The organism is Streptococcus suis (genome assembly GCF_019856455.1).
GTDB lineage: Bacteria > Bacillota > Bacilli > Lactobacillales > Streptococcaceae > Streptococcus > Streptococcus suis_AE.
Genome location: NZ_CP082205.1, coordinates 1,901,727 through 1,959,397 on the forward strand (window position 1 = coordinate 1,901,727; position 57,671 = coordinate 1,959,397).

45 protein-coding genes, 10 tRNA genes, 3 rRNA genes and 3 pseudogenes (1 of these 61 only partly in view) are annotated in these 57,671 nt (G+C 40.5%); 5 read left to right on the plus strand and 56 right to left on the minus strand.

Features of this window, described 5'->3' with window-relative positions:
* From ftsZ to K6969_RS09265, 29 genes and pseudogenes are all read right to left on the minus strand, one after another.
* Positions 1 to 613, minus strand: the beginning of a protein-coding gene (gene ftsZ / locus K6969_RS09125; protein WP_024379583.1) for a cell division protein FtsZ. It extends 617 nt beyond the left edge of the window; the window shows 613 of its 1,230 coding nt (coding positions 1-613); it begins with the start codon at positions 611 to 613; its stop codon lies off the left edge, out of view.
* Between the two features lie 25 nt (positions 614 to 638).
* Positions 639 to 2,018, minus strand: coding sequence for a cell division protein FtsA (gene ftsA, locus K6969_RS09130; RefSeq protein WP_024375744.1), 1,380 nt, complete (start codon positions 2,016 to 2,018; stop codon positions 639 to 641).
* A gap of 152 nt (positions 2,019 to 2,170) precedes the next feature.
* Entirely contained in the window at positions 2,171 to 3,253 is a 1,083-nt protein-coding gene (locus K6969_RS09135) for a cell division protein FtsQ/DivIB (protein WP_029174031.1), read from the minus strand.
* A gap of 5 nt (positions 3,254 to 3,258) precedes the next feature.
* Positions 3,259 to 4,323 carry a UDP-N-acetylglucosamine--N-acetylmuramyl-(pentapeptide) pyrophosphoryl-undecaprenol N-acetylglucosamine transferase gene (locus K6969_RS09140; protein WP_029175605.1) on the minus strand — a complete coding sequence of 355 codons (1,065 nt, stop codon included), beginning with the start codon at positions 4,321 to 4,323 and terminating at the stop codon, positions 3,259 to 3,261.
* A 2-nt stretch (positions 4,324 to 4,325) separates the two neighbouring features.
* Entirely contained in the window at positions 4,326 to 5,675 is a 1,350-nt protein-coding gene (murD, locus tag K6969_RS09145; RefSeq protein ID WP_171942554.1) for a UDP-N-acetylmuramoyl-L-alanine--D-glutamate ligase, read from the minus strand.
* A 292-nt stretch (positions 5,676 to 5,967) separates the two neighbouring features.
* Positions 5,968 to 6,258, minus strand: a complete 291-nt coding sequence (locus K6969_RS09150; protein WP_002943024.1) for a DUF3165 family protein — start codon at positions 6,256 to 6,258, stop codon at positions 5,968 to 5,970.
* A gap of 17 nt (positions 6,259 to 6,275) precedes the next feature.
* Positions 6,276 to 8,123, minus strand: a complete 1,848-nt coding sequence (gene typA, locus K6969_RS09155; RefSeq protein ID WP_002943010.1) for a translational GTPase TypA — start codon at positions 8,121 to 8,123, stop codon at positions 6,276 to 6,278.
* Between the two features lie 134 nt (positions 8,124 to 8,257).
* Positions 8,258 to 9,250, minus strand: coding sequence for an aspartate--ammonia ligase (gene asnA, locus K6969_RS09160; RefSeq protein WP_015646534.1), 993 nt, complete (start codon positions 9,248 to 9,250; stop codon positions 8,258 to 8,260).
* A gap of 82 nt (positions 9,251 to 9,332) precedes the next feature.
* Positions 9,333 to 10,391, minus strand: a complete 1,059-nt coding sequence (locus K6969_RS09165; RefSeq protein WP_029174028.1) for an MmcQ/YjbR family DNA-binding protein — start codon at positions 10,389 to 10,391, stop codon at positions 9,333 to 9,335.
* Between the two features lie 42 nt (positions 10,392 to 10,433).
* A pseudogene (locus K6969_RS09170) lies at positions 10,434 to 11,059 on the minus strand (DUF3883 domain-containing protein).
* Positions 11,060 to 11,063: 4 nt separating this feature from the next.
* Positions 11,064 to 12,005, minus strand: coding sequence for a hypothetical protein (locus tag K6969_RS09175; protein ID WP_171942553.1), 942 nt, complete (start codon positions 12,003 to 12,005; stop codon positions 11,064 to 11,066).
* Positions 11,995 to 14,193, minus strand: coding sequence for an ATP-binding protein (locus tag K6969_RS09180; protein ID WP_029173605.1), 2,199 nt, complete (start codon positions 14,191 to 14,193; stop codon positions 11,995 to 11,997). The genes K6969_RS09175 and K6969_RS09180 overlap by 11 nt, the downstream gene beginning before the upstream one ends.
* A 10-nt stretch (positions 14,194 to 14,203) precedes the next feature.
* On the minus strand, positions 14,204 to 15,367 hold the full coding sequence (locus tag K6969_RS09185) for a DNA cytosine methyltransferase (protein WP_029173606.1): 1,164 nt from the start codon (positions 15,365 to 15,367) through the stop codon (positions 14,204 to 14,206).
* A 201-nt stretch (positions 15,368 to 15,568) separates the two neighbouring features.
* Entirely contained in the window at positions 15,569 to 18,268 is a 2,700-nt protein-coding gene (locus K6969_RS09190; RefSeq protein WP_029173607.1) for a TOTE conflict system archaeo-eukaryotic primase domain-containing protein, read from the minus strand.
* 12 nt (positions 18,269 to 18,280) lie between these two features.
* A complete protein-coding gene (locus tag K6969_RS09195; RefSeq protein WP_029173608.1) occupies positions 18,281 to 19,039 on the minus strand; it encodes a DUF3883 domain-containing protein in 759 nt (252 codons plus the stop codon).
* Between the two features lie 71 nt (positions 19,040 to 19,110).
* Positions 19,111 to 19,911: a Fic family protein gene (locus K6969_RS09200; protein ID WP_029173609.1), complete on the minus strand. Its 801-nt coding sequence runs from the start codon at positions 19,909 to 19,911 to the stop codon at positions 19,111 to 19,113.
* 29 nt (positions 19,912 to 19,940) lie between these two features.
* A complete protein-coding gene (locus K6969_RS09205) occupies positions 19,941 to 21,743 on the minus strand; it encodes a DUF6119 family protein (protein WP_029173610.1) in 1,803 nt (600 codons plus the stop codon).
* Positions 21,744 to 21,913: 170 nt separating this feature from the next.
* Positions 21,914 to 24,562, minus strand: a complete 2,649-nt coding sequence (locus K6969_RS09210) for a valine--tRNA ligase (protein WP_171942552.1) — start codon at positions 24,560 to 24,562, stop codon at positions 21,914 to 21,916.
* A 13-nt stretch (positions 24,563 to 24,575) separates the two neighbouring features.
* Complete coding sequence (locus tag K6969_RS09215; RefSeq protein ID WP_029173612.1) at positions 24,576 to 25,874, minus strand: hypothetical protein; 1,299 nt, start codon at positions 25,872 to 25,874, stop codon at positions 24,576 to 24,578.
* A gap of 111 nt (positions 25,875 to 25,985) precedes the next feature.
* Entirely contained in the window at positions 25,986 to 26,561 is a 576-nt protein-coding gene (locus K6969_RS09220) for a shikimate kinase (RefSeq protein WP_029173613.1), read from the minus strand.
* Positions 26,558 to 26,947, minus strand: a pseudogene (locus K6969_RS09225) (VOC family protein). The gene K6969_RS09220 and the pseudogene K6969_RS09225 overlap by 4 nt, the downstream one beginning before the upstream one ends.
* 241 nt (positions 26,948 to 27,188) lie before the next feature.
* Complete coding sequence (locus tag K6969_RS09230; protein WP_029173615.1) at positions 27,189 to 27,575, minus strand: helix-hairpin-helix domain-containing protein; 387 nt, start codon at positions 27,573 to 27,575, stop codon at positions 27,189 to 27,191.
* Between the two features lie 14 nt (positions 27,576 to 27,589).
* Complete coding sequence (locus K6969_RS09235; protein WP_029173616.1) at positions 27,590 to 27,844, minus strand: DUF1912 family protein; 255 nt, start codon at positions 27,842 to 27,844, stop codon at positions 27,590 to 27,592.
* A gap of 108 nt (positions 27,845 to 27,952) precedes the next feature.
* Positions 27,953 to 28,954: an aldose epimerase family protein gene (locus K6969_RS09240; RefSeq protein ID WP_029173617.1), complete on the minus strand. Its 1,002-nt coding sequence runs from the start codon at positions 28,952 to 28,954 to the stop codon at positions 27,953 to 27,955.
* 228 nt (positions 28,955 to 29,182) lie between these two features.
* A complete protein-coding gene (locus tag K6969_RS09245) occupies positions 29,183 to 29,578 on the minus strand; it encodes a PTS sugar transporter subunit IIA (protein ID WP_004195639.1) in 396 nt (131 codons plus the stop codon).
* Positions 29,578 to 30,396, minus strand: a complete 819-nt coding sequence (locus K6969_RS09250; RefSeq protein ID WP_029173618.1) for a PTS system mannose/fructose/sorbose family transporter subunit IID — start codon at positions 30,394 to 30,396, stop codon at positions 29,578 to 29,580. Before K6969_RS09250 ends, K6969_RS09245 begins: the two co-directional genes overlap by 1 nt.
* Positions 30,383 to 31,279: a PTS mannose/fructose/sorbose/N-acetylgalactosamine transporter subunit IIC gene (locus K6969_RS09255; protein WP_029173619.1), complete on the minus strand. Its 897-nt coding sequence runs from the start codon at positions 31,277 to 31,279 to the stop codon at positions 30,383 to 30,385. Before K6969_RS09255 ends, K6969_RS09250 begins: the two co-directional genes overlap by 14 nt.
* A gap of 38 nt (positions 31,280 to 31,317) precedes the next feature.
* On the minus strand, positions 31,318 to 31,803 hold the full coding sequence (locus tag K6969_RS09260) for a PTS system mannose/fructose/N-acetylgalactosamine-transporter subunit IIB (protein ID WP_029173620.1): 486 nt from the start codon (positions 31,801 to 31,803) through the stop codon (positions 31,318 to 31,320).
* A 55-nt stretch (positions 31,804 to 31,858) separates the two neighbouring features.
* Positions 31,859 to 33,631 carry a glycoside hydrolase family 35 protein gene (locus K6969_RS09265; protein ID WP_029173621.1) on the minus strand — a complete coding sequence of 591 codons (1,773 nt, stop codon included), beginning with the start codon at positions 33,629 to 33,631 and terminating at the stop codon, positions 31,859 to 31,861.
* 222 nt (positions 33,632 to 33,853) lie between these two features.
* On the opposite strand from K6969_RS09265, the gene K6969_RS09270 reads away from it, so the two are divergent.
* Entirely contained in the window at positions 33,854 to 34,564 is a 711-nt protein-coding gene (locus K6969_RS09270) for a GntR family transcriptional regulator (RefSeq protein WP_024377995.1), read from the plus strand.
* A gap of 141 nt (positions 34,565 to 34,705) precedes the next feature.
* On the opposite strand, the gene K6969_RS09275 is transcribed toward K6969_RS09270, so the two are convergent.
* The 5 genes from K6969_RS09275 to recX form a co-directional block, all read right to left on the minus strand.
* Positions 34,706 to 35,437, minus strand: coding sequence for a GntR family transcriptional regulator (locus tag K6969_RS09275; protein ID WP_029173622.1), 732 nt, complete (start codon positions 35,435 to 35,437; stop codon positions 34,706 to 34,708).
* 173 nt (positions 35,438 to 35,610) lie between these two features.
* Entirely contained in the window at positions 35,611 to 36,741 is a 1,131-nt protein-coding gene (locus K6969_RS09280; RefSeq protein WP_321537398.1) for an ISAs1 family transposase, read from the minus strand.
* A 118-nt stretch (positions 36,742 to 36,859) separates the two neighbouring features.
* Entirely contained in the window at positions 36,860 to 37,177 is a 318-nt protein-coding gene (locus tag K6969_RS09285; protein WP_002942715.1) for a DUF960 domain-containing protein, read from the minus strand.
* 57 nt (positions 37,178 to 37,234) lie between these two features.
* Positions 37,235 to 37,768 (minus strand): DUF402 domain-containing protein, encoded by a 534-nt coding sequence (locus K6969_RS09290; protein WP_024375910.1) that lies wholly within the window; start codon positions 37,766 to 37,768, stop codon positions 37,235 to 37,237.
* A 77-nt stretch (positions 37,769 to 37,845) separates the two neighbouring features.
* On the minus strand, positions 37,846 to 38,622 hold the full coding sequence (gene recX / locus K6969_RS09295; protein ID WP_105150600.1) for a recombination regulator RecX: 777 nt from the start codon (positions 38,620 to 38,622) through the stop codon (positions 37,846 to 37,848).
* A 37-nt stretch (positions 38,623 to 38,659) separates the two neighbouring features.
* Here recX and rlmD point away from each other — a divergent pair, with 37 nt between their 5' ends.
* On the plus strand, positions 38,660 to 40,012 hold the full coding sequence (gene rlmD / locus K6969_RS09300; RefSeq protein WP_105150601.1) for a 23S rRNA (uracil(1939)-C(5))-methyltransferase RlmD: 1,353 nt from the start codon (positions 38,660 to 38,662) through the stop codon (positions 40,010 to 40,012).
* Positions 40,013 to 40,114: 102 nt separating this feature from the next.
* Positions 40,115 to 40,261, plus strand: a pseudogene (locus K6969_RS09305) (transposase); the annotation flags it as partial.
* Between the two features lie 40 nt (positions 40,262 to 40,301).
* On the opposite strand, the gene K6969_RS09310 reads toward K6969_RS09305, so the two are convergent.
* From K6969_RS09310 to K6969_RS09385, 16 genes are all read right to left on the minus strand, one after another.
* Positions 40,302 to 40,375 (minus strand) — tRNA-Pro (locus K6969_RS09310).
* A gap of 47 nt (positions 40,376 to 40,422) precedes the next feature.
* Positions 40,423 to 40,496 (minus strand) — tRNA-Arg (locus tag K6969_RS09315).
* 18 nt (positions 40,497 to 40,514) lie between these two features.
* Positions 40,515 to 40,598 (minus strand) — tRNA-Leu (locus K6969_RS09320).
* A gap of 7 nt (positions 40,599 to 40,605) precedes the next feature.
* A tRNA-Gly gene (locus K6969_RS09325) sits at positions 40,606 to 40,677 on the minus strand.
* Between the two features lie 12 nt (positions 40,678 to 40,689).
* Positions 40,690 to 40,762, minus strand: a tRNA-Thr gene (locus K6969_RS09330).
* A gap of 18 nt (positions 40,763 to 40,780) precedes the next feature.
* Positions 40,781 to 40,862: transfer RNA gene (locus tag K6969_RS09335), tRNA-Leu, on the minus strand.
* 3 nt (positions 40,863 to 40,865) lie between these two features.
* Positions 40,866 to 40,938, minus strand: a tRNA-Lys gene (locus K6969_RS09340).
* A 65-nt stretch (positions 40,939 to 41,003) separates the two neighbouring features.
* Positions 41,004 to 41,076, minus strand: a tRNA-Asp gene (locus K6969_RS09345).
* 2 nt (positions 41,077 to 41,078) lie between these two features.
* Positions 41,079 to 41,151, minus strand: a tRNA-Val gene (locus K6969_RS09350).
* A 5-nt stretch (positions 41,152 to 41,156) separates the two neighbouring features.
* Positions 41,157 to 41,272, minus strand: a 5S ribosomal RNA gene (rrf, locus tag K6969_RS09355).
* A gap of 202 nt (positions 41,273 to 41,474) precedes the next feature.
* Positions 41,475 to 44,378 (minus strand): 23S ribosomal RNA (locus tag K6969_RS09360).
* 294 nt (positions 44,379 to 44,672) lie between these two features.
* Positions 44,673 to 44,745 (minus strand) — tRNA-Ala (locus tag K6969_RS09365).
* A 195-nt stretch (positions 44,746 to 44,940) separates the two neighbouring features.
* Positions 44,941 to 46,489 (minus strand): 16S ribosomal RNA (locus K6969_RS09370).
* The 16S, 23S and 5S rRNA genes sit together here with 10 tRNA genes alongside, the layout of an rRNA operon.
* A 419-nt stretch (positions 46,490 to 46,908) precedes the next feature.
* Positions 46,909 to 47,451, minus strand: a complete 543-nt coding sequence (hpf, locus tag K6969_RS09375) for a ribosome hibernation-promoting factor, HPF/YfiA family (RefSeq protein ID WP_014637536.1) — start codon at positions 47,449 to 47,451, stop codon at positions 46,909 to 46,911.
* 77 nt (positions 47,452 to 47,528) lie between these two features.
* Complete coding sequence (locus K6969_RS09380) at positions 47,529 to 48,194, minus strand: ComF family protein (protein ID WP_029173963.1); 666 nt, start codon at positions 48,192 to 48,194, stop codon at positions 47,529 to 47,531.
* Positions 48,187 to 49,479 carry a DEAD/DEAH box helicase gene (locus K6969_RS09385; RefSeq protein ID WP_171943154.1) on the minus strand — a complete coding sequence of 431 codons (1,293 nt, stop codon included), beginning with the start codon at positions 49,477 to 49,479 and terminating at the stop codon, positions 48,187 to 48,189. The genes K6969_RS09380 and K6969_RS09385 overlap by 8 nt, the downstream gene beginning before the upstream one ends.
* Positions 49,480 to 49,535: 56 nt before the next feature.
* On the opposite strand from K6969_RS09385, the gene K6969_RS09390 reads away from it, so the two are divergent.
* Both K6969_RS09390 and cysK read left to right on the plus strand, forming a co-directional pair.
* Positions 49,536 to 50,168: a YigZ family protein gene (locus K6969_RS09390; RefSeq protein WP_029173961.1), complete on the plus strand. Its 633-nt coding sequence runs from the start codon at positions 49,536 to 49,538 to the stop codon at positions 50,166 to 50,168.
* Positions 50,169 to 50,256: 88 nt separating this feature from the next.
* On the plus strand, positions 50,257 to 51,183 hold the full coding sequence (gene cysK, locus K6969_RS09395) for a cysteine synthase A (protein ID WP_029173960.1): 927 nt from the start codon (positions 50,257 to 50,259) through the stop codon (positions 51,181 to 51,183).
* A 26-nt stretch (positions 51,184 to 51,209) separates the two neighbouring features.
* On the opposite strand, the gene K6969_RS09400 is transcribed toward cysK, so the two are convergent.
* The 6 genes from K6969_RS09400 to K6969_RS09425 all read right to left on the minus strand — a co-directional run bounded on the left by K6969_RS09400 (position 51,210) and on the right by K6969_RS09425 (position 57,171).
* Positions 51,210 to 51,581 carry a S1 RNA-binding domain-containing protein gene (locus K6969_RS09400; protein WP_029173959.1) on the minus strand — a complete coding sequence of 124 codons (372 nt, stop codon included), beginning with the start codon at positions 51,579 to 51,581 and terminating at the stop codon, positions 51,210 to 51,212.
* Position 51,582: 1 nt separating this feature from the next.
* The gene (locus K6969_RS09405) at positions 51,583 to 52,983 is read right to left on the minus strand and encodes a bifunctional Cof-type HAD-IIB family hydrolase/peptidylprolyl isomerase (protein WP_029173958.1); all 1,401 of its coding nucleotides are present in this window, start codon (positions 52,981 to 52,983) and stop codon (positions 51,583 to 51,585) included.
* 49 nt (positions 52,984 to 53,032) lie between these two features.
* Positions 53,033 to 53,674: a response regulator transcription factor gene (locus K6969_RS09410; protein ID WP_002937025.1), complete on the minus strand. Its 642-nt coding sequence runs from the start codon at positions 53,672 to 53,674 to the stop codon at positions 53,033 to 53,035.
* Positions 53,646 to 54,662 (minus strand): sensor histidine kinase, encoded by a 1,017-nt coding sequence (locus K6969_RS09415; protein ID WP_014637529.1) that lies wholly within the window; start codon positions 54,660 to 54,662, stop codon positions 53,646 to 53,648. The genes K6969_RS09410 and K6969_RS09415 overlap by 29 nt, the downstream gene beginning before the upstream one ends.
* Positions 54,659 to 55,318, minus strand: a complete 660-nt coding sequence (liaF, locus tag K6969_RS09420) for a cell wall-active antibiotics response protein LiaF (RefSeq protein ID WP_228377879.1) — start codon at positions 55,316 to 55,318, stop codon at positions 54,659 to 54,661. Before liaF ends, K6969_RS09415 begins: the two co-directional genes overlap by 4 nt.
* Before the next feature lie 731 nt (positions 55,319 to 56,049).
* Positions 56,050 to 57,171 (minus strand): IS110 family transposase, encoded by a 1,122-nt coding sequence (locus tag K6969_RS09425; protein ID WP_015445098.1) that lies wholly within the window; start codon positions 57,169 to 57,171, stop codon positions 56,050 to 56,052.
* Positions 57,172 to 57,671 lie beyond the last annotated feature (500 nt).

A 57,671-nucleotide genomic window follows, 5' to 3' on the forward strand; every position in this document is an offset into this window, starting at 1 on the left:
GATTTGTAATCAAGTCTGTAATTCCTTGAACACCTTGACGAAGAACATTATCAGCTTCGCTTAGTGCTTCTAAAAGCGGTGTTTTCTTATCAACAATTTCAAGAAGGTTATTGTTTGAAATAATTAAGAGTGTATCTACTTGTTCGCGAAGACCTTCAATTCCCTCAATCGCAAAGTTTCCACGTTTATTTCCTTCAAAACCAAACGGACGAGTCACAACTGCGACAGTCAACGCACCCAAGTTTTTAGCAATACGTGCAATAACAGGAGCCGCACCAGTCCCTGAGCCACCGCCCATACCAGCAGTGATGAAGACCATATCTGCACCAGTTAATACATTAGTCAATGCTTCTTCGCTTTCCTCAGCAGCTTTACGACCAACCTCAGGTTGACCTCCAGCACCCAAACCACGAGTCAATTTAGGACCTAGTTGGATAACTGTTTCAGCTTTAGAGCTACTTAGCGCTTGTACATCTGTGTTTGCTGCAATGAACTCAACCCCAGCAACACCTTCTTCAATCATACGGTTAATCGCGTTCCCGCCACCACCGCCGACACCGATTACTTTAATGACAGCACCATGACTAGCTGCTGCTTCAAATGAAAATGCCATAGTTTAAATCACCTTTTCTTTTCTCTTATTCAAACATGCTGCCAAACAAACCACGAATGCGATCTGTGATGTTTCCCTTAGCAGCTGGACGAACTTCTTCTTCCTCATCATGGTAAGTAGGAGCAACTTGTTCCTCTACCTGATCAACTGTGTTCAATTCGTTCACGATTTCTCTTTGAATTGGCTGACTAATCCGAGGACGAGCAACAGGAATTTCAACTGGCTTATGTCTCAAGGTAGTTTCACCATTTACTGCATGTTGGGCAATATTTTCTACATCTTCTAACTCACCAACATACTCAACAAAGCTAATCACACTTGCAAATGCTGGATTGCGGATACCAATTTGATTTGGAACATAAAGTTTAGTGTTAACACCAAACACTTCTTGGGCCAATTCTGTAATTCCTGGTAAGATAGCACCACCACCTACAATAACAATGCCTCCTGGTAAATCTAGAGCACGTGTACGCTCCAAATCTTGTTTCACACGGTCAAAAATCTGACGTAAACGTGCCGCAATCACTTCTGAAAGGTAGCGCTCGGTCACTTCAACTGGAGCGTTTTCTCCAATCACGTCAACAGTGAATTTTTCCTTATCACTTGCATCTTGCGGATAGGCAATGCCGTAGTTGTATTTCAAGTTTTCAGCAATACTCTTTGAAGTTGTCAATACTTTTGAAATATCGTTTGTGATGTAATCTCCACCTTCTTGGTAGATGTTTGTATATTGCAACTCTTGGCCACGCATAACAGCCACAGTCGTTTGACCGCCACCAAGATCAATGACAGTCGCACCAAACTCACGTTCACCTTCATTCAATACAGAGCGAGTTAGTGCCAACGGAGAAATTACAATATTTTCAACTTGGACACCTGCACGCTCCACCGTTTTACGAAGATTGTGAAGAATGGTACGTGGTCCTGTGTACAGCATCCCACGCATTTCCAAGCGAATTCCCATCATTCCACGAGGGTCCTTAATGCCTTGGAATCCATCGACAGTGAACTCTTCTGGAATAAATGAAATCACTTCGCGTTCTGGAGTCATACTCTTCGTCAATGCTGATTTTACAACATTCTCAACATCCAAGTCTGTAATTTCTTGTGAATCTGTTGTAACAGGAATCATCCCTTGAGTCGGTTCAATCTGAAGAAGGTTGGCAGGTAATCCAACATTTACCTTTTCAATGCGGATACCTGACTTTTCTTCTGCCTGCTCGATCGCTTTTTTAATCGCTCCAGCGGCCACCTCAATATTTACAATAATTCCATCTTTGACGCCAGCACTTTTTACATTGCTGACCCCAATCACATTCATTTCGTTATCAATATATTCTGCAACCAAGACTTTAACGGAGCTTGTACCAATATCTAATCCCGTAAAAAAGCCGTTCCTAGCCATTCTATCAGTCCTCTCTTACTTCCAACTTTAACAAATCATCTTCCATTTTGAAAAATAGTATAATTAGTCATCATTCATTATACCATATTATATCGAATTATGGTGTTTTTAAAGGATTTTTTTATTACTTTTTCTTTACAAAATTATCTATTTCAGCTTGCATATCTATAAATACCAACTTCCATATCAATTGTCGTTGGAACTGTCACTTCTGCCGCTATTTTTGTATAGTAAGGCAACTTCTGGCTAATCTCACTCAATGGAACTAAAACCGTATTTCCATCTGCCATATTGAGTGTCAGCAAATCCGCGGTCACTTTACTTGGCGTTAAATTTATTGTCTGAATAGCAGAACGAATTCCTGTATCTATTTTACCCAATTCAATGGCCAGTTCCTTGATTAATTCCTTGTCGGATAAATTAATCGTTGTGTAGCCTTCTGGCAAAGAATCCTGTGAAATCGGCTCTCCGCCAACCTCTCCACTAGACAATACTGGATACCACTGACTTTGTTGCTGAATGTAACCTATGATAGCGTATTCTTTAATTTGAATCGTAAAGGTAGCTGGAAACTGGAACTTGATTGTCGCTGTCTCAACTGACGAACTATTCTTCTTAATATTCTTTGCGTAAGCATCTGCATGCAAAGCTATAGTCACATTGTAATCATCCGGAGAGATAAGGCTATAATTTTCTACCTGTTCAGCAGTCAGTCGCTCATTTCCAACGACCTCTATTTGTTTTTTCTTGCTGGTTGGAGAAATAAAATACAAGGCTAGAGCTGCCAGTAACAAACTCGTCACAAGAACCGGAATAGCTTTCCAGACTACTTTGGAAGGAATATCAACTTTTAAAGGCTGGACCTTTTTCTCTGTCTCTGTCTTGGATTCCAGACTCTCTTGTCTTCTGTTTATTCCCTGAAAAAGGCCCCTTTTACTCTTTTTAGCTTCTGGGATCTTCTGTTCTGTCTGCCCCTCGTCAACTGCCTGAATATCTGCGTCATCTTTATGAGCAAGGTAGGCTTGGTGGCGTGCTTTCCATTGTTCGAAAAAGGCACTTTTTTCATCATCCGGAGCAGTCATATCAGGTATGTCTACATCCGTAGAAAGTCCTTTTTCTTCGGCTACTACAGATTCTTTCTCTGCTGGTGAAATTTGCTCTGAATCCAATTCTACTTGGGATGCCTGTTCCACTTCTAGCACTGATTCTTCTACATTTGAATCTTTTTCCGTCATAGAACCTACCTTCCCATATCTTCTCTAAGCAAATTGTAAAAACTATCTACTGACTGAATTTCATTAGAATTTGCCATGTTTTGGACATAAAATTCCTTATTTTTCAATAGCTCATCGACTTCTACTAACAGGCTGGCAAATGTCAATTGACTTTCATCAATCTGCTTAGAATATCCCTTTTTCTCTGCATAGAGAGCATTTTCAATCTGATCCCCTCGACTGGCCTGTCGTCCTAGTGGCACAATCAAATGGAGTTGTTGCATGGCAATCAACTCAAACAGAGTATTGGAACCACCACGGGTAATAACGACATCCGCTAAATCCATCAACGGTTGATAAAGTTCTGTCACATAGTCAACTCTATATAGGTTTTTATCTAATTGGTTGAGACTACTGTCCCCTGTCAAGTTGATAATATTGAATCGTTCGGTCAGAGCAGCACTATTCTGACTGATTAAATCATTAAAGACCTTAGCACCGCCCGAACCACCTACAAACAGTAGGGTCGGCAGACTTTTATCGAAGTGACTGAGAATTTCTGGCAACTGGATTGGTGTAACTTTGTCATTCGTTTGCCCCACTTTTGTAACCGCACCAACATGTTTTACTTTAGTCAAGCTGGCAGGTTGCTCAAAAGTACTATACATGGTCGTTGCAAATTTATAGGCTATTTTATTGGCCAATCCCATTGTTAAGTCTGATTCATGGATAAAGACCGGAACCCGCAAGAATTTAGCTGCAATAACTGGCGGAACCGATACAAACCCACCTTTTGAAAAAAGAGCTTGCGGACGAATTTTAGCAATAATGGCCAAGGATTGAAGTACACCGAAACCGACTTTAAACACGTCCAACATATTTTGGAAAGAGAAATAACGGCGCAATTTCCCAGTCGAAATAGAATGAAAATGGACATCTAAACCTGATTTCACAACCTGCTCATGCTCAATACCGTTCCCATCACCAATATAGTGGACTTCCCAGCCTTCTTCCAAAAATCGCGGAATCAAAAGGAGATTGAGCGTCACGTGCCCAACAGTCCCTCCGCCTGTAAAAACAATTTTTTTCATGATTATTTCAACTCCTCAAAGGTCTGTAAGAAGACGTCGCCACGCACCTCAAAATTGGCATACATATCCCAGCTTGCATTGGCTGGACTTAAAAGGACAATATCTCCTTTTTCTGCAATGGCAAAGGCTTTTCTAGTCGCATCCGCAATATCGAGAGCTTCTATCGTTCCCACTTCTGCCTTATCTGCAGCACGTTGAACACGGGGAGCTGATTGTCCAAGGATGACCATGTTCTTCAAGCCAATTAAATCAGGTACTAATTCATCAAATTCATTGCCACGGTCCAAACCACCGGCAATTAAAATGACCTTGCTATTGTCAAAACCAGACAAGGCTTTTTGAGTCGCCAAGATATTGGTAGACTTACTATCATTGTAGAAGGAAACGCCGTTAATTTCACCTACATATTGCAATCGGTGTTTGACACCTCCGAAGGCAGATAGGCTTTCTTGAATAGCTTGATTGTCTACATCCATCAATTTAGCTACAACAATCGTTGCCAAGGCATTTTCAATATTGTGCGAACCTGGAACACCAATCTGGTCAGCATCCATGATGTATTCACCCTTGAAATAGAGTTTTCCTTCTGCCAAATAAGCTCCATCAACTACTTCCAGCGTAGAAAAAGGAACGACAGTTGCCTTGGTCTGTCCAGCCAATTCCTTAGCTTCTTTCTGGTTGAAGTTGAGCACCACAAAATCCTCAGCCGTCATCTGACGCTGAATCATCCATTTGGCTGCTACGTAGTCTTCAAAAGTCCCGTGATAATCAATATGACTGGCAATAAGATTGGTCACAACGGCGATATGCGGACGGAAAGATTCTGTCCCCATTAACTGGAAAGACGATAATTCCATGACCAAGGTATCCTCTGCAGTCGCAGTTTGAGCGACCGAAGATGCTGGGTAACCAATATTTCCACATAATTTTGCAGGTTTATTTCCAACATTCAAGACTTCCGCAATCATGGTCGTTGTCGTTGTTTTGCCGTTCGAACCTGTAATCCCCACGATTGGAGCATCTGATACCAAGTAGGCCAATTCAACCTCTATCCATACTGGAATTCCTTTGCCAATTGCTTTTTCAACCATAGGATTATCATAGCGAATTCCTGGATTTTTTACCATCAAAGCGAAATCTTCATCCAATAATTCCAAGGGATGGCTCCCGCAAATTACACGGATACCATCTTCCAACAAAGATTGAGCAGTCGGATTTTCTTCAAAAGGCTTTCCATCGTTAACAGTGACGATAGCACCCAATTTATCTAGGAGACGGGCTGCAGATTCCCCTGATTTAGCTAAGCCTAGCACTAACACTTTCTTATTTTTTACAATATCAACCATCTTCATCTCAAATACCTTTACTTTCTAACACCTTATTTTAACCTTTACGAAGACCTTTTTCAAGCCAGAGGACAGAAAAACCGACGCAAAGCGTCGGTTCAGATTGAAGAAAAAGTCCATTTTGGACAATTTTCTTCAATCTTTTTTCTTAATGTTGAAAATTAAAAACTCTTAGAAACACTGGAATATCAACATTTCTAAGAGTTTAATGACTTGCTATCTTTCGCAAACTTCTTCTATTTTTTATATTTTTAGGAGTTTGTCTACGTTCTGAACCGACGCAAAGCGTCGGTTAATTTCATCTATATCTATAAGGACCAGGTCGCTCTGTCCTCCTCTGCCTGTCTTTCGGTTCTTTATCGAGATAATAAATATCCCGCATCGCCCAAAAACCAATCAGAATCATTAGTAGACCAACCCAAATTTCCTTTGAAAATTGCATGATTCTTAAAAATCCAAGTACCAAGGCAATCGCTAATGCTACCAGTAAAAATACTGCCGCAATCAAATTCATAGTCCCCTTAATATTGCGAGGTGCCACAAATATATAAAAAAGTACTAACATGATGGCGAGGATTAAATAAAACATGCTTCTTCTCCTAGAAATTATTCCTCAGTCGCTAATTTTTTCTTCTTCGCAGCCTTATCACGCTCTGCCTTGTTCAAGATTTGCTTACGAAGACGGATAGATTCTGGCGTTACTTCCATATACTCATCGTCATTCAAGAACTCAAGTGATTCTTCAAGAGTCAAGATACGTGGTGTCTTGATGACAGATGTTTGGTCCTTGGTTGCAGAACGGACATTGGTCATTTGCTTAGCGGTTGTGATGTTGACTGTCAAGTCATTTTCACGTGAGTTTTCACCGATAATCATTCCTTCGTAAACTTCAGTACCTGGGTTTACAAAGATGGTACCACGCTCTTCGATACGCATGATTGAGTAAGTAGTTGCCTTACCTTGATCGATAGAAACAAGGGCACCACGGTGACGACCACCGATCTCACCTTGAACAACTGGCAAGTATTGGTCGAAAGTATGGTTCATGATACCGTAACCACGAGTCATTGAAAGGAATTCTGTTGAATAACCAATCAAACCACGCGCAGGCACAAGGAATACAAGACGAGTTTGACCATTTCCTGTCGCAACCATATCCAACATATCACCCTTACGCTCAGATAGGGATTGGATAACAGAACCTTGGTATTCTTCTGGAGTATCGATTTGCACGCGCTCGAATGGCTCCATTTTCACGCCGTCGATTTCCTTGATGATAACTTCTGGACGTGATACTTGAAGCTCATAGCCCTCACGACGCATGGTTTCAATCAAGATAGACAAGTGCAATTCACCACGACCTGAAACAGTCCATTTGTCTGGCGAGTCTGTAGGGTCAACACGGAGAGAAACGTCTGTTTGCAACTCGGCCAAAAGGCGCTCTTCAATCTTGCGTGATGTCACCCATTTACCTTCACGACCTGCAAACGGTGAGTTGTTCACCAAGAAAGTCATTTGAAGAGTTGGCTCATCGATACGAAGAACTGGAAGTGGCTCAACTGCATCTGTCGGAGTCACAGTTTCACCAACGAAGATGTCTTCCATACCAGAAACGGCAATCAAATCACCAGCTTTTGCTTCTTGGATTTCTTTACGCTCAAGACCGAAGAAACCAAAGAGTTTTGTAACGCGGAAGTTTTTAGTAGTGCCATCTAGCTTAGAAAGGGTAACTTGATCACCAACTTTAACAGTACCACGGAAGACACGACCGATACCGATACGACCTACGAAGTCATTGTAGTCCAAAAGGGATACTTGGAACTGCAAAGGTTCATCTGAGTTATCGACTGGCGCTGGAATATGCTCGATAATGGTATCAAAGATTGGTGCCATTGTTTCTTCTTGGTCTGCTGGATTGTCAGACAAAGATGAAGTACCATTGATAGCTGACGCGTAAACCACTGGGAATTCCAACTGGTCATCATCTGCACCGAGTTCGATGAAGAGTTCAAGGACTTCATCCACAACTTCTTCTGGACGAGCAGATGGCTTGTCAATTTTGTTAACAACGACGATTGGTGTCAAGTTTTGTTCAAGGGCTTTTTTCAATACGAAACGGGTCTGTGGCATGGTACCTTCGTAGGCATCCACGACAAGGACAACACCGTCAACCATTTTCATGATACGCTCAACCTCACCACCAAAGTCCGCGTGTCCCGGTGTGTCCATGATGTTGATACGTGTACCGTTGTAAGCTACGGCAGTGTTTTTAGCAAGGATAGTGATTCCACGCTCTTTTTCGATGTCGTTTGAGTCCATGGCACGCTCATCCAACTGCGTACGTTCATCAAGTGTTTGGGATTGTTTCAATAATTCATCAACGAGGGTTGTTTTTCCGTGGTCAACGTGGGCAATAATAGCTACGTTACGGATGTCTTCTCTAAGTTTTGTCATAATATCCTCTGTATCTTTTAATTTAACTAAAAAAGTATATCACAGATTGGCGAAAAAATCACAGATAATCACATTGTAAATGTTTTCAGACAGTTGATTGAGAAGAAAAAGAAAAGAGATTGAAAATCAACCTCTTACAAAATATTTTCAAAACTATCTCGCACTTCCTGTGGCCATACGCTAGATTGAACTTCACCGATATGTTTCTTACGAAGCAAGAACATGGCCAGACGAGATTGACCGATACCGCCACCGATTGAAAGCGGAAAGAGACCATTCAAAAGAGCACGATGCCAATCAAATTCCAAACGGTCCTCGTCACCTGTAATAGCAACCTGGCGCTTAAGCGCTTCTTCATCCACACGAATCCCCATTGAGGACAACTCAAAGGCTGAACCAAGTGCTTCGTTCCAAACCAAGATGTCTCCATTGAGTCCTTTGTAGCCTGCTTCTGATGGGCTTGTCCAATCATCATAGTCTGGTGCACGTCCATCATGTGGTTTACCATCTGCCAGTTCACCGCCGATACCGATCAGGAAAACTGCACCGTATTCTTTGGCAACCACATTCTCACGCTCTTTTGGTGTCAAGTCTGGAAAGTTCTTCACCAAGTCCTCTGTGTGGATAAAGGTAATCTTCTTCGGTAAGACAGATTCGATATCGTAGCGTGCTTCAACTGCAAGCTCTGTCAATCGAATGGCCTTATAGATTTGTTCGACCGTTTCCTTCAAATAAGCCAAGTTGCGACGACCATCAGGGATAACCTTTTCCCAGTCCCACTGATCCACGTATACTGAGTGAATTGGATCCAAGGAATCCTCATCTGGACGCAGAGCCTTCATGTGAACAAAGAGTCCTTCTCCCTCATTAAAACCGAAACGAGCCAAGGTATGGCGCTTCCACTTAGCAAGTGAGTGAACCACTTCATAGGTCGCATCTGGAATCAGCTTCACATTAACAGTAACCGCATTCTCCACACCGGACAAATTATCCTGCATACCATCCCCGACACGACTCAAAATCGGTCCTTGCACTTCTACGATTTCTAGCTTGTCTTTCAAATACTGAGTGAATGTATTTTTGACGAAAGAAATCTCCTCTTGCTGATGAATGAAGCTTTTCTTCATACCTTACCTCCTTAAATTTATACACCTTATTATACTCTTTTTTACCTACTTGTAAAGTCTTTTTATTAAATATTCTGATAATTTAATAGAGGTGTTTCACTTCGGATGTCAGTACTTCTATCACGCCCTCTGTCAAGCGTCTAGGACCACGCACCGCCCTGACTCCCAAGTCCATCATGCGCGCTCTCGGCAAAACATTATCGGAAAACTGAGCAAGCAATTCCACCTGCATGAGTTTCTTTTCTGTCGGAATATCTGATTCTCCATGATTTTCCAAGTTTGCTTCTAAGACACGACAAACATAACGAATGGCCTGTACCGGCGCTGTAACATAGATGGCTACGATGTCCCCGGCTTGAATAGTTGATTTTTGTGGCCAATAGACTACCTTATTTTCCGCAAATTCGGTATCGATATCATAGACCTTGGGATTGGCTGGAATAACCCAGTAATCAGGCCCTTGCGCCGCCTTGTAGGATTTCGGTCCCACCAAATAACGACTTTTCTCAAGGAGGGCAAACACCGTCTGGTCCTCTAACGTATCATCCAGCAAGACTGACACCCAAGACTTCTTAGACATGTGATAGGCTGGGAAAATGCCCGACTGACTTAGTAGCTCTGCTATTTCCCGAACATCGACCTTGAGATTGACAATCTCCACCTCTTCTTGAGAACCGCTCCCATCCAGCTTGTCCCTCGGAATCTGACTGACCAGGGCATACCACTTATTATTGGAGGGATGGCGAAAAGCACCATAGGTCGGCAACTTGGCAAAGGGATAGTCAGGAAGGTCGCCCCACTTCTCCTTGATGAGCTGGGCTATACGGTTGCTTTGGTCTTTGGAAAATGGCAGAGCGATACAGCAGGCCTCCTCTACTCGATCCAAAATGGACTGATAAGCCTCACGTACCTGCCCCACAAAAGCCCCAGCTGGCGCAGTCACCAGATGGGCGGTATAGGCCTCCTCCATCTCACAATCCCAAACATAGGATGACAGCTGACCAGCCTCATCCACCTCCACCACCGCCTCAAACTGCCCCTCCATGAAGACCTCACGGTAGATGTAACGATTGTCTGAGAAGATAAAACCGAAAGGGATGAGGGAGGGGAGGTGGATTTTATAAGAATTAACTGAAGACATAGGCATAGTTCTCTCTTGAAACAAAATCAATAAAATCTAAAATTAAAGTTTATCAACCAAATGATATTCAACAATATCTTTGGTTTTCCGAATTACTTTTCTAAATTCTAGTTGTTTTAAGGGATTAGAAATAATAGTAAGCTTAGAGGAACTTTCTAAATTTGAAACGACAGAAAGAAAGTAATTCGACTTATAAAATTCAGCTTGTTGATACTCTTTTAAAGTTAGTCGAATATCCCCGTGTTTTCCCCTAATTCCCTTTACCTCAGCTAAATAATTATTCTTTCCTACACTGAGCTGAAAATCATATCCATCACCATACAAACGAGCATCCTCTATAGTACCACTTTGGAAAACGGACTCTTTTTGATAATTGTTCATAAAGTACAATTCAGCTTCTAGTCCTGTTTCTTGTAATCTTTTGAATTTTGACTTCACTATAGGACTTTCAATTAATGTTATTTCCTTTACATTATGAACTTTCTGAAGGTACAACTTAACGATGTTGGCATAATTTACAACATCTTCATTTCCAAACAAGCTATCAATTAGTTCTTTTCTAGGGCGATAATCTTCCATTCTTTGATAAATTCATTATCGAATTTAGCTAGACCATAGCCTAATAGATTTAATAGTTCGTAATATTTGTGACGGTTTCTATTTGACATATCCTTACCCCCACTTATGCAATGTTTCTTCAAAAAGATTATTATATCTATTTATATTCCCCCTGATTTCATTACACTTAACCGAATCATACGTTATTATTCTGCCATCTTGATTTTCAATTTTAAATCCATGCACTCCATCAGTTTTTGCATGAGCTAATAAATTCCTTTCCTTTAATATATTTGAACGGTAATTGTCCACAAAGTTGTCGTATCTTTCATCATACTTGTCATCATTTGAAGATTTTAACATCTTAAATATTTTATTTACTACCCTAGCAAGTTTGTCTGAATCCATAACATAAGCCCGTTCTTGTTCTAAAACCGCCTTCAAATACCCCTCAGAAGCACTAGTCGAATTTTGATGAACTTTACTTATTTTATTATAAAAATCTCTCCCTTGTTTTTCTACATACCTATCTAAACTATTTTTTTCGTCTTCAGTTGCTAAATCAATATATTTTGAAATAATTAATTTCATCTTTTGATCAAAAACACTGACATTATTCATCAATAAACCACGTATACTTAGAACATTTTCTGTTTTTAAAATATTTTTGTCAATAATTTTTTTAGCCTTAGGGATAAATTCGTAATTCTCACGACTACAAACATATGTCCCCTCAATAAACTTTTTAGATAATTGATCCTCAATATCATTTTTCTGAACTGAGCAAAACAATATATCTGACAAAATATTTTGTCTTCTAATGACTTCTATAGCTGAAGTTCCTTTTATTGAACCAAGTAAATTTAAATCTATGAAAATGACATCAAAATGCTTCTCATGTAATAACTTGACTAGCTGTTCGGTATTCACAGTATCAAATCTTGTAACCTTTAATAAAAAATTCCTATCCTTTACATATCTTTCTAGTTTACGATAAATATTATTATACCAAGTTGTCGTATCCTCAAACCATAAAATATTTAAATCAATACTCATTTAAAAAACCCAATTCTAAACAGAATCCCCTCTCATTTTTTTCATGTAATTTTATATAACCTCCATTCTCTTCCATAACACGCTTAACATGAGATAAGCCGACCCCGGTACTTTCTGTTGTTGTATAGCCTAATTCAAATATTCTATCCGGGGTAATTATGGCGGAAGAGAGCCCCTCCCCATCATCTTTAAATTCCATAACCGTATAAATTCCATTTGTGTAAAAATCTAAATCTATATTACTTGCACCTGCCTTGAAAGAATTATTTACTAGGTTATCAACAACTAGCCCTAGCTCAGCAGTATTAAATTTTATTTTGTTTGTTAAAATCTTTTCAGGCTGGTATTTAAATTTTATTTTACTATATCGATCTTTGGTAGGCTTAAGTAAATCTTTTATATATTGCTCAATAAACTCTTGTAGTATAAAAGACTGAGTTTGATCAGATAATCGAAAATCTGCTGAGAATGCTAAATCATAAATTTTCTTAATTTTCTGAGCAGAAATAGTGATCCCATATATATCCTCATCCACCTCAGCAATAATGTCTGTTGCTTGATACTCATTTAATATCTGACTAATTGAATTAATTGATAGTTCAATACTATCAGACTCTGTATACATAGCATGTAGAGCTTCCGTCGCATTCTCAAATTTTGGATTTGTCAATTTTCTTAAAAATAAAGCCTGCTTACTTGTAATCTTCAATTCTTGTTCTGTAACCAACCGCTTTTCTCGCTCAACTTCTTTTGCGACTTCTGCCTGCCTCTGCTTTTGTTGAGCCTCAATCTTTTCTCGCTCAGCCGTCTTACGAGCAAGTTCTGCCTCCCTACGTTCTTCTTCTGCAATCTTTTTCGCTTCTTCTTCTTGTATTCTTTTTTCCTCAAGAGCTTTTTTTTCTTTTCTCCTAATTTCATCAACTTCTTTACGAACAACTGAACCTATATTTGCACGCTCACTAATCAACTTATTAACAATAGGTTTCAACAAGTCAATTAACAAAGTAATACGTTCATCGTTTCCCGAGAGACCTTCTCGATTAGTTGTCGAAATATCTTCCAATCTATCATGATCCAAAACGTCAAATGAAATTTCCCCCTCTATGTAAGCACCAAATGCTTGAGTATTATTTAACAAGGGCATAAAATCTGAAACAGCTAATTTATCACGAACATATAATCTCAATTGATTAGCTTTATAAACTTGATTCCTTATAAATCTGTCCTTTGTATCCGTTCCAGTATTTTCAAGAGCTTCAGACATATTGATTGTACTATGGATACCAATCCATCCTGTTAGCTCGTAAGTAATTTCTTCTAGCTCTCCATCAATATTCAGAAATTCCTCTTTACCAGTTAAACTAATTCTTGATATCTCAGAAGGATATATTCTTTTTACCTGACGCAGTTTATTTGACACTTCCTCTAAATCCGCACTTATCTTTACCGAATCATTTAGCAGATCCATATTGACCACTGTTTTATCTGTTTGAAAAAAGGCATAAAAATTTTTAAATCCAATGACCTTAGAAACTTTTGAAAACTCTATAGCCTGATTTACATCGGTCCTATACGCTACTTCAATGTCTGCCCCAAGATTATCCAAAAGATAGTAGTTTGCCAAAGTCATCTTCAAAGACTCTAGTTTCCCTTCAGCAAAACCCGCTAAATTGACACCAACAGACTTGATTAGCGTACCGCTCTCAATTTCATCCCAGATTTTTGTATTCTCAATATGTACATCATCGATAGGTACTCGCACTAGTTCAGGTATGTCACTGTCTAATGCGTCAGTTGAATCTAACATCCATGCACTTGCAATGCCATCTTTCTTTGAGACTATATAATATTTTTTAGAAAGAAATAACGTTGCTAATTTTCCGATTCCTTTCCTCCCCTTTGTTTTTTCTGATAAATCTTCACTTGATAAACGTTTATTCCGACCAATCAGAGCATATTTTGTAGATAAATCATCATAGTCCATTCCACTACCGTTATCAATAATTTCTAAGATAGAATTTTTTTTATCAATAGATTCAATATAGAGATTTACCTTAGTAGCACCTGCATCTAGTCCATTTGCAATTAATTCAGATATAGCACTCCATCTATTGGTATACATTTGCTTTCCCAATAAATTTAGTGCATAATATGAAAAATTAAACTGAATTTTATCCTTTTCAATCATAACAATTCCTTTATAAATTATTCTCTCTAAAAAAATCAGCTATTCTATTTGCTAAATATATACTTAGAATTGGAGGGACTGCATTTCCAATCTGTGTATTCACTGCTTCAAACCCTCCAATAAAAACATAGTCATCAGGAAAAGATTGAATCCTAGCTCCCTCTCGTGCGGTTAGAGCACGATTTTGACTGGGATGAATACATCTCAACGATGATGGGGTTGATAAATTATTAGTGATTGTGGTTGAAGGTCTGTCCCACCACAGTCGTCCATATGTATTACTATACCCCGAAGTAAGAAACAATTCTTTGGGTAATTTTCCTTCTTCAACCATACTGTTTATATCATCTTTTCCTTGTCCCTCTTTTAGAGCTTCCATGATTTTAATCATTCTATCACCATGTCGTCTACTAGCATGATTTTTTAATTCTATCGTATTTCCTCTCATTAATTGCTGATAAACCGTTACGGGTTCTCCTTGATAGCTATTCATAGTCTCATTATTTCCTAAAAGAGGTAAATCACTTATCGCTTCTCTTAATGTTATAGGATGTTCATTAGCTATACTATTTGGGAATCGCCACTCTACATCTAATTGTAAATCATTTCTCACACCAATAATAAAGACACGTTCTCTATTTTGAGGAACTCCGAAATCTTTAGCATTTAGTACCTGAATATGTAGGTTGTAACCATTCGCATCATTAAAGTCAGAAAAATCTTGAAAGCTCTCTTTTACATCTTCCAAAACAGGCTTTTTATCATCATTTTTCATTGTCAATAAGCCTAACACATTTTCAAAAACAAACATCTTTGGTTGCAAAAATGATAGCAGTCTTCTATACTCCTTATACATTTTTGCCCTATTATCAAATTGTCTCTTTCCAACGGTACTAAATGATTGACATGGAGGTCCTCCAATCACCAAGTCAATATCTTTTATATTTACTCCTATATTAGTCAAGTAATCAATATTAAGATCCGCTATATCTCCTTCTATCATTGGGATATCAGGATAATTCTGCCTAAATGCTTCAGCTGCATTCTTATCAAATTCGTTGGCAAAATTTATTTTAAAATCATCTCTCCTAACAAAAGAATTGTCAACAATTCTTTTTTGAAAACCAAATGTTAGTCCTCCCGCACCGGAGAATAAATCTACAACATTAATCATAAAATATCCTTACTTTTACAGTGTAAATAACTTGTTTATTGTCTTATCAAAGCATAAAACAACCCCTATTTTAGATTATACCACAAAACCCAGCCATTTTAGGCTGGGCATTTATCATATTCTACCTACTTAACCAGTTTTTTCATTTCTTCAATCCGTCCTACTATCACATCATATTTATTGTCATCAATCTCGAAATTTTTATTCTTCATTAAATTTTTCAAGCAACTCCTCAGCGATAGCTTGACTTTCCAACCTCAGCAAACTAGCTTGGTCATCCGAATGATATGTAAAAGGGGATAAATTGCCATACCAAACGAGATTACTATCTAAGATAACTGCGGTCGTACCAATCCTTTCTGGTACAAGCTTCACCTTTACATTGTCACTGTTTAACCCCATTAGCCACTCACTTAACTTATGATTTTTGGAAACATGAATAACTACTTGTTTTCCTTGTAACTGCCCCAATAGTTCTTGAAACTTACTAGAAGTAAGCGTATGTAATTGTAAATATGCTGTTGAGCAAGTGTTCCGCAAATCCTCTCTAAATTTCTCTTCGTAATCCCTACCACTATATAATACTTGGGTTTGCTCCTTTTCTCCAACTTGGTATGCCATTTTTCGATAGGCTATCTGACGTTTCTGATACATTCTTTCAAGATAAGGAACGTGTATATCTAGATAATCGACTATTCTCACCTCAGATTTACCTCGATAGGGACGGTGAAGCCGCCCTGCATACTGTATGAGGTTATTTTTCCAAGACAAAGGAGCTGCCAAAATTAGTGTATCCAACTTTGGCATATCGAAGCCCTCTCCAATAAATTTTCCTGTTGAAATGAGGACAAATGGACTATTCTCATCTAGCTCACTGATTCTTTTCAGGAGTTCTTTCGTATCTCTTCTTTTACTCGCTCCACTTAGACAAAAAATATTGGGCATTTCTTTTTCAATAAGTAGTTTTTCCAATAGTTCTATATGTTCCCGTCGATTGACTAAGACAAGTATATTTCGCTTTTCTTGATATAGTTTGAAAATATCTTGCACAATCAAAGTATTGCGATGTAAATCTTTGGCAAGCCAATCATTAAGGGCTGCAAAGTTCGTACTATTCGACTGTTCCAAGTCCAATTTCCCAAAAGATGTTAGACGGAGTAGTAACCTCTTTTTAAAATCGTATTGCCCTGATTGAGCAGTATGTAAAATTGGACCAATCCTTTGAAAAACAATTGGTTGGTGTCCGTTTTTTCGTTCTGGCGTTGCTGTTAAGCCATATAGATATTGACCAGCAAATTGAGCAACTACCCTCTCAAACTGCAAGGCTGTCACATGATGACATTCATCCACAATCATCATATCGTAATCCGACAAAAAGTCGGAAATAGTGTCCAATTGGAAGAGAGATTGAATCATAACCACATCCACCAGTTTGCTCCTCCACTTTTTAGAAGCCCCGTATTGTCCGATGTGCCCTATTACTTTTACAAGCCCTGAAGGAGTATAGCGAACCGCCTCTTTCTCTTCAATCTCTAAAAATTCACCCAACCTTTCCAACCACTGCTCCATCAGTTGACGATTATGAACTAAGATAAGCGTTCGGCATTTCCTTTGTGCAATCAAGGCGGCCCCCAGAACTGTCTTCCCGAAACCTGTTTCAGCACATAGCAAGCCATTCTCACTAGCTAATAAATCTGCCAAAGCAATCTCCTGCTCAAAACGTAAGATCCCTTTGAAAGAAATCTGAATCGGAGATAGAATGTTGCGATTATCCGTAACAGTTACTGTTTCAAATATTTCTTGTAAGCTTGCAAGTATTCCTCTTGGAAGATGCAATGCTTCATCCGTTTCTTCAAATAAATAGATGCGTTCTGGAGTCTGATAAGTTGGCTGTCTAGTCGCTTGTTTTAAATAAAATTCAGGATTAGAAAAAGATGCCAGCTTTCTCAATAAATAATTTGTCTTCGAAGAAATAGTCCTCTTCTCAACTCGAATAACGTTTGATAAGCTACAATCTAATACTGTATCATCTACAGAATCCGAAAACTCCTGTCCTAAGAAATCTAGTATTTTCTTCTGTTCAATTTTCTTAATCTGTTGAAGATAACTCCATTGTTCCAAATAGGGCTGAAAATGCCTATCAACAAAAACGGTTCTTCCCTTCTTGAAAGCTTCCCCTTGTAAGGGTAGTGCGATAAGATTGCCAAATCCTCCCTTGGGCAGAATATCTTGATTTGGAAACATACGGTCAAATGAAGAAAAGCGAATATCTTTTGACTCCTGCATAGCCAATTCCAGCAATCTTTTTCCAACATTTCTCGCCTGCTGACAAGCAATTTCTTCCTCGAAGAAAAACCAGAGATGAGCACCATTGCCCGAACGAGAGATTTCGATATGCCCCTCAAAACCATGTTGTTCTGCTGTATCTCTTAGAATGGAGACCTCTTCTCTCCAATTATTTTTATCAAAATCAATCGCCAAAAAGGAACACGTGTCTGATAAACTCATTGGAAAAATGCCAATACTGATTTCGCCACGTAGGTGAGCCAACAATACCTGTTTGGTCAAGGGTTGACAAGTTCTCTTTTCAACAGGAAGTTTTTTCCAACCATAGTTGTAAGAAGGAAAATAGTTGATTTTTCCATTTTCATCAATATAAGACTTCGCATAAACATCTATACGTCCCTTAAATAGGCTGAACAGAATGGAGAGTTTCTCATCGGTACTTAGTTGATGTTTTTGTTCTTCAAAGTAATCATACAAATGCTTATCACTTATCAGAAACTGCTGATTGTTATCTTGAAATTGCATTAAATTCAGAATCTTATCGGTAGCATAATAGGGAAAACGAGCAAGATGCTTTGCAACCTTACCCGTTAATTTTTCATAATAATAAGACATGTGAGTTCCTCTTTAATAAATATCCTCAAGAGCATGATATTCCTTTACTGCTTTTGACTGAACTATTTTTTCTCTAAAGTTCAGCTCTTTCAACGGATTTTCGATTGTCACAATTCTAGGAACATTGTCCAGATTTAACACTAAAGACAAGACAAATTGATTGGGAAACTCTTTTGCTTTAAAAAACTCTTTCTCAGTCATTCTAAAACGCCCTCTGTTTTCTCGGATTCCTTTTACTTCGGATAAAAAGATCTTGTTCGTCGTCGTGACTTGAAAATCATACCCATCCCCATACAATCTGGCATCCTCAATACTCCCTGCTTTAAACAGAGGCACTGACTGAAAATGTTGTAAAAAGTATTGCTCCGCTTCTAAACCCGTTTCCTGCAATTTCCGAAATCGTGTTTGAACAATCGGTCTTTGAACTACTAAAATATCCGCCAAGAACCCCTCTTCTTTCAAACTCATTTTCAAAATATCTGCAAATTCCTTTACATCTGCCGTGCCAAATAAGCTATCTATAAACAATTTCCGATGCTCATAAACATCTTTTTTCTGCCACCAGCCTCGACGACCATTTTCAAAATAAGGATCAAACAAATCCATACGTTGCTTGATAACACCTGTTGTTTCCGCCAAACCAATCTGAACACAATACTGATAGAAATCCGCCTTTGTTTCGAAACCAAATTGCTTGATTAACTGGGTATCAAATTTAGCCAGACCATAGCCAATTAGATTTAATAAATGATAATATTTGTGTTTACTCATAACTTATACCTGCTCCATTTATTGTCCTCATTATACCCCTATTTAGGCTGGATACATACACTAATTTCTCGTTATTCAACAACCCCCAACTCCTCATACATTCTCTCACTTGATAAATCATTCTGACCATTCAAGAGGAGATTTTCAAAAAAGGCAGTTAAAAAGTCTGAGCGTTTATTGACTAACTTAGCATTGTCAAGTACAAGGGCATCTCGAAAATATTTGGCATGTTTTTGAAAAGGCTCATTATCAATCTCAAAACCAAGTGAGCGAAGGTATTTGATGAGAAATACGGTGATTGTTCGAGTGTTCCCTTCTCGAAATGGATGGATTTGCCAGATGCCTGAGATAAATGATTGGATATGAGCAACAATAGCTTTTTTATCTAATCCACTATATGAAAAATCTCTTTCTTGTTGGAAATCGTAATCCAAAGTGGCGGCGATTAATGGAAAATCTGAATAAATCACAGTATCACCCTTTAAGACGGATTCATTTTTTGTAACGTTAACCGTTCGATATTCACCTACTGGAATACCACTGTCAAAAACACCTTGAAAAAGCTCTTTGTGGATATGTAAGAGGGTGGTTGGTCGAAGGCTAAAACCATTTTGAGAAAGCATTTCAACAATTCGGAGAGAGACAATATCCGCCTCTTGCGTACTGGCGTCAGTTGACTGGTGGTATTTCGTAATCTCCTCGTACACCTGCTCATAGGTGTACTCTCCATGAGCTTGCCTATCAGCCAACTCCTCCATATAAACAGACGGAGTCAACCCATCCACTTTTTGAAGACCAAAACCAGTTTCCCAGAGTTCTTGCTTGGTTTCATAAGAAAGATTAGGATTATCAATATTGTAGGTTGGTTGCATGATCGATCCTTTCTGACTAATTTAATTTTCTATCCTATTTTACGATAACTGTTTTCCCTACCTATTTTTTCACATTCAATCTCACCATCAGTAACTAGTTTATTGACTATCTTTCTGATTGTTTCTTTTGACATCTTTAAACTAACCTTGTCCCCTATTGCTTTTATAGTATACCATTTTCCACTATTCAATATGTCAATAATAGCAATTTCATTCTGAGACCTATTTTTACTAATTTTTAATTCAATCGGTAGTATCGAGCATTTATAACCTAGATTTAATATGTTGTCATAAATCTGAGAGAGATTGATCATGGAGAATACTGGTAAAAATTTATCAAATTTTTCTTTATATCTTTTATCGATAACTCCAAAAACAACTTCTATTTCATTATTTTCAATAAAACTAGTTCCGAACTTCGCTTGAACCTTTTTTTCTATATGTTTTATATAATCATTGTCATTTTTTAATAGCTGCGCAGAAACCAATCCCTGAGCAAATAGATGGCTCAAAGAGGAAGACGAACCTCCTTTTTTTACATGGATAAACTTCCTATCTCTAGTTATAATATCCGCTGGTTCAATCTTACTTTTTCCCCAACTAGGTGCCTGATAATTCTGTTTATCAAATGATTGATAGTCGCTAGGTTTAGTTTTTGCAAACTCTTCATTATACTTCGCCTCATTCCAATTTATCTCACAAGCAATTGGTTCAATTGTAGACCTAGGGATGCTATAAATTTTCTGCAAGATACTAGTATAATAATCACTCTCAATTTTGAACCATTCTCCGTTATTTAAAAAATAACGTTCGTCTTCATATTCAGTTTCAAATAACAAGCAGTTGTATACTTTGTCAATCTTTTCAGACTTTCCGGTCTTATTATTCCAAAAATATAATGAACTGTTATTTAACTTGGAAGCAATCTCATTCTCAATCATTGGCTCCAAATATTCCAAAAATAATTCTGTCGGAATATCATCATAAAAATTATTATAATTAGCTCTTATTTTCATTCCAGAAATAAAATAACCGTCTACTACGCTCAAATCAATTAGTTTATTAGATCCAATTGATATTTTTTCAATATTTTTCTCTCGAATGTTAACTATCAATTGTTTATCTAAAGCTAATTTAACACTATCTTCCTTTACCGGTTGAATAAAGTCAATCCACTCAAATCCTTTCTCTTTGTACTGCTCACCCTGATAAAAGTTGAGGATTTCTTTTAACACTTTAGAAACAGCAGTGTTTGCTTTAACTGAAATTTGTAGAGCATCCGAGCCATGAATATTATTAAAACTTGTATTTGAACTAGCTTTGCCTGATATTGACTTTATTATCTCAGAGTCAGTTTTTATATCCAAAAAATTTTGAGAAACATAATTGAAGGACTGTCTTTGTGTATCAATATAATCTGTAGAAATATTTAACGTATTTATGCTTTTGATATTATTTTCTGAAATTAGATTAATTGCTGTTTTTAACCCAAAATTTTTAACTATTGAAGAACTTTTAAGCATTGTTCTACCATAACCATATAGGATACTAAAAATCTTTTTCTGATACTTCAACATAAGCAAAGCTTTATTAGATTTATTTTTATAATCCTCTTCACTTATTGTGGATGTAGTAAATTTATTCAATTCCTCAATCCATTCAACAGGAGAATCCGTAGTATTAGCTATATAAATTCTACCTTCTTCTATTCCTGCACCCTCCGTCGTATCAACAATAAAATAATCTTTTTTATCCTGAAATTCATCCTTTAAACATTCTTCAAATGATTCCTTGTTATGCAAAACTATATTGTACTTCTGAAAATTACTCACTTCCCTTACCTCCTATTTGTTCTCATTATACCACAAAACCCAGCCTTTTAAGGCTGGGCATTTGTTTAATCTAGTGTGGCTAAAATCAGCTTGAGACTAGGAAACGACACCGCAGACAGTACTTGAGTACGGCAAGGTGAGTTGACGAAGTATCAAGTGGTTTTAGACCACTAGACCAGTTTTTTCATTTCTGCGATACGTTCCTGTGTCGCATCATATTTTGCTTGGTAGTCGGCTTGTTTTTCTTTTTCTTTTTCAACGACCTCTGGTTTGGCGTTTGCGATGAAGCGTTCGTTGCTGAGTTTTTTACCGACCATGTCTAGTTCTTTCTGCCATTTGGCGAGTTCTTTGTCCAGACGAGCCAACTCTTCTTCGACGTTGAGGAGGTCGGCTAGTGGCAAGAAGATTTCAGCACCGGTGATAACGGCTGACATGGCTAGTTCTGGTGCAGCAATGCTTGAGCTGATTTCCAACTGTTCTGGGTTGGTAAAGCGTCGGATGTAGTTTTCATTTGCCTTGAAGAAGGTTTCAAGCTCGCTATCTGCCGTCTTAATCAAAATGGTAATCGGCTTAGATGGAGCAACATTCACTTCTGCTCTGCTATTTCGCACCGAACGGATCAAGTCCTTGAGGCTTTCCACTCCCTTATGTGCTTCCGCATTTTCAAATGCTGGGTTAGCCACAGGGTAGGCCGCCACCACGATAGATCCCTCTGCATACTGAGCGAAGATCTCTTCCGTCACGAACGGCATGATTGGGTGGAGGAGGCGAAGGATTTGGTCCAGCGTGTAGAGAAGGACAGAGCGGGTCATGACTTTCTCAGCCTCGTTGTCGCTGTAAAGCACCTCCTTGGTCAGCTCGACATACCAGTTGGCGAACTCTTCCCAGATGAAGTTGTAGAGGATGTGACCAGCCACACCAAACTCGAACTTGTCGAAGTTTTCAGTGACCTTGGCAATAGTTTCGTTGAGGTTGTGGAGAATCCAGCGGTCCGTCACGTTGCCAGCCTCACCAACTGCGACTTTGGCTACATTCTCACGCGCCGCATCCAAGGTCAAGCCTTCATTGTTCATGAGGATATAGCGGGAAATGTTCCAAATCTTGTTAATGAAGTTCCAAGACGCGTCCATCTTCTCATAAGAGAAGCGAACATCTTGACCAGGAGCAGAGCCGTTTGACAAGAACCAACGCAAAGCGTCCGCACCGTATTTCTCGATGACATCCATTGGATCAATTCCGTTTCCGAGCGACTTGGACATCTTGCGGCCTTCTTCGTCACGGATCAAACCGTGGATCAGCACGTTCTTGAATGGCTGACGGCCGGTGAACTCAAGCGATTGGAAAATCATGCGTGACACCCAGAAGAAGATGATGTCGTAGCCTGTTACCAAGGTTGAAGTTGGGAAATAACGCTGGAAGTCAGCTGCATTTTCGTCAGGCCAGCCCATGGTTGAGAATGGCCAAAGGGCAGAGCTGAACCAGGTATCTAGGACATCCTCATCCTGTACCCATCCGTCTCCTGCTGGAGCCTCTTCTCCGACGTACATTTCGCCAGATTCGTTATACCATGCTGGAATCTGATGACCCCACCATAGCTGACGCGAGATAACCCAGTCGTGTACATTTTCCATCCATTGAAGGAAGGTATCGTTGAAACGTGGTGGGTAAAATTCTACCTTATCAGCTGTATCTTGGTTGGCAATAGCATTCTTCGCCAATTGGTCCATATTGACGAACCATTGGGTTGACAAGCGTGGCTCGACTACAACTCCTGTACGTTCAGAGTGTCCAACAGAATGCACACGGTTTTCAATTTCCACAAGGGCACCTAGTTCTTGCAACTTAGCAACCGTTGCCTTACGAGCTTCAAAGCGGTCCATGCCTGCAAATTCGCCTGCGAGCTCGTTCATGGTACCGTCGTCGTTCATAACATTGACTTGTGGCAAATTGTGGCGTTGACCGACAAGGAAGTCATTGGGATCGTGGGCAGGAGTGATTTTCACAACCCCTGTACCAAATTCAGGATCTGCGTGTTCGTCGGCAACGATTGGGATTGGCTTGTTGACAATTGGCAGGATAACCTTTTTGCCAATCAAGTCCTTGTAACGTGGGTCTTCTGGGTTAACTGCAACCGCAACGTCACCGAACATGGTTTCAGGACGGGTGGTCGCAACTTGAAGGGCACGAGAACCATCTTCCAACATGTAATTCATATGGTAGAAGGCGCCTTCGACATCCTTGTGAATAACCTCGATGTCAGAAAGGGCTGTGCGAGCCGCTGGGTCCCAGTTGATGATAAATTCGCCACGGTAGATCCAACCTTTTTTGTAGAGTTCTACAAAGACCTTGCGAACAGCTTTCGACAAGCCTTCGTCCAGCGTGAAGCGGTCACGTTGGTAGTCCAAAGATAGACCCAACTTGCCCCATTGCTCACGAATAGTCGCTGCGTACTCATCTTTCCATTCCCAAACTTTGTCGAGGAATTTTTCGCGGCCCAAGTCATAACGGGTCACACCTTGCTCCCGCAAGCGTTCCTCAACCTTAGCCTGAGTGGCAATCCCCGCGTGGTCCATACCTGGAAGCCAGAGGGTGTCAAAGCCCTGCATGCGCTTCTGACGGATGATAATATCTTGAAGGGTGGTATCCCAAGCGTGTCCCAGGTGCAACTTACCGGTTACGTTTGGCGGCGGAATGACGATAGAATAAGGCTTAGCCTCCGCATCGCCTGACGGCTTAAAGACATCTTGGTCCAACCAAGTTTGGTAACGACCAGCCTCAACCTCGGCTGGATTGTATTTTGGTGATAATTCTTTTGACATTAATTTTTCTCCTTTAGTCATTTAGATAATAATATTTTCCATTATGAACAAGTATCTGCAGCTCCCTTTCGAACACATTGTCTGCTGTATTGCTAAAATACAACTTGTCTACTGATTGTTTCTTTATTCGGTCTACAATATCCTTGTTCATTTTCTTATATTTCAAATCGTTTTGAACCATTCCAGGTAAGTAAAAAACAGCTCCTTCAAATCCCTTTTTCGTTATCCTAGATTTTTGAATCTGAATTCCAAGTTGCCTTGACTGGTTATTGTGCCATTGAGCAAGTTTATCTCTCACAGTATTCGACTGTTCCAAATAATTACCCAAACTTGAATAGCAATATTCTGAAGACACTTTCCCTCTATTCAGTAAATAAGTTAGTCGGGCAATTTCTTCCATTATTGATATCAAATACTGTTGAAATATTGTTAATTTCTCAACTTCAAAAATAACCTCTTTATACTTAGCATAGTTCGTCTTAAAATTAGATGTTATTAAATTTTCAAGTAAAGAATTTACTTGTTGTAGTAGGTCTATTGCCTCGTCTTCATAACGAACCAGACTATCTAAACTCCTCTGCCTAATCTCATCATTTTCCATGATTTCTATATTAAATTTAGTAATCTTCCCCACTTTTGGAATCAGTGATAAAATCTTAGACTTAAATTGTGTTTCTTGAAACTCTATAACTTTATCAACACCAGCTTGTAACTGTTCCAGTTTAGCATCCACTTCTGCCATATAATACTGTCCGACAACCATAGAGGCTACATTCATTGCATTTGCAACTATCTCTCCTGTTTTAGCAACTTTTTGAGCAGTTGGACTCACCTTTACTAAATGAGCTTGACCTGCCAGCTGTCCATTAACATGATAACCACCTCTAAAAGCTCCTATTTTATCTTTTGCCTTGTAAAGTTCTGCACCGGGTGGAATAACAACCTTATATAAATTATCATTATGTAATAATTCATTGATATTCTGAAGTTTCTTTTTATTGATGCTGTCATAAACATTATTAGCAAATTGTGGAATAATTGCATTTACTTTTGTGAGAACTCCTCTATCCTTAATCTCATGCATTTTTTCAAAATCTAATACTTCATTGTTAGATAAGGTTATAACTTTTGGAAGTAATTCCAAGAATTCTCCATCTTCTTCAACCGACAGATTGTTATTAGGATTATCTGTTTTGTCTGATGGAATTGATGGAGCCGATGATACCAACTTCTTCTTATGCCAACTATAAAACAATACTCCGACTCCCAAAAGTAATAAACAGGTGACGAAAATTAAAAAAAGTAAATTCATCGTTCCTCCTTTAGTATTCTTTAAGAAAATTGGTTTATACTATCCTCAAGCTAGAAATAGCCCAATTCTTTTTCATATAATCTCCTAGAAATAGTCAGTCCTTTGGGCTGGCTATTTCGTTTGTTCTTGCTCAAGCTCCTCCATTTTTTGGATAATCAGTTGAGCAACTTCATTAGCAGTAAGATGAGTATTATTAATTTTGAGATAATGCTGAATGCCCTCTGGAATGCCTAATGAGGTATATTGACATGTATCAGCTGTAGAGAGAATCTCAGCCTCTGAAACTTCAATGTGTCGTTTCAAAGGTTTATGGGTCAGTCGATTCTCTGTCCGATTACGCCGCAGACGTTCTTCCAAAGCAGTTTCCAACTCAACAAATAAAATTTCCTGACCATGATGATGAAAAATCGTCTGAACTATTGTAAGGAATTGAACATCTATGGGATTTTTAAAATTAATCAAGGCAGTTCCAATTAGTGGGCGGCCTGACCTAGCAAACACATCATAAACTGCAAATGTAATACGTGTATTGAGGTCAAACATATCCTCAGAAAATTCAGGAATAAAACGTAGGCTAAAATCAATCGAATCGTGATTATGAAAAAGGGTCATCCCTGTCAATTTCGCAACTTCCTGCCCAACGGCCATCTTGCCAGAAGCTTGTGCTCCAATAATAATTAGATTCATGCTCCCTCCCCCACCAACTCAATCTTTATCCCATCTGGATCTTCTAAATAGAGGGCGTAGTGGTCTGGTCCTCCTGCGTGGGGATAGCGGTCGTCGTAGAGAAGTTTGACTCGTCTGGTCAACAATTCCTTACGCCATTGGTCAACATCATCAGGTGTTCCCGCATGAAAGGCTAGATGATTGAGACCAGTTCGGCAACGGTGATAACCTGCCTCTAGGAAATCCTGTGGCGTTTGGACAAAGACCAGGTACTGCTCTGCTTTTTTATAAGATAGCCCTTCCTCCCACTCCTAACAGAGCGAGTAGCCCAGCTTGGTCAGGAGAAAGTCGTAAAATGCACGCGAAGTTTCCAAGTCTGAAACATATATTTCAACATGATGTAACATATCTTCTCCTTTCCAAATGAAAATCCCCGCCTAGACTTGCTAGACAGGGACGAAGTTATTCCGCGGTACCACCCTTGTTCAGATAAATTATCTGCACTTTGCTTATTCGATTCACATCCTCAGCAACCAGTTTTGACATTTGTGCGGATTTCTCAGTACCACCGCTTCCTGTGACAAATGGGGCTCAAAACACCTCTGAATAGCTTTATTGTAACAAATTGCACCTTGAAAAGCAAGGGATTTAAGCTTTCAACTCAATCCCTTTTTCTTTCAACTGCTTGATAGTTGCTGGCCCGATACCTTTAAGAGCCAAGAGCTCTTTTTCTGTGTAGTTTGCAAAATCAGCCACAGATTGAATACCTGCTTCATAGAAGGTTTCCAAACGTGCTGCCGCAATGCCTTCCAACTCAGGAAGTGCCAAAAAGTCTTCCAATGAAGTCGCTGAAGAAGTCACCTCTGCTACAACTTCTTTCACTTGTTCCACAGCATGCTCTACTACAGCCTCAGCCTTGTGAGCAACTGTCTCTACTACCTCTGCAGCTCTTTCAAGACCTACACGACCTGCACGTTTCAAGTCTGCCAATTGTTTTTTCAACTGTTTTTTTCGATTTACTTTTTTCTTTGCCATGTTAACTCCTCTCCTTAATAATGCCTTTGACCAAACAACTCATCTGGTAAATCATGAAAACCTTTGCCAGCATGGTAGTTGGCAAATTTCCCTTGAATGAATCGATAGGCATCCAGCTTGCTCTCATAACGAATATAAGCATCCGCTGCACGCTCATCCTTGTCTTCTTCCAAGACACGACGACTTTCTTCAACCGCCATCTCGTTTACCATGACCTGAGTGTTGACCCAAGCCTCAAATTCTTTAAAAAATTCTTGTTCTTTTGTCATTATTTTCCTCTTTCGCCTGCTTCGATTGAAACACACCAGTTTATTATACCATATTTTCTAGAAAACACAAGAAAACCCTAACTGTAACACAGTTAGAGTCCCCGTTTTTTACCAAGTAAAACGATAGGTCGTTTTAGACAAAAATTCTTCTCCTTGTTCTAACAAAATCGAACCAAATCCATCGACATTGCATGCATTTGGCAAGGCCTGACACTCTAAACTAAAGACGCCATGGTAACAGGCCAATGCTTCAACCGGAAAATTATATGTATAAATAACGACCGCAGGCTGGTTGGTTTTGACACTGAGTCCAATTTTCCCATCTGGACTCAAAACTTCTATCGAAATATCCACCTCTTCCAATAACCATGGGTGGTCATAGCCTTTTACCAACACATTTTGAGGATATTGGCTATCAAATCCCTGAGAAAAAGGTGCAAAATCTCTAAAATCAAACGGCGTCCCTGTCACATCTTCTAAGGTACCCGTGGGCAGGTTATCTTCCCCAAGCGAAGCATAGTGATTGGCAGCAATTTTAATACGGTGCTCAGCCACAGACTGCTGAAAATCTCCCGTCAAGTTGAAATAGACATGGTTGGTCGGATTAAAAATCGTATCCTTATCCGATACAGCCTGGTAGTCAACTGTTAATTCATTTTTATCCGTCAAACAATAAATAGCCTTGACCCTCACATCACCAGGAAAGCCATTAAAACCATCTTTTAGGACCATACCAAAAGTCACTTGATTTCTCTCATGGTCTAACTCAGCGTCCCAGTACTGCTCATTTGCCGTTCCAATACCACCATGCAAGGTCCGACTCGGTTCATTTTCTGTCAATGGATAAACGTGTCCACCAATTTCCACCTGAGCATCCGAAATCCGTCCTGCCACAGGGATAATCGTTGCCCCGGGATAGGGATCCGTCTGCAAATATTCCTCAGCCGCCCCTGCTCCCAAACTGACATTTCGTAAATTGCCACCTTCTTCCACAGGGAGGAACACTCCCACCACTCTAGCTCCAAAATCCGTCAAGGTTACCTGCATCCCATTCTTGTTTTCCAAGCAATACAGTTTTGCTTTTTCACCAAATGTTTTTACTTCAATCATTTCTTTTCCTCATAAGCCAAATGAGGGAGTCACTATTGTAACTCCCTCAGGATACTTAAAGCCTATCAACTATAGAACAGTTTATAATTAACGAAAATCAAATCCGTCTGTAACAATCGGCTGAGTTAGCCTCACTCTCTTATTTCTAGGCTCGGGCTGAAACAGTCACTTAGACTTCCCTCGCTATCTTATTTCTAAGCTCGGGCTGAAAAACTCCACTGGAGTTTTTCACTCATCTTCATCACTTGTTAATAGACTATTGACATGAACTAGGTTGCTTGTCCCAAATTCTACATAATCCACAGCTTCTCCCAGCAGGACGCCGTTCAAGAAACCGATAACCATTGGCATGTTCATACCTGCATAAAGGTCAAACTGCCCACCTTCAATCAATTTTCGTGATACGACGTTGGCTGGTGTACCGCCCAACAAGTCTGCGAAGACAACAAAATCTTCCAATCCTGCAATTGTTTCTTCAAATTTTTTCTGGAAGTCTTCTGGACCTTCTTCTGGTAATAAAGCTACTGTGTAGATGTCCTCTTGAGGCCCCATAATCATCTCAGTAGATTTCTTCAACTCCTCGCAGAAGATACCATGACTTACTAATACTAAACTTCTAGTCATTATGCCATACCAAATGCAAACTTACCAATGAATGACAAGCAAAGTGCAAGCACAATGATAATCAAGATGGCTTTAGTCGAAGTCATGCCACGACGACCAAGAAGCCAGAAGACAAATCCTGTAAAGACAGCTGGAACAAGGCGAGGGAAGATTGTGTTGAGCAAGTCTTGAATGTCAATCACTTTCTCACCTACATGTGGAGCCCAAGTCACTTCAAAGTTAATCATAGTTGCAATCAAGGCACCCATCATGAAGACACCCATTACAGAAGCAGCATCTACAAGAGCTGTCAAGCGGTCACGCATAGTTGTGATGAGTTTAGTCCCCTCTTTGTAGGCAACTTCCAACTGTTTCCAGCGGAAAATATCATATGCAACAGCCACGGCTACCCAAAGGAAAATACCTACCGGAGAACCTTCCTTACCCATTGTTGCTGCCACAGTACCCATAATCGCTGGAACAAGAGAACCAAAGATAGAGTCACCGATTGGGGCAAATGGACCCATCAAACCAGTCTTAATACCGTTAACCGCGTCTTTAGAAGCTACACCGTCGCTTTCTTCCAAAGCCAAGTCAATACCTGTGATAATAGTGTGGAAGAATGGTGAAGTATTGAAGAACTGGGTATGCAGTTTCATCATTTCCTTCAACTCAGGAGTACCATCTCCATACATTTTACGCAATTGCGGCAAAATCATGTAGAGGTAACCAGACGCTTGCATCCGCTCGTAGTTCCAACCAAGTTGGAAAGTGAATAAACTACGTTTGTTGATTTGATTAAAATCTTCTTTTGTTAATTTGTAATTAGATTTCGTCATCTTCAATTTCCCCACTTTCTGAATTTGATGGAGCAACCACAGTTACTTTTTGGCTATTTTTGAAGTGAAGCACTGAAAGGAATGCACCCACAATAGCGATACCGATCATTGACAAGCCTTTGAAGTTGTTAACAAAAGCCACGCCTGCATCTTCAGGAAGAGTACCAACGATACCAGCAACTGCACCACCCAAAGCTGACACATTACCGTAAAGAACAGTCAACATAGCTGTAAGGGCGAAACCTACCGCCAAGTAGTGAAGGTTACGTTTAAGTGGAAGGTAGTGGAGCAAGATTGCAAATCCAAGACCTGGAAGCATACGAGCTGCAAGCGTTAAGCCTGCTGCAATCCATTTATATTGTTCAATAGCGTTAACCATTGCTTCAACGAAGCCGCCACCGAAAGCAAGAGCAAGGAAGACTGGAAGTGCACGAGAAAGTGCCCAAGGAATTGCACCAAGCAAGTAGTTGCGTTCGATACCAGCGTAGTCAAAGCGTTCAATTGCAGCATCTACACGGTGTGCAAAGAAAGTAGTTGAGAAACGACCAGCAATATCTGTATAAACAAGAAGTGCTGCTACAGGTACTGCGATAGTAGATACCGCAAGTTCAGGGTCAATACCTTGTGATACAGAGAAAGCAGTTGCCAATACCGCACCAGAGGTTGCGTCGATACGAGATGCACCACCGAAAGTACCTACACCAAGTACCATGAGCTGCAAGCTACCACCGATTGCCAAACCTGTTGCCATGTCACCCATGATCAATCCAGAGATGAACCCTGCAAAGACCGGTGAACCTGCTGACGATACAATTGTCAGCTCATCACAAATCTGGTAAGCAGAGTAGAGCGTTAGAAGTAATATTTGCCACCATTGCATAATAGTGATCCTCCTTTAAATTTTTCAAAAATATCCGAATGTTATCTAACCTTATCCAATAATGGCATAAAGTCTTTTGGTGAATCGCCAGGTACCATTTGTGCAAATAATTTTACACCCTTAGCCGCCAAGGCATCAAAATCTGCAATATCCTTATCTACAACGTTAATAGAACGAGTTACAGAACGAGTTTCTGGTGATTGTGACATATTGCCGACGTTCAATTCAGCAAGTTCTACACCATATTCTACCAAGTGAAGGAAGTTTTCTGGACGACGAGCAACAATCAAGAGACGTTGCGCATCATATTTGCCTTCCTTGATGTTATTGGCTGCTTTTTCGATTGGCAAAATAGATAATTTTACCCCCGGTGGGCAAGCCAATTTCAAACCTTGTTTCTCAATGTCGTTTTGAGCAACCGCATCGTCAATAACCATGATACGACTAATATTTAATTTAGTAGTCCAAAGGTTAGCAACCTGACCGTGAATCAAACGACCATCAATACGCGTAGCAATAATTGCCATACAGTGTTCTCCTTTTCTTCATAAATCTTTCTGTTAGATGTTCTCTGCAGAACACCTACACCTCTTTATAAACGGGTTCCTGTGAAAAACTAATCTTCTCTCTATATTTTCCTTCCGTCTCGAAGACGACGATTTCATTTTCTCCTTTCTTTAAGTATCCTTTTGGAATATAGAGATAGAGGATTGGACCTTTTTCCCAGAAACGTCCGATATTTACATTATTAACGAAAACAACTCCCTTACCAAAACCTGTCATGTCTAAGTAAGTATCCGCAAGTTCATCTAGTTCAAACTGATAACGATAGAAAGCAGCTTGACCTTCCTCCCAGCCCTTACTAAAATCCAAGTCCTCAACTGACTCAAGATGCAAAGGATAGGTTTCCCAATGACCAATAAAATGTAAATCAGCCATCGCACCTCGACCAAGCCCTTTAGACTGGGTAGGAGCAGTTAGTTTGTGCCCATAATTGACACGTCCCATATTTTCTACCAAAATATCTAATGTTAGCTTGTCATCTTTAAAATCCAATTCAACATCGTCACCAATCTCTGTCTGATACTGAGTTGCAACGAATTTTCCATCTGCATAAATTTGGATACGGTCACGCGCATCAACCACTCGGAAACGTTCCGCTTCTGTCTTATCCCGCTCCAACTCTGTTCTATATAAAATATAACCTGTTGACTGATCAAGTTCTTCCATATTCTTAGGATAAAACCCTTTTACGCAATCGCTTACATTTTCTAGAGTAGCAAATAAACTCACCTTATCATGAAGCAACACATCTGAAAAAGCTTTTGCCTCTTTTACAAGCGGTTCTGCATACTCTAATTCAGGATAGACTTCTTTCAAACGTTGTTGCAAAATATAAAACTTCTTAGTAGGATTTCCAGCTTCATCCAATATAGCATCATAATCATAAGAAGTTACCTGAGGCAAATCAATTTGACCACGAGCAGAGCAACCATTCATGAAACCAAAATTTGTTCCACCATGGAACATGTACAGATTCAAGGAGCCTAATTCGATACATTCCATAACCGAATCAACCATTTCCTCTGGCTCTCTACGAATAATTTCATCGCCCCAGCGATTGAACCAACCATCCCAAAATTCCATACACATGAGTGGCCAATTCTTCTGATGTTCATTAAAGAATGCCGTCATATTTGCAAAATTCTCTCTAGCTTTAGAACCAAAGTTTCCTGTTACAAATACATCGTCCTCTATCAGTGTTCCTGCACGTAATGTTGCTCGCCAAGAACCGTCCGAGGTAAACAAGGGAGCAGTTAGACCATGTTTACGCATCAAGCTAGCCACCGATCTTAGATACTCCTTCTCCTCACCATAAGAGCCATACTCATTTTCCACTTGGAACATAAGTACATTTCCACCCTGTGCGAGTTGGAGCTTGGCCAATTTAGGAATAAGAGAAGCGTAATATTCATCTAAGTGCTGCAAGTACACCGAATCACTCGAACGTACTCTAAGCTCTTCCTTCATCAACCAAGCAGGGAGGCCACCCCATTCCCACTCCGCACAAATATAAGGGGAAGGACGTACAATTGCATAAAGCCCTAATTCTTGAGCCAATTTCAAAAATCGCTCAATATCCAATATACCCTCGTAACAAAACTCACCCTTTCGAGGTTCATGCATATTCCAAGGGACATAGGTTTCAACCGTATTAAAACCAAGGGCCTTTAAGTTATACAAAGAATGGTACCAATCATCAGGATGGACACGAAAATAATGAATCGCACCTGATAAAATCTTAAAAGGTTCACCGTCTAAATAAAATTGGTCTCCAATATAAAATTCTTTCATTTCTTCCTCCGATGCAACTGCTTACCTTTCTATTAATATACTAACACTTATTTGTGGTTATGTCCAGTACTTTTTAAAAAATTTTTACTTTTTTTTTTGCAAACACATCTATTTCATCAGTCAGAAAGGGATTACATCTATTTTTTTATGGATTTCAGCTATTTTTTTTGATTTCCATCAATTAATTTAGTATAATGAGTTACGGAAAGGAAGGAAATAAGTATGAAAGTACCTAAGTACCAGCTTGTACAAAATGACTTACGTCAGCAAATCATTTCTGGTAAATTTGAAAATGGCGACAAATTTTACACAGAATCTGAATTAACAAAACTATTTAACGTTAGCTCTATCACCGTTATTCGTGCAGTAAACGAACTAGTTAAAGACGGCTACCTCGTTCGTCAACAAGGTAAAGGGACCTTTGTATCCCGTTCACGCAAAGGACGGCTTGTAGAATTTTCTGATATTGAGATTTTTCCGATGGATAAGGATAAGGTTACTGTTCTCTCGTGCGAAAAAGGCAATAAACCCGATATCCTTGAAAAACTAAATCTTGACAAGAATGAGTTTTACTATAAAATTGTACGCGTCCGCGCAGCAGAAGACACTCCATACATCTTCCACAATTCATATATCCCTCAACGATATATCCAGAATCCCGATGCTCCACTCGAGCACTATCAATCAATCTATCAACGCTTCAAACTGGACTACAATATCCACATGTCCGAGGAACCATTTGTAGAAACAAATGAAATTGTCAGCCCATGTCCAAAAGAGGTTGCCACTCATTTGAAATTAAAAGCGACTGAACCAGCTGTACTACAAAACAAAACAACTACTAACAGTACTAGCGGTGAAGTGATGGAATATACTGAAACTTACAAACACTGGAAGTATTACAAATTTGAAATTACAGCCAATCATCGCTAAAAAAAACGCAGACTAACGTCCGCGTTTTTTTTCATACCCAATAGCAATCAAAAGTAGCCTAGGAAACGAAACCGAAGATAGAACTGGATTTCATCAAGGCTCTTGACAACGAATAATTTTGATTTTCGAAGAGTATTAATTCTAATATCCCCGTTGATGGGTAATCTTGTAACGAAACTGGTCCGCTCTAGCAATACTAAACGTAAACTCGATAATTCTATTCTTATCATTATACGTTTTTCTTACCAAATGAAGCACTGGACTATTACTTGGAATTCCGAGTATCTTAGCTTCATTATCCAAAGCAATACTTGCATAGAACTCTTCTTCTGCCAAACGAATCACCTGATGATAATCCTCTGAAAAAATTTCATACAAGGGAGTTGACTTCATTCGCTGAGCAGCTAATCCAGGAAATAGCGAGGCAGGAACATATGTCCTTTCCAACATCATCGGAACCTCATCTGCAAGTCTCAAACGTTCAACTTCAAACACTTCCTCACCCTGACTAAGTTGTAGATGCTGCGCAATATAGTCCGACGCCTTAACCAATTCAAAGGATAAAATCGATGTCCTTGGTACTTTCCCAATTTTTTTCATTTGCTCAGTAAAACTATAGGCCTGAGACAAATCAACTGCAGTATCTGAAATCTCAGATACATAGGTTCCCTTACCATGCTTCTTATAGACTAAACCACGTTTTTCCAATTCTTGCAAAGCCAAACGAACTGTAATACGACTGACACCATAAACCTGTGTCAACTCACGCTCTGAAAATAACTTGTCATTCGGAGCCATCCTCTCACGAATTGCAACTTCCAATTTATCAACCAACTGCAAATAGAGAGGTTTTTCAACAGTTTGACTAACCATAGACTCCTCCTTTCTAACCCACATAAGCTTACAAATCTATTTTACACCAAATTTCATATATTAACAATATCTTAGGTGATAAAATACACGCCATACGCATGAAAACTTTCTTCTCTCCTTTTGTCCCCGGAAATAACTGCTTTAAACTTAGTATCTACCTTTATACAAGCACCTTATCCTCGATGTCCAAATAATTGTGGCAGGTAATCCTCCAAATGGACAGAAATATAGCGTTGTTTGCGACGGTAACTCAGCTGCTCCTTAGGGAATGTCATATTTTGTAAAAGATGAAGACAGACCTTACGAATAGCATTTAAATTGAAAGCAGCTCGTTTATCTAAGGTTTGGTTCTTATCTTCTCGGTAAACCACATCTAACAACCAATGTAGGCTCTCAACCGACCAATGACCGCGAACAACCTGTGAAAAAGTCTGCGCATCACTCTTGAAACTGAGGATAAAGTATCGAACTTCTTCCGTGATGATACCGTCTTTATCAATGGTATTCTTAGCCATACCAATTCCACGAAGTTTTTTCCATTTTGGATGGCGTTGACTCAACCATTTCACATCGTGAGAAATCCAGTAGTCCCTCACCTCAATCTGACTGCGTGCCTTTTCAACGGTCTGATAATGACTGCCTTTCGCCGTCAACTTAGATAACAATTTGGCATCGCTAAAATAGAGGTCAATATCCTCATGGAGATTGCCTTGATTTCCTTTGACTGCCAAGCAATAATCACCCTTACCGCCGATAATCACATCCACTATATCAGTCTGTGTTCCCATCGCATCAATCGTAACGACACTCTTACGAAGGTCTAGCTGACGCAAGAGGCGAGGAATGGCTGTGATTTCATTACTTTTATCCTCAACAGCTACCTGACCAAGACTAAGCCGATTACCACCATCATAGGCAGTGACAATATGAGTAGGGGATTGGTGTTTTCCTCGGTTCCCCCGAATCGTTTTTCCGTCAACGGCAATCAATTTTGAAAAATCAGTTGCTTCAGAAGAGACTTCAAAGGACAGTTTCAGTTCCTGTAAGAAATCTGGATTGACCATACTCACAACACGTTCCAAAGTGTCATGAGAAGGACAGCCGACACTCAAGTCAACGTATTCTCCCAAAACAGATTCGTTCATTTCTATGAAATCTTCCATCTCTTTCCACGTTTCAATCCCTGCCAACTGACAAGCGAAAACTAGAAAGAGAATAGTAGATAAAGGATAGCGGATTTTCCATGCTTGACGGCTATCATACTCTTCTTTGTGCTCTTCTATGGATAAAAGAAAATCAATCAAAGTAGTTCACCTCTATTCTAGTGTACTACTTTGATTGAGGTTTGGTTATGATTTTCGTTTTCTGAAAACGATTTTTTCTTCATGCGTTTGGCGTGTGATAAAATACCAGCTCTTCAAGCTAAAGCAAGGTCACCTCATCTGGCAAAGTAATGGTCTCTTTTCCCTGCTTGTCCATTACCAAGATTGTTGATGGATAAAAAGGATCAAAACGACTACTTAAATCTACAGCCAGTACATTTTTATAACCTTCCTGCGAAAAGACCAGCGTAATCTTACCACGACGATTTTTGATAGAAAAACGGATTACATTTTTCAAAGGAATAACTCCTTTTAAGTAGTGATCAATAACATACCAGAAACTATCAATCACTTCCCCAGGAAGCGAGGTCACAACTCCAAAACTTGCATAGCGCCCATTTGTTTGTTCAAAGGCCATAAGCCCCTCCTTTACAATAAGAAAAAAGCCTGTAAAACAGGATTTTCTTTTCTAACTTTATCTACTTCTCAGTTCTAAATAGCGTTTGTACCAGATATTAACGTAGGCTGGAGAGAAAGGGCCGCGCTGATTATTGATCCAATCAACCAGTATCTTGACATTTTCCTTCAAAATAAAATCAATATCATCCGAATACTTCATCGCCTTACGATGACGCTTATATTCATCCACATCCAGCAATCTCTTTTCACCATCAGCAAAGACCTTAACATCTAAGTCATAATCAATGTATTTGAGTGCCTCATTGTCGAGAACATATGGACTTGCTAGGTTACAATAATAGGAAACTCCGTTTTCACGAATCATTGCTATGATATTGAACCAGTATTTTTTATGAAAATAAACGATTGCTGGTTCTCTTGTTACCCAACGCCTGCCATCATTTTCAGTCACTAAGGTATGATTATTGACTCCAATAATAGCATTTTCCGTTGTTTTTAATACCATGGTGTCACGCCAAGTGCGATGAATTTCACCGTCATGCTTATAACTTTGAATTGTAATAAAGTCGCCTTCCTTTGGTAATTTCACTTTGTTACCAACTTTCTACAATTACAATTTATCTTGACTATTATACCATATTTTTCTAACCTAGGCGAAAATTTTTCTCAGAGATATTCACGAAGGGCTGTTTTTATTGCATCAAAATCAAATCCCTTTCGGGCTAAAGCCTGTGTCAAACGTTGTTTCAGCTCATAACCCTCATATTTTCGGCTGTATTTCCGATACTGCTTATCTAACTCCTTGGCAATTAAATCTACTTCATTCTCTTCATCCGAGGTCAAGTCTAATTGAGCAAGGCTTTGTTTGGCAAGCTCATAGGAAAATCCCTTTGTTATCAAGCCCTGAACCAGCTTATCCTGTAAGGCTCGAAGGGGCAATTTAGCTTGGTACTTTCGACATAATTTTTCTACAACCCTTATTGCCAGGTCTGAAAAATCAATCCCAGCCAGTCCATCTTCAATTATTGATTTCGAAATTCCCTTCATCATCAATTTTTGACGAAGCATAGCTGGTCCCTTGTCACCATTCAAGCCATTCTGACGTATATAGGTTTCTACATAGGCTTTATCGTCAATCCACCTATCTTCTTCCAAATTAGCAACAATTTTTAGAGCAGTGTCTCCTGCAATCTCATATTTTTCCAGATAATCAAGTACCTCTTTTTTGGTTCTCTGCTTGAAGGAAATGAAATACAGGGCTAAATTTTTCCCATAGGAAAATTGGGCAAAATCCCGAATGGCTCCAAATTCCTCTTCTGTGATGTCCTTATCCTTACTGAGCATGAAGTGAACAATGGTATCTTCTGTAATATAGGTGTTTTCCTGTCCGTCAACTTCTAAGAGATAGAGCCGTTTTTTCTTTTCGATTTTTGTAATTCTCATTCTTTCATTATACAGGAATTTTCGGTAAAATAATAATATGAATCTACAAGTAAACCAACGAATTCCCTTGAAAATCAAGCGAATGGGTATCAATGGCGAAGGTATTGGCTTTTATCAAAAAACGCTAGTCTTTGTTCCTGGTGCCCTCAAGGGGGAAGAAATCTATTGTCAAGTAACCTCTGTTAAACGTAATTTTGTGGAAGCAAGGCTACTGAAAATTAACAAGGAATCAAAATTCCGAGTCAAACCAAGCTGTGACATTTATCAAGCCTGTGGTGGCTGTCAAATCATGCACCTCCGTTATGACAAGCAACTGGACTTCAAGCAAGACCTGCTCCAACAAGCCTTGAAGAAATTTAAGCCAGCAGGCTATGAGGATTATCTTATTCACCCAACCATTGGAATGGATCAGCCAAGTCATTATCGGGCTAAATTACAATTTCAAACCCGTTCATTCAAGGGGGAAGTCAAGGCCGGTCTCTATGCGGAAAATTCCCATCGCTTGATCGGAATTACGAATTGTTACGTCCAAGATGCCGAAACACAAGAGATTATCAACGGAATCGCAAAGCTACTCACCAAGCACCGTATTCCTATTTATAATGAGCGCAAGCAACATGGAATCCGCACGGTTATGGTCCGCAAGGCTCGAAAAACAGGTCAAGTTCAAGTGATCTTTGTCACCTCTTGTCAGGTTAATCTTATTAAATTAATTGATGAACTCACCAGTCAATTTCCAAGTATAATCACTATTGCTCTAAACTGGAATAGACAGAAAACGAGTGATATTTATGGTGAAAAAACAGAAATTTTATGGGGCGAACAAGCTATCGATGAAGCTGTTTTAGATTACGAATTCTCACTATCTCCACGGGCATTTTACCAACTAAATCCCCAACAAACAGAAATTCTATATGGCGAGGCCGTCAAGGCTTTGGATATTTCAGGAGATGAAGACTTGATTGATGCCTACTGTGGCGTGGGCACAATCGGCTTCGCCTTTGCTAAAAAGGTCAAATCTGTTCGAGGTATGGACATTATTCCAGAAGCCATCGAGGATGCTAAAGCAAACGCTAAACGAATGGGACTATCCAATACCCACTATGAGGCAGGTAAAGCAGAAGAAATCATTCCAAAGTGGTACCAAGAAGGCTACAGGGCCGATGCCTTGGTAGTTGATCCTCCACGAACTGGACTCGACGAAAAGCTCCTCAAAACCATTTTGGATTACAAACCAGCTAAAATGGTTTATGTATCCTGCAACGTCTCCACTCTTGCAAGGGACCTTGTTGAGCTAAGCAAAGCCTACAAGGTAGAATACATTCAATCTGTCGACATGTTTCCCCACACAGCACGGACAGAGGCGGTTGTTAAACTAAGCAAAAAATAAAAGGCACTATAAGACTATGACGGGTAAACCCACCATAGTCATATAGAGCCTTTTTGAGTGTAGAAAAAAGTCCCCTATGACCTACACTGAAAAACAACAAAACTCATATTTTCCAACACCAAATTAGAAACAACTAACAATCTCATCAAAGTCATTAAAAGAAATGCCTTTGGTTTCCGGAAGATAAGAGAGAGAGAACGAAGTTCGTACTCTCTTGGTGTTAGCTTTTCATCTACCCACTACAGTTGACAAAGAGCTAAAAAAGAACATTGCTGCTCTCTTACAATAATCGGGAAGACAGGATTCGAACCTGCGACACCTTGGTCCCAAACCAAGTACTCTACCAAGCTGAGCTACTTCCCGATACTATTAAAAATAAAGCTCCCCTAACGTCTCCATTAAGCGAGTGATGCACCCTAGAGGAGTCGAACCTCTAACCGCCTGATTCGTAGTCAGGTACTCTATCCAGTTGAGCTAAGGGTGCTAACTATTATAATCTTCATGCCGAGGACCGGAATCGAACCGGTACGATGTTGCCATCGCAGGATTTTAAGTCCTGTGCGTCTGCCAGTTCCGCCACCCCGGCCTCTCAAAGCGAACGACGGGATTCGAACCCGCGACCCCCACCTTGGCAAGGTGGTGTTCTACCACTGAACTACGTTCGCAATCTTTCCTAATGCCGGCTACATGACTTGAACACGCGACCCTCTGATTACAAATCAGATGCTCTACCAACTGAGCTAAGCCGGCTAAATTATATTTCTCCTATGCGGGTTAAGGGACTTGAACCCCCACGCCCGAAAGCGCCAGATCCTAAATCTGGTGCGTCTGCCAATTCCGCCAAACCCGCATATGACTCGTGCTGGGCTCGAACCAGCGACCCATTGATTAAAAGTCAATTGCTCTACCAACTGAGCTAACGAGTCGAAAATATGAAGCAAACTCCGTTTGCTCTATCTCCAACTTCAAATAGTCTCCCAGACTATTTGAACGGTCCCGACGGGAATCGAACCCGCGATCTTCGCCGTGACAGGGCGACGTGATAACCGCTACACTACGGGACCTATGGGAGTTAACGGGATCGAACCGCTGACCCTCTGCTTGTAAGGCAGATGCTCTCCCAGCTGAGCTAAACTCCCAAATTGCTAAGCGACTACCGTATCTAACAGGGGGCACCCCCCAACTACTTCAGGCGTTCTAGGGCTTAACTGCTGTGTTCGGCATGGGTACAGGTGTATCTCCTAGGCTATCGTCACTTAACTAATGAGTCTTGTCAACTCAAAATTGAATATCTATATTCTAACAAGAAACCGTGCGCTTGTCAATATTGACTCTAGTTTTAATAAGTAATTGTATTCGAACTAAAAAGCTAGCGATTTAGAAAAATCGCCTTGAAGTCTAACCGACTTCCGCGTTGATTTCCTAAAATCATACGCTTTTCTTAACGTTCTCATTACTTATCTTGGATAAGTCCTCGAGCGATTAGTATTGGTCCGCTACATGTGTCGCCACACTTCCACTTCCAACCTATCTACCTGATCATCTCTCAGGGCTCTTACTAACATAAAGTTATGGGAAATCTCATCTTGAGGTGGGTTTCACACTTAGATGCTTTCAGCGTTTATCCCGTCCCTACATAGCTACCCAGCGATGCCTTTGGCAAGACAACTGGTACACCAGCGGTAAGTCCACTCTGGTCCTCTCGTACTAGGAGCAGATCCTCTCAAATTTCCTACGCCCGCGACGGATAGGGACCGAACTGTCTCACGACGTTCTGAACCCAGCTCGCGTGCCGCTTTAATGGGCGAACAGCCCAACCCTTGGGACCGACTACAGCCCCAGGATGCGACGAGCCGACATCGAGGTGCCAAACCTCCCCGTCGATGTGAACTCTTGGGGGAGATAAGCCTGTTATCCCCAGGGTAGCTTTTATCCGTTGAGCGATGGCCCTTCCATACGGAACCACCGGATCACTAAGCCCGACTTTCGTCCCTGCTCGAGTTGTAGCTCTCGCAGTCAAGCTCCCTTATACCTTTACACTCTGCGAATGATTTCCAACCATTCTGAGGGAACCTTTGGGCGCCTCCGTTACCTTTTAGGAGGCGACCGCCCCAGTCAAACTGCCCGTCAGACACTGTCTCCGATAGGGATAACCTATCCGGGTTAGAGTAGCCATAACACAAGGGTAGTATCCCAACAGCGCCTCTGTCGAAACTGGCGTCCCGACTTCATAGGCTCCTACCTATCCTGTACATGTGGTACAGATACTCAATATCAAACTGCAGTAAAGCTCCATGGGGTCTTTCCGTCCTGTCGCGGGTAACCTGCATCTTCACAGGTACTAAAATTTCACCGAGTCTCTCGTTGAGACAGTGCCCAAATCATTACGCCTTTCGTGCGGGTCGGAACTTACCCGACAAGGAATTTCGCTACCTTAGGACCGTTATAGTTACGGCCGCCGTTTACTGGGGCTTCAATTCAGATCTTCGCTTGCGCTAAACCCTCCTCTTAACCTTCCAGCACCGGGCAGGCGTCACCCCCTATACATCATCTTACGATTTAGCAGAGAGCTGTGTTTTTGATAAACAGTTGCTTGGGCCTATTCACTGCGGCTGACTTTAAGTCAGCACCCCTTCTCCCGAAGTTACGGGGTCATTTTGCCGAGTTCCTTAACGAGAGTTCTCTCGCTCACCTGAGGCTACTCGCCTCGACTACCTGTGTCGGTTTGCGGTACGGGTAGAGTATGATACATCGCTAGAAGCTTTTCTCGGCAGTGTGACGTCACTAACTTCGCTACTAAACTTCGCTCCCCATCACAGCTCAATGTTACAGATACAAGCATTTGACTCATATCACACCTCACTGCTTAGACGGGCTCTTCCAATCGCCCGCTTTAGTTAGCCTACTGCGTCCCTCCATCACTTCATACTCTAGTACAGGAATATCAACCTGTTGTCCATCGGATACACCCTTCGGTCTCTCCTTAGGTCCCGACTAACCCAGGGCGGACGAGCCTTCCCCTGGAAACCTTAGTCTTACGGTGGATGGGATTCTCACCCATCTTTCGCTACTCATACCGGCATTCTCACTTCTATGCGTTCCAGCACTCCTCACGGTATACCTTCTTCACACATAGAACGCTCTCCTACCATAACACTAATGTGTTATCCACAGCTTCGGTAAATTGTTTTAGCCCCGGTACATTTTCGGCGCAGGGTCACTCGACTAGTGAGCTATTACGCACTCTTTGAATGAATAGCTGCTTCTAAGCTAACATCCTAGTTGTCTGTGCAACCCCACATCCTTTTCCACTTAACAATTATTTTGGGACCTTAGCTGGTGGTCTGGGCTGTTTCCCTTTCGACTACGGATCTTAGCACTCGCAGTCTGACTGCCGACCATAAATCATTGGCATTCGGAGTTTATCTGAAATCAGTAAACCGAGATGGCCCCCTCATCCAAACAGTGCTCTACCTCCAAGATTCTCAAATGTCGACGCTAGCCCTAAAGCTATTTCGGAGAGAACCAGCTATCTCCAAGTTCGTTTGGAATTTCTCCGCTACCCACAAGTCATCCAAGCACTTTTCAACGTGCCCTGGTTCGGTCCTCCAGTGCGTCTTACCGCACCTTCAACCTGCTCATGGGTAGGTCACATGGTTTCGGGTCTACGACATAATACTAATCCGCCCTATTAAGACTCGGTTTCCCTACGGCTCCGCCTCTTCAACTTAACCTCGCATCATATCGTAACTCGCCGGTTCATTCTACAAAAGGCACGCTCTCACCCATTAACGGGCTCGAACTTGTTGTAGGCACACGGTTTCAGGTTCTATTTCACTCCCCTTCCGGGGTACTTTTCACCTTTCCCTCACGGTACTGGTTCACTATCGGTCACTAGAGAGTATTTAGGGTTGGGAGATGGTCCTCCCGGATTCCGACGAGATTTCGCGTGTCTCGCCGTACTCAGGATACTGCTAGGTATAAAGAATATTTCAAATACGAGGCTGTTACTCTCTTTGGCCTACCTTCCCAGGTAGTTCTTCTATACTCTTTAAGTCCACATTGCAGTCCTACAACCCCGAGGAGTAAACTCCTCGGTTTGCCCTCCTGCCGTTTCGCTCGCCGCTACTAAGGCAATCGCTTTTGCTTTCTCTTCCTGCAGCTACTTAGATGTTTCAGTTCACTGCGTCTTCCTCTGCACTACCTTAACAGTAGTGAGTGACAGGCATTACCTGCCGGGTTCCCCCATTCGGACATCCCTGGATCATTGCTTACTTACAGCTCCCCAAGGCATTTCGTCGTTAGTCACGTCCTTCATCGGCTTCTAGTGCCAAGGCATCCACCGTGCGCCCTTATTAACTTAACCTTAATTACTAGTTTTTTTCTAAACTAGAAAACTCATTAAATATTCACAGCGTTTTCGGTTTATTTTCTTGTTACTATTTCTTAATGTATCCTTTCAGATACATCAGGAATGTTTGATAGATATTCAATTTTCAATGGACAAGTTTAGGATATGAACGACAGTCGCCTTAGCGAAACTTCTGTAGAAAATTAGGAATCTGACGCTGTGTGTCTTGCACACAAGGAAGATTGTCTATTTTCCTAAGAAGTTAGTCGTGAATTCAACTATCCTTCTTAACAAGATTTCTCCTGTTAATGGAGCCTAGCGGGATCGAACCGCTGACCTCCTGCGTGCAAAGCAGGCGCTCTCCCAGCTGAGCTAAGGCCCCGTACATTTTTATGTACCTGTTAACGTATTTAATTGTTTCGATATAATATCATTTTTGAGACGCTGGCCCCTGTCGTGCACTAGCTCCGCTAGTTTCGACAAAGCTTCAACCTAAAGGTTTCGCTTAGCTGAGCTAAGGCCCCACAAGACCTCTCAAAATTAAAGAAGACTGACGTACAGGTTTCCATTTCCTTAGAAAGGAGGTGATCCAGCCGCACCTTCCGATACGGCTACCTTGTTACGACTTCACCCCAATCATCTATCCCACCTTAGGCGGCTGGCTCCTAAAAGGTTACCTCACCGACTTCGGGTGTTACAAACTCTCGTGGTGTGACGGGCGGTGTGTACAAGGCCCGGGAACGTATTCACCGCGGCGTGCTGATCCGCGATTACTAGCGATTCCGACTTCATGTAGGCGAGTTGCAGCCTACAATCCGAACTGAGACTGGCTTTAAGAGATTAGCTTGCCGTCACCGACTTGCGACTCGTTGTACCAGCCATTGTAGCACGTGTGTAGCCCAGGTCATAAGGGGCATGATGATTTGACGTCATCCCCACCTTCCTCCGGTTTATTACCGGCAGTCTCGCTAGAGTGCCCAACTGAATGATGGCAACTAACAATAGGGGTTGCGCTCGTTGCGGGACTTAACCCAACATCTCACGACACGAGCTGACGACAACCATGCACCACCTGTCACCGATGCTCCGAAGAGAAACCCTATCTCTAGGGCGGTCATCGGGATGTCAAGACCTGGTAAGGTTCTTCGCGTTGCTTCGAATTAAACCACATGCTCCACCGCTTGTGCGGGCCCCCGTCAATTCCTTTGAGTTTCAACCTTGCGGTCGTACTCCCCAGGCGGAGTGCTTAATGCGTTAGCTGCGGCACTGAGTCCCGGAAAGGACCCAACACCTAGCACTCATCGTTTACGGCGTGGACTACCAGGGTATCTAATCCTGTTCGCTCCCCACGCTTTCGAGCCTCAGCGTCAGTTACAGACCAGAGAGCCGCTTTCGCCACCGGTGTTCCTCCATATATCTACGCATTTCACCGCTACACATGGAATTCCACTCTCCCCTTCTGCACTCAAGTTTGACAGTTTCCAAAGCGTACTATGGTTAAGCCACAGCCTTTTACTTCAGACTTATCAAACCGCCTGCGCTCGCTTTACGCCCAATAAATCCGGACAACGCTCGGGACCTACGTATTACCGCGGCTGCTGGCACGTAGTTAGCCGTCCCTTTCTGGTAAGATACCGTCAAATGAGAAACTTTCCACTCTTCTCACAGTTCTTCTCTTACAACAGAGCTTTACGATCCGAAAACCTTCTTCACTCACGCGGCGTTGCTCGGTCAGGGTTGCCCCCATTGCCGAAGATTCCCTACTGCTGCCTCCCGTAGGAGTCTGGGCCGTGTCTCAGTCCCAGTGTGGCCGATCACCCTCTCAGGTCGGCTATGTATCGAAGCCTTGGTGAGCCGTTACCTCACCAACTAGCTAATACAACGCAGGTCCATCTCATAGTGAAGCAATTGCTCCTTTCAAGTATCTACCATGCGGTAAATACTGTTATGCGGTATTAGCTATCGTTTCCAATAGTTATCCCCCGCTATGAGGCAGGTTACCTACGCGTTACTCACCCGTTCGCAACTCATCCGTCTAGTGCAAGCACCAGACTTCAGCGTTCTACTTGCATGTATTAGGCACGCCGCCAGCGTTCGTCCTGAGCCAGGATCAAACTCTCATTAAAAGTTTTGATTCAAACTCAAGCTATTGCTAGCTTTCCGTTTTATTGTTTTTTTGTCATTGACGATTTATCCTTAGATAAATCACCCTGCACGTTTGGTTCGTCTTCTTTAATTTTCAAAGGTCTTGTCGTTATCGCGCTCTCGCGACAACCATCTTAGTTTATCATTTCTTGTGAACTTTGTCAACACTTTTTTGAAACTTTTTTTCGTTCCTCTGTTAACCAGTCCCGCAAGAGACAACTCAATTATTTTATCATCTTCTGATGGGCTTGTCAACACTTTTTCGAAACTTTTTTTCGTTCCTCTATTAACCAGTCCCTCAAGAGACAACTCATTTATTCTATCACGACTTATATACATTGTCAACCGGTTTTTTGAAAATAATAAAACAGCTGCAAAAACTGCAACTGTTTTATTATCTTTATTGACGTACCTCTAGAAGACCCAAATCTCCATCTTCGCGTCTATACAATACATTTGTTGTGCCGTCATTAGCATCTGTATAGATAAAGAAATCATGTCCGAGCAACTCCAATTGGAGGACTGCTTCTTCCATATCCATTGGTTTCAAGTCTACTTGCTTAGTACGAACCACTTTTACTTCCTCACCTGTTTGCTCAACAAGTTCATCTGTAAAGACTTGACCAGTTGCCACTTTTTGACGATGTTTTCGTTCAATCTTGGTTTTGTTACGACGAATTTGACGTTCAATCTTATCTACTACAAGATCGATAGAGCCATACATTTCTTGTGAAATATCTTCTGCGCGAAGTGTAACTGCTCCAACTGGAATTGTCACTTCTACTTTTGCGCGCTTGTCACGGTAAACTTTTAGATTTACTTTAGCATTCAACTCTTGTTCTTCATTGAAATATTTCTCAATCTTAGCCACTTTCTCTTCTACATAGGTGCGAAGTGCATCTGTAACTTCAAGGTTTTCTCCACGAATACTGAATTTAATCATATTTAGTACCTCTTTCTTGGCTTTCGCCTTTCTTCACTATTATTATACCACATTATAAGAATATTGCAACCGTTTTCTCATCGTGTTAGTGAAAATGTTTTGATTTCTTTCCTACCAATTTTCATGAAAAGTTCTACAGCAAGTTGGATTGTGGCTCCTGTTGTATATATATCGTCGAATAATAATATTTTTTCTGGCACTTCTTTTTCATCTAATAGATAGAACATCTGTTTTGCTTCTAGTCTCTCTGCACGATTTTTAGATGATTGTTTTTGGCTTTCATACTTTCCAAGAAGGGACTGATAGGGAATATTTGTAGCACTCAAAAGTCCTTCCACTTGATTAAAACCGCGTTCTGATAGTCGTTTTTGACTAATTGGTATGGGAACAATTGTGTAGTCAGGAAACTGGCTTAACGCTATTCTAAGCTTTTTAGCAAAAATATTTCTTAAAACATAGTCTCCTTGAAATTTGTAGCGACTAAAATAATGTGCCATCGCTTGATTATATTGGTACAAAGCTGTGTGGACAACTGTTTTCCCTTGATTCTGCCAGTACTGACAATCCTTGCAACTTTCCGATTCTCCATTTTTATAACAATGTGGACAGTGTTGCTCTGCTATTTCCTCAAAAGTTGAAAAACATTCTTCACATATACCCGATTTTTCTTTACTAAAGAAGATGAGATCTGAAAATCTTGTTTTATTTTTCATAGCTTGACCGCACAATAGACAATTAGACATAACCAGCCTCCTTGTTCATCTGTTTAATTTCAGCGATTGCCTTTTCAATGGCTCCTGTACTTCCCTCATGATAAAACTGGAGTAAACCAGTCGGACGTTCCATACTCCTACCAACCCGACCTGCAATCTGAACGAGACTTGACGCTGTGTAGAGGTAATGATTGGCTTGAACAACAAAGACGTCTACACATGGGAAGGTCACCCCACGTTCAAGAATAGTAGTCGAGATTAAGACTGTGATTTCTCTCTTGCGAAACCCTTCAACTATTTCAAGGCGATTTTCTGTTTGACTGGATACAAAGCCAATTGTTTCTTCTGGGAATGTTTTTTTCATTATCTTGGTAAATTCTTGACCTTTGGAGATTTCTGGGACAAAAATAAGTAAGGGAAAGCCTGACTTTCTCTGTTCTTCAATCGCTTTTTTCAACTTTGGGACTAGTCTATTTTTCTTTAGGGTATCATCGAATTTACTAAACCAGACTTTTTGCGGGACAACAAGTGGGTTGCCATGAAAGCGCCTTGGCAAACTAAGACGACTTAATTTGCCTGTTCTGACTTTTTTATCCAATTCATCTGTTGAAGTCGCCGTCAGAAAAACTTGAACACCGACTTCCTTGACCGCATTGTCTGCTGCTTGATAGAGCATGGGATTATCTGCATAGGGAAAGGCGTCTACTTCATCAATCAAAACCAAATCAAAGGCCTGATAAAATTTTAATAACTGATGTGTGGTTGCTACAACTAATGGGGTTCGGAAATATGGTTCAGACTCTCCATGCAGTAAACTAATTGGAACTGAAAAGTCGTTTTGCAGACGTTTATAGAGTTCGATACAAACATCAATTCGAGGACTGGCTAGGCAAACCGCTCCGCCTTTATCAATCACTGAGGCAACGGTGTGGTAGATCATTTCTGTCTTACCTGCTCCTGTTACTGCATGAACCAATGTCGCACGATTATTTTCCACGTTTGCAACTAGTCCATCTGAAATTCTTTGTTGCCAATCAGTTAATTGACCTTTCCACTTTAAACACTTAGTGATTGAAAAATCTTTCTGAGGAAAATGATAGAGTTTTTCGTCTGACCGTACTCTGCCTAGAAGCAAGCAGGCTCGACAGTAATAAGCATCGTTTGGCAATTTGTTTTCTTCTTCAAAAGTTGTTCCACAGCGAAAGCAGTTATTCTTTTTTGTAATACTTGACACTTTTTCTGCTTTTTCTCTTTCTTTTGCTGTCAATTGGTATTTGGTAAATAATCTTCCATAATAATTTTCTAATTCTTTCATCACTTATTTATTCGGAATTTCTTGTCAGTTTTTAAAAAAATTAGTACAATTTGGTTATGAAAGAATTTAAAACAATTAGAGAAGATGGTATTGTTGAAGAAGAAATTAAAAAGTCACGATTTATCTGCTTTATGAAACGAGTGACCAGCGAGGAGGAAGCTCGCGACTTTATCAACAAAATCAAGAAAGAACATTACAAGGCTACTCATAACTGCTCTGCTTTTGTCCTTGGAGAAAATATGGAAATCAAGCGTTCCTCAGATGATGGGGAGCCGTCTGGTACTGCTGGTGTGCCAATGCTGACAGTTTTAGAAAATCACGAACTGACCAATGTCGCAACGGTGGTTACCCGCTATTTTGGAGGTATCAAACTCGGAGCAGGCGGACTTATTCGTGCTTACGCTGGAACCGTGGCTAATGCAGTCAAGGAAATCGGGGTTGTGGAAGTTAAGGAGCAGGAAGGGATTTCCATTAGCATGTCCTATGCCCAATACCAAGAGTTTGCCAATTGGCGAGCTGAGCAAGGTCTAGAAGAATTTGATACCCATTTCATGACTGATGTTTCAACCATGATTTTTGTAGATAAAGAATTCCTTGAACAAACCTTAGCAAGTCTCACTGACTTTTACCACGGAAAGGTATCCGCGGAAAAAGCTAACTCTCGTATCGTTGAGGTACCTGTCTATTAAAAAAAGCTATCGGCGAGATAGTTTTTTATATTATCCTTTTTTGACTTTCTACTATATAATGTATAATAACATTATTTGGAGGTGCCATATGGCTATTTATCAAAACATTACTCAATTAGTTGGAAAAACACCTGTTATTAAACTCAATAATATCGTTCCAGAGGGGGCAGCGGAGGTCTATGTGAAATTAGAGGCCTTTAACCCAGGATCTTCTGTAAAAGACCGTATCGCCTTGGCTATGATTGAAGATGCTGAAAAAGCTGGTACAATCAAACCTGGAGATACTATTGTTGAGCCAACAAGTGGTAACACTGGTATCGGTCTTGCTTGGGTTGGAGCAGCAAAAGGTTATAAGGTGATTATCGTCATGCCTGAAACCATGAGTGTTGAGCGTCGTAAGATTATCCAAGCTTATGGAGCTGAACTTGTCTTGACTCCTGGTAGCGAAGGGATGAAAGGGGCTATCGCCAAAGCAAAAGAGATTGCTGAAGAAAAAAATGGCTGGGTTCCTTTCCAGTTTGCTAATCCATCCAATCCAAAAGTTCACGAAGATACAACAGGACAGGAAATTTTGGAAGACTTTGGCACAACCGGTTTAGATGCCTTTGTATCTGGCGTTGGTACTGGTGGTACCGTTTCAGGTGTTTCGCATATTTTGAAGACAGCAAATCCAGATATTGCTATCTATGCTGTCGAAGCTGATGAATCAGCTGTCTTATCTGGTGAAGCACCTGGTCCGCACAAGATCCAAGGTATTTCGGCAGGTTTTATTCCAGATACTTTGGACACTAGCGCCTATGATGGCATTATTCGTGTCAAATCCGACGATGCCTTAGCTACAGGTCGTGCTATCGGTGGAAAAGAAGGATTCTTAGTTGGTATTTCTTCAGGTGCAGCAATTCACGCTGCTATCGAAGTCGCTAAGGAGTTGGGAACTGGAAAAAAAGTGTTGGCAATCTTGCCTGATAACGGAGAACGTTACTTATCAACAGCTCTTTACGAGTTCAATGATTAAAAAAGAAAGAAGGTTAGGAATGCATCCTATACCTTCTTTTCTTTGGGTTCTTTGAGATAGCCTTTAGCTTCCTCAATCCATTTCGGAAGTTGTTTTGCTAAAGGGGAAAAACCAATTTTATTCCGTTCATTTGTAAAACGATGATGACGCGGAATTTTTTGTTGTTCTTCTTCCAAGGTCCGGATTGATAAACTAGCCTTTTCAGTATATTCATCAAAGTCGACTACCTGTACCAAAACCTCTTGCCCCAATTTTAAATGATCATAAATATTATCAACAAAACCTGTTTTGATTTCCGAGATATGGATTAGGCCCGTCGTCCCATTCTCTAATTGTACAAAGGCTCCATACGGTTGAATACCCGTTACTGTCCCCTTGAGTTTATCTCCGATTTTCATCTTAATCCTCTATTTCGATGGTCTCAATTACAACATCTTCATGTGGACGATCTGCTGAATCTGTTGCAACCGCTGCGATAGCATCCAAGACGACGAAGGAGTCTTCATCAACTAGATGGCCAAACACTGTGTGGCGTTGATCTAGATGTGGTGTCCCGCCATTTTTGACATAGGCTTCTGCAACTTCTTTAGGCCAACCGCCTCGTTCTAGTTCTTTCGCATTGTATGGGAAGTTTTGGTTTTGAACGATAAAGAATTGGCTTCCATTTGTATTTGGTCCTGCATTGGCCATTGACAAGGCTCCTCTGAGATTAAAAGCTTCCATTGAAAATTCATCTTCAAACGCAGTACCATAAATAGATTCACCACCCATACCTGTTCCGGTTGGATCGCCACCTTGAATCATAAAGTCTTTGATAATACGATGGAAGATAATTCCGTCATAATAGCCATCTTTAGAAAGAGCTACGAAATTTGCTACAGTTTTGGGTGCAATTTCAGGAAAGAGTTTTACTGTTAACTTACCATGGTTAGTCTTGATATGCGCAACTGGTCCTGTAACATTTTCCAAATCTAATTGCGGGAAATATTTTTCTTTTTCTACCATACCTAATTTCTCCAAGGCATCAAAAATGCCATCTTCTTCTACTTTTTTTGTGATATAATCTGCATGCTTTTGCAGTTCTGGATGCGAATGCCCCATAGCGATACTAATTCCTGCATAATCGAATAACTCAATATCGTTGAGTCCATCTCCGAACACTAGGACATTTTCAGGTTTCAGGCCTAGTTTTTCAACAACCTTAGCAACACCAGTTGCTTTGGAAGAGCCTTTTAGCACAATGTCTGATGAAATAGCATCCCAACGAACACTACGCAATTCCGCTTGCAACTCTTCTGGAAGTTCTACTTCGTGACCATCTTTCTCGAAAGTTAGCAATTGATAGATGTCATTTTCTTTATAAAAAGTTGGGTTTGTTTCCAAGCCTTCATAAATCAAGTCAATTACTTGACTAATGCGGTCAGTTCGTGCAGAAAGCGTCCCTTTTTGACTACCAAGCATACCATATTCGATTCCAATTTCTTTAGCCCAATTTAATACAGATTCTACTAAATTTTGGGGCATCGGCTGATGGTACACTACCTGACCTTTGGCATCTTCTACGTAGGATCCGTTAATCATAGCGAAAAAGTCTGGCTTTAAGGCCTTAATTTCTGGCACCAAACCATAAGGAGTTCGTCCTGACGCAATTCCTGTCAAAATTCCCTTTTCTTTTAGTGATTTGAAAACCTGCTGAATTGATTCAGGAATGTAGCCTGTATTCTTTACACGTAGCGTGTCGTCAATGTCAAAAAAGACTATTTTTATTTTTTTTGCCTTATATCTGAGTTTTGCATCCATATAATTCCACTATCCTTTGGTTGAAAATTAACTAATTTTCATTATACCACTATTGATCCTCTTGCGCCACCAAACCATGCTGGAAAGCATAAACAACTGCTTGAGTACGATCGCTAACAGCTAGTTTAGATAAGATATTGGAAACATGGGTCTTAACAGTTTTTAGGGAAATGAAAGACTCATCTGCAATTCGTTGATTATCATATCCCTTGGCTAACAGCGTCAAGATTTCGCGTTCACGAGCTGTCAAGTCATCATGTAAATCTGGGTGGCGTTTATGGTGCTCTACTTTTTTCTCTACTTCTGTCTCAATAGCATATTCTCCAAGAGCTACCTTGCGGATAGCTGCTAAGATTTCGTCAGCACTTGACGTTTTCAACATATAGCCACGAGCTCCTGCTTCCAGCACAGGATAGATTTTTTCATTATCTAGATAGGAGGTCAGGATGACAATCTGCGCTTGCGGCCATTCCTTCAGCAAGGCCAGAGTTGCTTCTACGCCAGTCATCTTGGGCATAACCAAGTCCATCACTACAACATCAGGTTTAACCTCTAATGCTTTAGCCAAACCTTCCTCGCCATCACTAGCTTCTGCAACTACTTCAACATCTGGCTGTAAATTTAAGTAACTTTTCAATCCTAGACGAACCATCTCATGGTCGTCAACCAACATCACTCGAATCGTATTCATCTTCTTTTCCTTTCAATAGTGGGATACGAATATCGATCGCCACTCCCTTATTTGGAGCTGTGCGAATTTTTATCGTTCCAGCCATGTCTTCAACCCGCTCACGTATGTTTTGAAGACCGTAACTTAATTCATCATCTGCACCTTGTTGGAAGCCGATACCATCGTCTGTCATTTTCAACTGAAGTTCTGTTTCTTTCTGCAAGAGGTAAACATCCAAATGCTTGGCTTTGGCATGTCGCAAGGTATTACTGATAATTTCTTGCGCAATGCGGAAGAGATGTTCTTCAATTAGTTTCGGTAGCTCCTCTACTTCATGTTGGAAATGAACGATAATATTACTTTTGTCACTAACTTCACGCAAAATCAACTCAAATCCTTCAACCAAGGTTTTACTTTCAAGTTCACTTGGGCGTAGATGTAATAATAGGATGCGTAGGTCTCTTTGGGCAGACTCAATCATGTCTTTCACGAGCATCAGCTGTTCCTGCAAAGTTTCCTGCGGAAGAGTGGATAGATTGGACGATAATCCTGACAAAATCATGCTCGTTGCAAATAACTCTTGACTAACCGTATCATGCAAATCCCTGGCAATCCGTTTCCGTTCTCCCTCAACAATCTCTTCTTTCTTGACTAAATCTTGATTGTCAACCAGCTGCACCTGACGCGTGAGGTTTCTGACCTTATCAGACAACTGGAGCAAGAGCTGATCACTTTCGGTATCTGTTCGAATACTTTTATTCTTCAAGATAGCTTGTAACTTCGTCCGCATAACCTGAGTGGAGGCTAGGCTGACAGTTTGTACCATTACAGCTAGAAAAAGGGTCAAAACAATAACTAGTAGAATGAGAGTAAACACGAGCTGCTCCGTTGAAATCCAGAGCGTAACATCTAGCAATGAATAATTTAAAAGTGGGAGGGTAGAAGCAATCACCACAAAAACAATAAGACAGGCAAACCAGGCGAGGAGTAGATAGGTACGTTTTCTCATACGCGAACCACCTCCACATCTCCCAGTATATTGTTGGTAACGACTTTTACACGTTTGTGTGATTCTTGATAATCGGGACTATTGATCGCTATACTTTCATTCCGCAAATCCCAGTATGATTCACCCAGGAAACTTACTCGTCCATAGATACTAGTTGCTGAAAGTGCGACCTCAACATCAATTGGAACAATAATTTTTGTCCGTCCAAACGTTTTACGAATTACAACAATATTATCTCTGCCAACTAATACAGTCTTATCCAAATCAACTACATCATTGCCAAACAAGCGTACAATGTTAATATCTTCAAAACCAAACCTATCTTGAGAGTGGTCGTGGTTGCCAAACCATCTATTTTTCTCTTTTTGAACCTGTAGAGAATAGTCACTAAAAACAATATGGGTATATTGGTTTCTCTTTTCATAACGTGAAAAGAAATTAATCAGCATGTACACGACTAGCAGCATAATCCCAATAATGAAGAAGGGATTTAAAACAAAGACCAAAAATAATAGAGATAAGGAGCTGACCAGTAAAACACTATTAACTTTTCTTCCTAGGAAGTACCAAATGACGAGTAATAAGGCAGAGAAAAGTAGCAGGGTCCGACTGGCCTCATTGGCTACCACGTCAAAGGCTGCCATCGTAAAAATCATACTTTCTATTAGTAGAAAAAATTGAACTTTCCGCATCTTCTCCATCCTTTCTATACTATTGTAACAAAAAATAAGTAAAAGAACTCCATCCAAAGTAGGAAATATAGTCGAATGAATTAGCTTTCAGACAAGGAACTGAGGCGCAGGCTATACTAAAGTATGGCAAGGCGAAAGTGACGATGTATCAAAGATAATTCAAATGACTGATATGTAAAGCCCTTTGTCAAGTAAAAACAATCGAACTGATAAAAAAATGAAAAGTATCTAGAAAGAGCCTAGTTCTTAGCTTCGGGCATTGGCCACTCTGATATTCGTGGATTGGTTACCTACAGGTCAATGGTTCTGCCGCGAGTCCTGATATGTAAAGCCCTTTGTCAAGTAAAAACAATCGAACTGATAAAAAAATGAAAAGTATCTAGAAAGAGCCTAGTTCTTAGCTTCGGGCATTGGCCACTCTGATATTCGTGGATTGGTTACCTACAGGTCAATGGTTCTGCCGCGAGTCCTACTCTCTATAAGCGTGGATCACAATTGTGCCACTTAGTCGTTTCGTAGATGACTCAAACCTTGAAGTCCTAAACTCCTTCAAGATACTTTCCATTCAAACATGATTTCAATCCTTATTTCTGTCCAAATTCACCCAGTGATTTTGGATAGAAATAGGGATTCCTCATCGCTCTGCGATGATAAAACTTAATGGTCAAAAGTGTACATGAAAACAAGCGCTAACTTCAAGCTATTCTTCCTGTCATCATCCCCCAAATAAAACCAGACAATTCTCGTGCAATAGCTGTTTTAGCAACATTTTGTTTCTTATTTTTTCCTAGAACAAGTGTGCGATAACGTCTTCTTAAGCGTTCATTAGCCTTATCCGCATAAGCAATCACCTCCACTCGGTTTCCACTTTGTCTCCTTTTCAATTCTTTGGATTTATACCCAATCGTCCCCTTAGCCAATGATTGTGCAGCTTCTATCAGAAGTCGTCTCACATGGCTATTCCCAGCTTTGGTGATAGCACCTCTTCTCTCCTTGTCGCCGCTAGAATTTTCGCTAGGAGTTAGCCCAAGATAAGAAGCAAAATGTTGAGCTGTCGCAAAGCGATTAAAATCACCGATTTCTGTCACAATGGAAAGAGCAGTTAGTGTTTTAATGCCAATAAAGCAAGAAAGCCGTGAGACCTTCTCTTGGTAACTGTCGCTTTGACCCAGTTGCTCAATTCGTGCATCATACCGTTCTATTTGATCTACTAATTTCTCATAGGTCAATAGATATTCTGTCAAAATCTCTGCGTAAAGTCCATCAGGATTTAGGGAACGGAGCCAGCGGACATGTTTCTGTGTCCAATTACTGCTTCCCTCGGTATAGCGAAAATCATGTCGGAGACAGAAGGCAAGAATTTGTTGTTTGATTTTCTTCAGAGCCACTTTGTGGTCTGTTCTCATGCGGATATATTCTTTGACTTGTTCATCCTCAACAGTAGGAATATGAACAGGCCGATAGCTACGAAAGGCCAGAGCTTTTGCGAGCTGAGCTGCATCTTTTTTATCAGTCTTAACACGCTTAGATCCTTCCTTCATCACCGTTGTAGGCGCCATCACGATACAGGGGATCCCGTGAGCTTGTAGCTGGTGATATAGGGTAAATCCAAGACATCCGGCTTCGTAGCCACATAACACTTCTGCATCTTGACCATATAAACGACGAAGCTCATTCACATAGTTCACAATATAGCTAACATTTGGACCAACTTTAGTGCTATGTTTGAATTGATTCGCCATCATATCATAATAGCAGAGTGAAAAACTTTCTTTGTGAACATCCATTCCGATGAAAAGTGTGGTAAAATGAAACATATAAGACCTCCAATTGAGTGTGGTAATTCCTGTTAGAAGTTGATTGTTTTTTTATTCTAGTGTACAGGTAAATCCACGAATTCTCAACTGGGGGTCTTTACATATTGTCTATAACAAGGGAGTGAGCAAGACATTCATGGTAGCTCCGTCCTTACCCACAGAATAATGAGAATGAGCATAAAGCCCTCACTAAGATTATATACCTAGTGAGGGCCATGCGGTTGGTACATTATTGATGTTAATTATGATGACAAAACTGCTCCAGCCTACTGATAAGAACCACAATATACACTCAAGAATATGACTAATACTCAATGAAAATCAAAAACAGACTAGGCGACGCAGATGCAGATAGAACTGAAGTTCATCAAATCAAGTCAACAACGTCTGATTTTGATTTTCGAAGAGTATAAAATTCAGTAGATAGGCTCTCTAATTTATAAGGAAGGAATTGTCAGAGATAATCATGTGTAGATCAAGTCGATATTGTCGTTTGTATT

Excerpts from the sequence above, each read along its gene's own strand:
- ftsA (WP_024375744.1), bottom strand. The coding sequence starts at position 2,018 with ATGGCTAGGAACGGCTTTTTTACGGGATTAGATATTGGTACAAGCTCC.
- K6969_RS09135 (WP_029174031.1), bottom strand. The coding sequence starts at position 3,253 with ATGACGGAAAAAGATTCAAATGTAGAAGAATCAGTGCTAGAAGTGGAA.
- K6969_RS09140 (WP_029175605.1), bottom strand. The coding sequence starts at position 4,323 with ATGAAAAAAATTGTTTTTACAGGCGGAGGGACTGTTGGGCACGTGACG.
- murD (WP_171942554.1), bottom strand. The coding sequence starts at position 5,675 with ATGAAGATGGTTGATATTGTAAAAAATAAGAAAGTGTTAGTGCTAGGC.
- K6969_RS09150 (WP_002943024.1), bottom strand. The coding sequence starts at position 6,258 with ATGTTTTATTTAATCCTCGCCATCATGTTAGTACTTTTTTATATATTT.
- typA (WP_002943010.1), bottom strand. The coding sequence starts at position 8,123 with ATGACAAAACTTAGAGAAGACATCCGTAACGTAGCTATTATTGCCCAC.
- asnA (WP_015646534.1), bottom strand. The coding sequence starts at position 9,250 with ATGAAGAAAAGCTTCATTCATCAGCAAGAGGAGATTTCTTTCGTCAAA.
- K6969_RS09165 (WP_029174028.1), bottom strand. The coding sequence starts at position 10,391 with ATGTCTTCAGTTAATTCTTATAAAATCCACCTCCCCTCCCTCATCCCT.
- K6969_RS09175 (WP_171942553.1), bottom strand. The coding sequence starts at position 12,005 with ATGAGTATTGATTTAAATATTTTATGGTTTGAGGATACGACAACTTGG.
- K6969_RS09180 (WP_029173605.1), bottom strand. The coding sequence starts at position 14,193 with ATGATTGAAAAGGATAAAATTCAGTTTAATTTTTCATATTATGCACTA.
- K6969_RS09185 (WP_029173606.1), bottom strand. The coding sequence starts at position 15,367 with ATGATTAATGTTGTAGATTTATTCTCCGGTGCGGGAGGACTAACATTT.
- K6969_RS09190 (WP_029173607.1), bottom strand. The coding sequence starts at position 18,268 with ATGTCTTATTATTATGAAAAATTAACGGGTAAGGTTGCAAAGCATCTT.
- K6969_RS09195 (WP_029173608.1), bottom strand. The coding sequence starts at position 19,039 with ATGAGTAAACACAAATATTATCATTTATTAAATCTAATTGGCTATGGT.
- K6969_RS09200 (WP_029173609.1), bottom strand. The coding sequence starts at position 19,911 with ATGCAACCAACCTACAATATTGATAATCCTAATCTTTCTTATGAAACC.
- K6969_RS09210 (WP_171942552.1), bottom strand. The coding sequence starts at position 24,562 with ATGTCAAAAGAATTATCACCAAAATACAATCCAGCCGAGGTTGAGGCT.
- K6969_RS09215 (WP_029173612.1), bottom strand. The coding sequence starts at position 25,874 with ATGAATTTACTTTTTTTAATTTTCGTCACCTGTTTATTACTTTTGGGA.
- K6969_RS09220 (WP_029173613.1), bottom strand. The coding sequence starts at position 26,561 with ATGAATCTAATTATTATTGGAGCACAAGCTTCTGGCAAGATGGCCGTT.
- K6969_RS09230 (WP_029173615.1), bottom strand. The coding sequence starts at position 27,575 with ATGGCAAAGAAAAAAGTAAATCGAAAAAAACAGTTGAAAAAACAATTG.
- K6969_RS09235 (WP_029173616.1), bottom strand. The coding sequence starts at position 27,844 with ATGACAAAAGAACAAGAATTTTTTAAAGAATTTGAGGCTTGGGTCAAC.
- K6969_RS09240 (WP_029173617.1), bottom strand. The coding sequence starts at position 28,954 with ATGATTGAAGTAAAAACATTTGGTGAAAAAGCAAAACTGTATTGCTTG.
- K6969_RS09245 (WP_004195639.1), bottom strand. The coding sequence starts at position 29,578 with ATGACTAGAAGTTTAGTATTAGTAAGTCATGGTATCTTCTGCGAGGAG.
- K6969_RS09250 (WP_029173618.1), bottom strand. The coding sequence starts at position 30,396 with ATGACGAAATCTAATTACAAATTAACAAAAGAAGATTTTAATCAAATC.
- K6969_RS09260 (WP_029173620.1), bottom strand. The coding sequence starts at position 31,803 with ATGGCAATTATTGCTACGCGTATTGATGGTCGTTTGATTCACGGTCAG.
- K6969_RS09265 (WP_029173621.1), bottom strand. The coding sequence starts at position 33,631 with ATGAAAGAATTTTATATTGGAGACCAATTTTATTTAGACGGTGAACCT.
- K6969_RS09270 (WP_024377995.1), top strand. The coding sequence starts at position 33,854 with ATGAAAGTACCTAAGTACCAGCTTGTACAAAATGACTTACGTCAGCAA.
- K6969_RS09275 (WP_029173622.1), bottom strand. The coding sequence starts at position 35,437 with ATGGTTAGTCAAACTGTTGAAAAACCTCTCTATTTGCAGTTGGTTGAT.
- K6969_RS09285 (WP_002942715.1), bottom strand. The coding sequence starts at position 37,177 with ATGGCCTTTGAACAAACAAATGGGCGCTATGCAAGTTTTGGAGTTGTG.
- recX (WP_105150600.1), bottom strand. The coding sequence starts at position 38,622 with ATGAGAATTACAAAAATCGAAAAGAAAAAACGGCTCTATCTCTTAGAA.
- rlmD (WP_105150601.1), top strand. The coding sequence starts at position 38,660 with ATGAATCTACAAGTAAACCAACGAATTCCCTTGAAAATCAAGCGAATG.
- hpf (WP_014637536.1), bottom strand. The coding sequence starts at position 47,451 with ATGATTAAATTCAGTATTCGTGGAGAAAACCTTGAAGTTACAGATGCA.
- K6969_RS09380 (WP_029173963.1), bottom strand. The coding sequence starts at position 48,194 with ATGTCTAATTGTCTATTGTGCGGTCAAGCTATGAAAAATAAAACAAGA.
- K6969_RS09385 (WP_171943154.1), bottom strand. The coding sequence starts at position 49,479 with ATGAAAGAATTAGAAAATTATTATGGAAGATTATTTACCAAATACCAA.
- K6969_RS09390 (WP_029173961.1), top strand. The coding sequence starts at position 49,536 with ATGAAAGAATTTAAAACAATTAGAGAAGATGGTATTGTTGAAGAAGAA.
- cysK (WP_029173960.1), top strand. The coding sequence starts at position 50,257 with ATGGCTATTTATCAAAACATTACTCAATTAGTTGGAAAAACACCTGTT.
- K6969_RS09400 (WP_029173959.1), bottom strand. The coding sequence starts at position 51,581 with ATGAAAATCGGAGATAAACTCAAGGGGACAGTAACGGGTATTCAACCG.
- K6969_RS09405 (WP_029173958.1), bottom strand. The coding sequence starts at position 52,983 with ATGGATGCAAAACTCAGATATAAGGCAAAAAAAATAAAAATAGTCTTT.
- K6969_RS09410 (WP_002937025.1), bottom strand. The coding sequence starts at position 53,674 with ATGAATACGATTCGAGTGATGTTGGTTGACGACCATGAGATGGTTCGT.
- K6969_RS09415 (WP_014637529.1), bottom strand. The coding sequence starts at position 54,662 with ATGAGAAAACGTACCTATCTACTCCTCGCCTGGTTTGCCTGTCTTATT.
- liaF (WP_228377879.1), bottom strand. The coding sequence starts at position 55,318 with ATGATTTTTACGATGGCAGCCTTTGACGTGGTAGCCAATGAGGCCAGT.
- K6969_RS09425 (WP_015445098.1), bottom strand. The coding sequence starts at position 57,171 with ATGTTTCATTTTACCACACTTTTCATCGGAATGGATGTTCACAAAGAA.